The sequence below is a fragment of the Xanthomonas sp. DAR 35659 genome (assembly GCF_041242975.1).
GTDB lineage: Bacteria > Pseudomonadota > Gammaproteobacteria > Xanthomonadales > Xanthomonadaceae > Xanthomonas_A > Xanthomonas_A medicagonis.
Map to the genome: position 1 here is coordinate 3227750 of NZ_CP162488.1, position 56340 is coordinate 3284089.

Below are 56340 nucleotides of genomic sequence, written 5' to 3' on the forward strand. Positions count from 1 at the left end.
CAGCTCGCCCAGGGTGGCGCGTGCGTTGAGATAGCGGCGGCGGTTGCGCAGGTCGTCGTGGGTCAGCAGCACCTGCGCCACCGGCCGCTCGAAGAAGCGCTGCCACAGCGCGATCAGCTGCGCCTGGCCGAGCGCGGCCAGCGCCTGCCGCGCGGCCAGCGCCGCGCCCGCCTCGGCGGCCTTGGGCACGATGGCGCGACCGGCGGCGACCGCGCCGGAGGACACGATCACCAGTTCGCGCCCGGCCGCCAGGTTGGCCGACACGAACTGCGCCAGGCCCAGCGCGAAGCGTGGCGTGAGTCCACCGCCGTCGGCGGCCAGCAGGCTGCTGCCGACCTTGAGCACCGCGCGCCGCCAGGGCGGCAGCACCTGCTCGACGAAGGGCGTGGCGGCGGTGGCGGTCGGTGCGGTCATCGGGCGCTCGCTCGGCTCAGTGCGCGTTCCAGGCGTACACGGTCAGCTCGGACGCGGCCTGGAGCGCCAGCGGATCCTCGGCGACGATGGCCTGCGCCTGCGCCAGGCTGTCCACGTTCTTGAGCACATAGGCCCCACCGCTGCCGTCGCCGAAGCCACCGCTGCGCTCCAGCAGCCCGCGTTCGCGCAGCGCGGCAAGGAAGTCGCGATGCGGCTGGATCACCGACTCCGGAAACGCCGGCTTGCGCATCGCCATCACCAGGTACAACGTCATTGCCTTCTCCTGCATGCGAGGCGCGGCATGGCATGCGCCTCCGGTAAAAGTTCGACGACCGCGCGCTGCCTCAGCGCACCGGCGGTGGTGCCTCCGCGCGGGCGCCAAGGCCGGGAAACAGCCGCAGCAGCCGTCGCAGGTTGTCCTGCGGGGCGACATCGCCGGCCTCGTCCATCCAGCGCTCGTCCGCCTCCGGATGCGGCCCGGCCAGCACCACCGTGCCGCGGCCATGGCGATAGCGCGCGATCGCCACGTCGCCGTTGCCGTACTGGGCGATCGGCACGAAGCCGTCCGCCGCGCTGCCGGTGAGGAACGGGCCGTCCTGATAGTAGACGCGCTGCCAGGTTCCGTCCCAGCGGATGGCGATGGTGTGGTCGCCTTCGTCGTCGATGCCCGAGCGCGGACGCCCGACTTCCGACTGCAGCGCCACATCGACCAGGCCGATGCCGTCGCGGTCGGCCAGGTACGCCCCCATGCACAGGCCCAGGAAACCCTTGCCGCCGCTGACGAAGTCGCGCAAGGCCGCGGCGCCATCGTCGCCGAGGGCGGCGTACGCGGCCGGGATGTCCTGGCCGCCGCCGGGCTGGATGTACAGATCGACATCGCGCAGCGTGGCGGGGGTCACGTGCAGCGGTTCGCGCTCGCCGACATAGACGATCGTCAGCGGCAGGCCGGTCGCGCGCAACGCATCCACCACCATCTCCGAGCAGCCGCGGCAGCCGGCCGCACCGCGGTAGACCGCCACCTTCGGCGCGGCCCCGACCGCCGCGCTGGCCGGGGCCGCGGGCAGCGCCAGCAGCCCCGCGACGAGCAGCGCCAAGGCGATGGTCCGCAGGCCGCCCGCACTGCCTGACCACGCGGGCGATGCGATCGCCGCGCGCCAGCCTGTGGGACGGCCACGCAGGCTCATCCCAGCGTGTCCCAGCGCGCGCGCAGCGCCTGCAACTGCAGATCGGCGGCTGCACCGGGCGACACCCGCGCCGCCAGGCTGCCTTCCGGCGTGCGCCCCTGCCCCGCGCTGTCGGCGGATGCGGCGGCGGCCTGGTAGGCCTCGCGGAACGGCACGCCGGCCACCGCGGCTTCCACCGCCACGTCGGTGGCGTACATGCCCGAGTCGATCGCCGCGCGCAGCTTGTCCTCGCGCCACTCCAGGTTGGCCAGCAGCGCCGGCAGCAGCTCCAGCGCGGCCAGGCCGCGGCCGAAGCCGTGGAAGATCGCGCCCTTGCTGCTCTGCAGGTCACGGTGATAGCCCGACGGCAGCGACAGCAACTGTTCGATCTCGGTGCGCGCGGCGGCCACGCTGGCGTGGGTGGCGCGCATCAGCTCGATCACGTCGGGGTTGCGCTTGTTGGGCATGATCGAGCTGCCGGTGGTGTACTGCGCCGGCAGCGCGACGAACCCGAATTCGCCGCTAGTGAACAGCGACAGATCCCAGGCAAGGCGGCGCAGATCCAGGGTGGCGCTGCCCAGCGCTTCCAGCGCGGCCATCTCGAACTTGCCGCGCGAGAGCTGCGCGTAGATCGGGCTGACCTGCAGCCGCGCGAAGCCCAGCGCGGCGGTGGTGTGGGCGCGGTCCAGCGGCAGGTTGACGCCGTAGCCGGCGGCGGTGCCGAGCGGATTGCAGTCGACCAGGCGCAGGGTGTCGCGCGCGCGGATCGCGTCGTCGATGAAGGCCTCGGCCCAGCCCGCCCACCACATGCCGGCCGAGGACACCACGGCGCGCTGGATGTGGGTGTAGCCGGGCACCGGCAGGTCGCGCTCGGCCTGCGCGCGATCCAGCGCCACCTTGGCGATTTCCGCGCCGAGCTGCGCCAGCCGCGCCAGCCTGTCCTTCAGCCACAGCCGGGTGGCGACCAGGATCTGGTCGTTGCGGCTGCGCCCGGTGTGGATCTTGCGTCCGGCATCGCCCAGGCGCTCGGTCAGCCGCGCCTCGATCGCCGAGTGGCCGTCCTCGAAGCGCGCATCCAGCACGAACGCGCCGCTGCGGAAATCCTCGGCCAGCACCGCCAGTTCGCGCTGCAGCCCGGCCAGTTCGTCGGCCGAGAGAATGCCGATGCGCTGCAGGCCTTCGGCGTGCGCGCCGCTGGCGGCGATGTCGTGCAGGAAGAACTCGCGGTCCAGCAGCACGTCGTCGCCGGCCAGGAAGGCCTGGATCTGCGTGTCGACGGCGACGCCGGGTTTTTGCCAAAGCAGATTGGTCATTGGGAAGCCGGGAATGGGGATTGGGGAATTGGGATTCGGAAAGCGGCGCACTGCGTCCGTTGGGGATACGGCGCTGATTGTGGGTGTCCTACTCCGGCGTGTGTATCGGCGGGATCGACGTCAACTCGTCCACGCCCAGCGCCAGGTTGAGGTTCTGCATCGCCTGCGTCGCCGCGCCCTTGAGCAGGTTGTCCAGCGTCGCCACCAGCACCAGGCGCTTGTTGCCCGGGGCCAGGGTGAAGCCGCCGAGCTGCACGCCGTGGCGGCCGGCGATACGGCTGACCCACGGCGCCTCGTCGATCACCTCGATCAGCGGCTCGCCGGCATACCGGGCGCGATACAGCTGCTGCACCGCCTCCAGCTTCAGCGGCTGCTGCAGCCACAGGTTCACGGTCATGGTGATGCCGCGGAAATGCGGTGCCACGTGCGGCATGAACTCCACCGGCACGCCGAGCTGCGCGGACACCTCGCGCTCGTGCATGTGGTCGGTCAGCGCGTACGGCATCAGGTTGTCGTGCAACAGCGCCGGATTGTTTTTGTCCGACGGCGTGGTGCCCGCGCCGGAATAGCCCGACACGCCGAAACACTGCGGCGGGCCGGCGAGCTGCTCGCGCAGCGGCGCGATCGCCAGCTGCATCGCGGTGGCGTAGCAGCCCGGGTTGCTGATGCGGCGCTGGCCGGCATAGCGCGCGCGGGTCAGTTCCGGCAGGCCGTAATACCAGGCCGGGTCGAAGCGGTAGTCCGCGGACAGATCGACCACGATCGAATCCGGCGCACCAGCGCCGACCGCCGCGTCCAGCGCCGCCACGTAGGGCGCGGCCTTGCCGTTGGGCAGCGCCAGCACCACCACGTCGGCGCGCTTGGCCGCCACCGCCTCGGGATCGAGGTTCTCGTAGCGCAGCTCGCCCTGGTAGGCGTCGTGGTGCGCATCGACGCGCTGCCCGTCCAGCTCGCGCGAGGACAGGAAGGCCAGGCGCAATTGCGGATGCGCGGCGATCAGGCGGATCAGTTCCGCGCCGGTGTGGCCGCGGGCGCCGACGATGCCGATGGAATAGATGGGAGTGCTCATGCGTGCGAATCCAGGCGGAACTGCAGGTGGCGTTTCACCCCGGCCCATTCCGTATCGATGATGGAAAAGACGACGGTGTCGCGCGGGGTGCCGTCGGCGTGGCGCTTGTGGTTGCGCAGCACGCCGTCCTGCTTGGCCCCCAACCGCGCGATCGCGCTGCGCGAGGCGTGGTTGAACCAACTGGTCTCGAACACCACACTGAGACAACCGAGCGTGTCGAAGGCATGCCCAAGCAGCAGCAGCTTGGCCTCGGTGTTCAGGCCCGTGCGCTGCACCCGCGGCGCATACCAGGTGTAGCCGATCGACAGCGTCGGCACCTGCGGATCCAGGCCGTAGAAACGCGTGCTGCCGACGATCTCGCCCTGCGCATCGCGCACCACGAACGGCAGCACCCGGCCCAGCGCCTGCACCTCCAGCGCGGCGGCGACATAGGCGTCCACCCGCTCCGGCGCCGGCACGTTGGTGTACCACAGCCTGTCCAGGCCGCTGCCGTGCAGCGCGGCGCGCAGGCCCTCGGCGTGCGCCGCCTGCAATGGCTCCAGGCCGACGTGGCGGCCGCGCAGCGTCGGCACGCGGCGCCAGGATTCGGGAAGTGCGGGATCGATGCTGGACATTGGGAGAGTCTAGGCGAGAAGGCCGCTCAGCCCTGCAGGGTCGGCGTGCGCGTGGCGCAATGCGCCACGCAGTGCTGGATCTGCTCGAAGCTGTCCAGTCCGTACCAGAACACCTTCCACTTCTCCTGTTTGAAGCAGCCGTCGGACTCGGCGTAGTAGAAGATGTTGACCTGGTTGTTGTGGCGCGAGCGCCAGAACAGCTGCGGCGTCTCCTCGCGCATCACGTTCCACACCGCACGGCCCAGGCCCTCGCCCTGCGCGTCGTCGAGCACCGCGAACTTGTCCAGGTAGGTATAGCCGCCCTCGTCGGTGAGGATCACCGCGGTGCGGTAGTTCTCGCTGACGTAGGCGCGCAGCAGCTTGGTGGTGTCGAAATAGTCCGGCACCAGGGTGCGGCCGAAGCTGGATTCGATCAAGGTCTTCAGCCGCGGCAGGTCCAGCTCGCTCCACGCCGTGGCGCGCAGCACCTTCTCGCCGCGCCGCACCAGGGTGCCCGAGCCCTTATGGGTGAACAGTTCCTTGGCCAGGTCGGCCGGACGCGTGATCGACACCGACGACTCCAGCGGCAGCCGGTCCAGCAGATCCTTGATCTGCTCGATCTTCACCTTCATGCCGCCATGGATCCAGGGCTGCGCGATCAGGTGGTCGTACTCGGTGGACAGGTTGATCGAATCGATCACCCGGCCCTGTTCGTCGAGCAGGCCGCCGGTGCCGGTGAGGAAGATGATCTTGTACGGCTGCAGTTCCTGCACCAGTTCGTTGGCGGCGAAATCAGCGTTGATGTTGAGGATCTGCCCGCTGGGGGTTTCGCCCAGGCTGGTGATGACCGGGATCGAGCCGGCCTGCAGGCTGGCCTCGATCGGCGCCAGGTTCACCGCGGTGACCTCGCCGACCAGCCCGTAGGTGTCGCGGTCCAGGTACTGCGCCTCGAACACGCCGCCGGTGATCGAGGTGGCGCGCGCGCCATTCTGCTGCAGCGCCTCGACCAGCTTGAGGTTGGAGGCCTGGAACACCCGGCGCACGATCGCCAGCGCTTCCGGCGAGGTCACCCGCAGGCCATTGACGGTCTGCTTGTCGATGCCGGCGGCGGACAGCTCCGCGTCCAGCTGCGGGCCGGCGCCGTGCAGCACGATCGGGGTCAGGCCCACTTCCTGCAGGAACGACAGCGACGAGGTCAGCGCCTCCAGGTCGTCGCGCAGCACCGCGCCGCCGACCTTGACCACGGCGAAGCGCTTGGCATCCAGTTGCGAGAAGCGCTTGAGGTACTGGCTGATCTCCTTCGCGCTGGCCATGCTCGAAAGCAGGCGCACAATGGTCTGGCGGGTTTGGCGGTTGGCGTGCATGGCGGGGGGCGGTGTCCGAAGGAATCCAGGGTGGGCGATCGCGGGATCGGCCCGGATGGCAGGTGGAGGCGCGCGGCTCAGCGCGCGCCGTTGATGATGCGGTGCACCGCGTCGGCGTAGCGCTGCAGTTGCTCCAGCGTCACGAACTCGTCGGCGGTGTGCGCCTGGGCGATGTCGCCCGGGCCGTAGACCAGCGCGGTGTAGCCGCCGGCGGAGAACAGCGAGGCCTCGGTCCAGAAGTCCACCGCGTTGCCGATCGGCAGCTCCAGCGCATCGGCGACGTCGCGCGCGGCCAGGCGCTTGTCCTCGGCGCGGGCGCCATTCCAGTCAGAAGCCGCGCCCGACGGCAGGCTCGGCCCGCGGAATGTCTCCTCGAAATGCGCCGCGGCCGGCTCGGCGAAGCCGGCGAAGGTCGCCAGCAAGGCGTCCACGTCCATCGACGGCAGCGGCCGGAAGCCGAAGCGCAGCTCCGCCGCCGGCGCGATCATGTTGGCCTTGATCCCGCCCTCGACCCGGCCGATGTTGAAGCGCAGCCCGGTCAGCCCGCCGAAGCGCGCATGCGCCAGCGACTCCACATGGTCCAGCGCACGGCCGCCCCAGCGCATCGCCTGATGCAGCGCGCTGGCCGCGGCGTCCTGCTTGCCCGAGGCATGCCCGGCGCGGCCGGCGAAGCGCATCAACACCGAGCTGATGCCGCGGTGCGCCAGCACCGCCTCGCTCATGGTCGGCTCGGCCACCAGCACCGCCTCGTAGGCGATGCCGCGGGCCAGGAACGCGGCGATGCAGCGCGGGTCGTTGGCCTCCTCGTCGCTGGAGAACAGGAACGCTGCATCGCCGTCGCCGGCATTGGCTGCCGCGACCAGCGCCGCAGCCGCGCCCTTGATGTCGCACACGCCCAGGCCGACCACGCGATCGTCCAGGCGCCGCATGACGTGCGGGTCGGCGCTCCAGTGCGGCGAATCCGGCACCGTGTCCAAGTGCACATTGAACAGGTACTTCGGCGTGCCGCGCACCGCATACAGGCTGACCGCGCCGGCGCCGTGGTCGATCACCTCCACCGCGAAGCCGGGCAGCTGCGCGCGGAGGTAGTCGAAGATGCCATCAGTGCCGATCGCGCGCGGCGGATTGCGGGTGTCGAAGGACACCAGCGCCTGCAGGTGATCGAGCGTGGAGGTGAGCAGATCGGTCATGGTCGGTCAGGCCGCCGTGGGGCGGGTGCGATAGAGGTCGGGGTGGGCGATTTCCATCAACGACTGCGGCCGCGCCGGCGCGGCGAAGCCGTATTGGGCGTATAGCGCATGCGCATCGGAGGTGGCGAGCATGAAGCGGCGCAGGCCCTGCAGCTGCGGATGCGCCATGATCGCGGCGACCAGTTGCTTGCCGTAGCCGCGGCCGCGGTAGGCGTCGAGCACGAACACGTCGGCCAGATAGGCAAACGTCGCCCCGTCGGTGATCGCTCGGGCGAACGCCACCTGCCCTGCACCCTCGACATAGCCGCCGAAGCACAGCGAACCGGCGATCGCCCGCTGCACCGTATCCAGCGGGATGCCCAGGCACCAATAGGCCTGCTCGCTGAGGAAGCGATGGATCAGCGGCAGATCCAGTTCCTGCTTGTCGGTGCTGATGCGTAGTGCGTGCATGGTTCCATCGCAGTGGCCCCCTTCTCCCACCGGGAGAAGGTGCCCCCGAAGGGGGCGGATGAGGGTACGGGCGAAGCCTGGTAAAGCGAATCGCGCCAGCGAGGTAAAGGGACAGGCGCAACGCGCAGCCAACGATTGCGAGGCTTCGCCCGTACCCTCACCCCAACCCCTCTCCCGAGGGGAGAGGGGCTTTTCAAAGCGTCAGCGATTGACCTGGGCGTACAGCGTCGAGCTCATCCCGAACAGCTTGATGAAGCCCTCGGCCTCGGCCACGCCCCAGTCCGCCGACTGCGCGTAGGTGGCGCCCTTGGCGTTGAGCAGGTGCGGCGACTTCACCGCCACCGCGTCGACGCGGCCGCCGCGGGTCTCCAGCGTCACTTCGCCGTTGACCATCGCCTGCGACGACTTCAGGAAGGCCTCCAGGTCGGTCTTCAGCGGGTCGTGGTAGAAGCCCTCGTAGACCAGCTCCACCCACTTGCGCGCCACGTCCGGCTTGAAGCGGTTCTGCTGCTTGGTCAGCACCGCGTCCTCCAGCGCGCGGTGCGCGGCCAGCAGCGCCACCAGGCCCGGCGCCTCGAACACGATGCGGCCCTTCAGGCCGATCACGGTGTCGCCGGTGTACACGCCGCGGCCCACGCCGTAGGGCGCGAACAGCTTGTTGAGCTTGGCCAGGATCTGTTCGCCCGGCAGCGCCTTGCCGTCGAGTTCGACCGCCTCGCCGTGCACGAACTTCAGCTTCACCGTCAGCGGCTCGGTCGGCCACGCGCTGCGCGGCGCGCACCAGCCGCGGGCGCCCTCGCCCGGCGCTTCCCAGCGGTCGATCTCGCCGCCGGACATGGTCAGGCCCAGCAGGTTCTCGTTGATGGTGTAGGCCTGCTGCTTGGCGCGCACGCCGAAGCCGCGCTCCTCCAGGTACTTCTGCTCGTAGGCGCGGGTCTGGGTGTGTTCCTTCTGGATCTCGCGGATCGGCGCGACGATCTCGTAGTCGCCCAGCGCCTTGACCGCCAGGTCGAAGCGCACCTGGTCGTTGCCCATGCCGGTGCAGCCGTGGGCGATGACCTTGGTGCCCAGTTCCTCGGCGCGCTTGAGCGCTGCATCGACGATCAGGTAGCGGTCCGACACCAGCAGCGGATACTGGCCCTGATAGCCCTCGCCGGCCCACACGAACGGCTTGACGAAGCCGGCCCAGATCGCCGGGCCGCCATCGACCGTGACGTGGCTGGCCGCACCCAGTTCCGCGGCGCGCTTCTCGATGAAGTCGCGCTCCTCGGCGTCCACGCCGCCGGTGTCGGCGAACACGGTGTGCACCGCATAGCCCTTGGCCTGCAGGTAGGGAATGCAGAAGCTGGTGTCCAGGCCGCCGGAGAAGGCGAGGACGATGTCCTTGAAGCCGGGAGTGGGGATTGGGGAATCGGGAATGGAAGAAGCGGTGCTCATGGTTGTTTCCTTATCACGCGTAAAAGTGGGGGCCAACGCTGTTGCTGTAGCGATTCTCTATTCCCGATTCCCGATTCCCGCTTGCGACGCAAGCGCCGCCATGATGGCCTTCTGCACATGCAGTCGGTTCTCGGCCTCGTCGATGGCGATGCAATTGGGCGAATCCATCACCGCGTCGGTGGCCTTGACGTTGCGGCGCAGCGGCAGGCAGTGCGAGAACACGCCGTTGTTGGTCAGCGCCATCTTGCGTTCGTCGACGATGAAGTGCTGGTACTGGTCGCGGATCGGCTTCTCCGGGCCCCAGTTGCCGAAGAACGGCAGCGCGCCCCAACTCTTGGCGTAGACCACGTCGGCGCCGGCGTAGGCGCTGTCGATGTCGTGGCTGACGGTCAGCGAACCACCGCTCTCTTCCACGTTCTGCGCGGCCCAGCCCATATAGCGCTCGTCGAGCACGTAGTCCGGGGTCGGGCACAGCAGGGTCACGTCCATGCCCAGGCGGGTGGCGATGGTCAGCGCGGAATTGGCCACCGCGGTATTCAGCGGCTTGGGATGGTAGGTCCAGGTCAGCACGTACTTCTTGCCGCGCAGGTCCTGGGTGCCGAAGTGCTCCTGCAGCGCCAGCGCATGCGCCAACTCCTGGCAGGGATGGGTGATGGTCTCCATGTTGATCACCGGCACCGGCGAATACCTGGCGAAGCTCTTCAACACCAGGTCCTCGCGGTCCTTGGCCCAGTCGACGAACTTCGGGAACGCGCGCACGCCGATCAGGTCCACGTAGCGGCCCAGTACCCGCGCCACCTCGGCGATGTGCTCCTCGGTGTCGCCGTCCATCACCGTGCCCAGGTCGAACTCGATCGGCCAGGCGTCCTTGCCCGGCTGCAGCACCACCGCATGCCCGCCCAACTGGAACGCGCCCAGCTCGAAGCTGGTGCGGGTCCGCATCGACGGGTTGAAGAACACCAGCGCGATCGACTTGCCCTTCAGCTCGCTGCCTAGTTTGTTGCGCTTGAACAGCGCGGCCTGGGTCAGCAGCGCGTCCAGCTCGGCCCGGCTCCAGTCCTGGGTGTTCAAGAAGTGCTTCAGAGACATCGATCGATCCTTTGCAGCGGTGGGGACGCGGGACGCGCGGGAGGTTCCAGGAGCAGGTTCTTTACGGGTGAAACTTTTCCGGCCGATGAAACGAAAAAACCCAGCCTCGGGCTGGGTTTTCAGAACGAACGGCACGACGCTCCGGTTACCCAGCGAGAATGTGGGATTCCGGTCGACGCGCGCGCGATGTCATGCCCGAGGCCATGCGGGCGGCGCTGAGATCGTGCTGGGGCAGGTTCGCTTTCATCGGCGCGCATCCTCGCACACGCACGCCACAGGCGCAAGCGCGCTCAGCGCGGCGGCACCACGACCGCATCGGGCATGTACGGCGCCACCGACACGCGGATGCGCAGCCGGTTGCCCGGATCCTCCGGCAACCGCGAGCGGTACTTGGTGCCCTTGTACACATAGTCCACGTCGTAGGCGATCGGGCGACGGAACTCGCGGCCGACTTCGACCAGGCGGCAGTTGCGTCCGCTCGATGGCGCCGCCGGTGCCGCCGCGGCGGCGGGCGCGGTCTCGTGGCGGCGGCTGAAGATGTCCTTCACCGAGTCCATCAGCCGATTCAGGCGGCTGTCGTCCTGCGCCGGCTTGGCCGGCGCGGGCGCCGGGGCCGGGGCCGGCTCGGGGTCGCACTGCTGCTCGGTGCGGGTCGCACGCAGGGTCTGGTAGACCGGCTCCACGTTGAGCACCTGCGCGTAGTCGAGCTTGACGTTCTCGATCACCACCACGCGGTTGCGCGCCTCGCTGTCCTGGGCCCAGGCCGGCGCCGTGCCGCATGCGAACAGGCCGACCAGCGGCAACAACAGGTACGGACGCATCGGCACCAGGCTTCGAGGGACAGAACGAGCAGTGTAGGCATGGCGCCTTGCGTCGGGCTGAACGCCGGCCTACGCGGGCGGCCCGCCCCGCGCGACGCCCCGCCCTTTCGCGACATGGGTCGCCCGCGCGGCGCGAGCAAGCGAGAGGAAGCGAGCCCACGCCGGCAGGTGGGCCACGCCTGCCGCACAGGTGCGCTTCCCGCGCCCGGGCGCCCACCGCTGCAGGTCTTCCACCGCCGCCCGCGGCTTTCGCGCGCCCGCGCTGGCCGGCAGCGATGCCGCCGCGTGGCCAAACCCCGTCGACGCGTCGGCGCGGCGAGTCGTGAACGCATGAGACGCCCCGGGCCGCTGCCGGTAGAATCGAGCGGCTTCCCCACGCCCGATGCCGATGACCCTGCGCCTGCACAACAACCTGACCCGCCGGGTCGACGCCTTCGAACCGCTGGACCCGGTCGCCGGTCCCACCCTCTACGTCTGCGGCCCCACCGTCTACAACTACGCGCACATAGGCAACGCGCGCGGCCCGGTAGTGTTCGACGTGCTGGCCGCGCTGCTGCGGCGGCGCTACGGCGCGCTGCGCTACGCCCGCAACATCACCGACGTGGACGACAAGATCAACGCCGCCGCGCAGGCCCAGGGGGTGCCGATCGCCGCCATCACCGACCGCTTCGCCGCCATCTACCGGCAGGACATGGCCGCGCTGGGCGTGCAGCCGCCGGACCTGGAGCCGGAGGCCACCGCGCACATCCCGCAGATCGTGGCGATGATCGAGCGCCTGATCGGCAGCGGCCATGCCTACGCCGCCGAGGGCCATGTGCTGTTCGCGGTGGGCAGCTTCCCCGGCTACGGCAAGCTGTCGCGGCGCGATCCGGAGGAGATGCTGGCCGGCGCCCGCGTCGAGGTCGCCCCGTACAAGCGCGACCCCGGCGATTTCGTGCTGTGGAAGCCGTCCAGCGACGACCTGCCGGGCTGGCAATCGCCATGGGGCCGCGGTCGCCCCGGCTGGCATATCGAATGCTCGGCGATGGCCGCCGCGCACCTGGGCGAGACCATCGACATCCACGCCGGCGGCGTGGACCTGCAGTTCCCGCACCACGAGAACGAGATCGCGCAGAGCGAATGCGCCCATGGCGGGGCCACCTTCGCCCGTTTCTGGTTGCACAACGGCATGCTCAACTTCAGCGGCGCGAAGATGAGCAAGTCGCTGGGCAACATCGAGACCGTGCACGACCTGATCGCCAAGCATCCGCCGGAAGCGCTGCGCTATGCGCTGTTGAGCGCGCACTATCGGCAACCGCTGGACTGGTCCGAGGCGCTGATCGAACAGTGCAAGAACACCCTGGACCGGCTGTACGGCACCCTGCGCGCGCTGGACGCGATCGAGGCCACCGCGGCGATCCCGCAAGCGATCGAAACCGCGCTGGACGACGATCTCAACACCCCGCAGGCGCTGGCCGAAGTGGCGCGGATCGCGACCGTGGCGCGGCAACTGCTCGCGCCGGCCGGCGGTCCCGACGCAGCGCGCGACGCGCAGTTGCAAGCGCAATTGCAGCAGGCCAAGTCCGACCTGCTCGGTGCCGGTCTGGCGCTGGGCCTGCTGCAGCAGACGCCCGAGGCCTGGTTCAACCGCGGCGTCGGCGACGGCGACGATGCGCGCATCCAGGCGCTGATCGACGCGCGCAGCGCCGCCAAGAAGAACCGCGACTTCGCCCAGGCCGATGCGATCCGCCAGGAGCTGGCCGACGAAGGCATTGTCCTGGAGGACACGCCGCAGGGCGTACGCTGGAAGCGCGGGTGAGCTTTTCCCTTCTCCCATCGGGAGAAGGTGCCCCGAAGGGGCGGATGAGGGTACGGCAGCGCCGATAAGACGGCGGGCGTAGCGACTGCCGTCGATTTCTCACGAGGCTGCGCCCGTACCCTCACCCCAACCCCTCTCCCGGTGGGAGAGGGGCTTTGCATCGCTTGATCCTGGATTGCTGATGACCGAGACCGATTTCCCGCTCGAACCCACGCCCGCCGCCGCCCAGGCCGCCATCGCCGAGGAATTCGGCTTCTTCGGCGACTGGTCCGAGCGCTACCAGTACCTGATCGACCTGGGCCGCAAGCTGCCCGCCTTCCCCGAGGAATGGAAGACCGAGGAGCATCGCCTGCACGGCTGCCAGTCGATGGTGTGGATCGTGCCCGAGGGCGATGCGCAGCGCCTGGTGTTCCATGCGATCAGCGATTCGGCGATCGTCTCCGGGCTGATCTACCTGGCGTTGCGGGTCTACTCCGGACGCAGCGCGGCCGAGATCCTGGCCACCGCGCCGGACTTCGTCGCCGCGATCGGCCTGGGCAAGCATCTGTCGCCGACCCGCAGCAACGGCCTGGCCGCGCTCCTGGCCTTCATCCAGGACAGCGCGCGCGCGCAGGCATGAGCGCGCCGCTGCCGGCCCCACCGCAGACCCTGCGCACCCTGCTGGCGCATCCCGGCTTCGCGCTGGTGCTGGGCTACCGCATCTGCGCGATGCTGTCCTACCAGATCGTCGCGGTCACGGTCGGCTGGCACATCTACGAAATCACCCGCAACCCGCTGTCGCTGGGGCTGATCGGGCTGGCCGAGATCCTGCCGTTCTTCTGCATCGCGCCGTTCGCCGGCTACCTGGTCGACCACCTGCCGCGGCGGCGGCTGGGCATGTTCGCCAGCCTGGGCCTGGTCGCGACCGCGGGCGTGCTGCTGGCGCTGACCCGCGGCTGGCTGCCGGTGCATGGCGTGTGGCCGATCTACGCGGCGATCGCGCTGACCGGCGCGGCACGCGCGTTCCTGTCGCCGGTGTACAACGCACTGTTCGCGCGCGCGCTGCCACGAGAGGCCTATGCGCGCGGCGCCAGCCTCGGCAGCGTGGTGTTCCAGACCGGCATGGTGATCGGCCCGGCGCTGGGCGGGGTGCTGGTCGGCTGGGGCGGCAAGGGCCTGTCCTACGGCGTGGCGATGGCGGTGGCCTGCGTGGCGATGCTGTCGCTGTTGCTGCTGCGCGTCGCCGAACCGGTCAACGACGGCCCGCGCGCGTCGATCTTCCGCAGCATCGCCGAGGGCGCGCAGTTCGTGTTCTCCAACCAGATCATGCTCGGCGCGATGGCGCTGGACATGTTCTCGGTGCTGCTTGGCGGCGCGGTGTCGATGCTGCCCGCCTTCATCCACGACATCCTGCACTACGGCCCCGAAGGCCTGGGCATCCTGCGCGGCGCGCCGGCGCTGGGCTCTGTGCTGGTCGGGCTGTGGCTGGCGCGGCGCCCGCTGCAGCGCAATGCCGGCCGCATCCTGCTGCTGGCGGTGACCGGCTTCGGCCTGTGCACCATCGCCTTCGGCCTGTCCCGGCACTTCTGGCTGTCGGCGGCGATCCTGCTGGTCTACGGCATGTGCGACGGCGTGTCGGTGATCGTGCGCTCGACCATCCTGCAACTGGCCACGCCGGACGCGATGCGCGGGCGGGTGTCGTCGATCAACGGCATCTTCATCGGCTCGTCGAACGAACTGGGCGCCTTCTACGACGGGGTGATGGCGCGGCTGATCACGCTCGTGCCCGCAGTGGTGCTGGGCGGATGCGTGACCTTGGTCGTGGTCGGCGTCACCGCCTGGAAAGCGCCGAAGCTGCGCAAGCTGGACCTGCGCGACCTGCAATAAGGCCGGCGCCGCTCAGGGCGCGGCCGCGCCTCCCGTCCGCGCCATCGCGTGCGCCCACGCCTGCGCGCAATCGGGCCCGCCTGCCGGCGCCACCAGCCCGCCCTGCCCGGCCAGGAACCGGCAGCTCGCCGCGAACACCGCCGGCACCGCCTTGGAGCGGATCGGCGAGGCCAGCACGTGGTTGCCGGCATCCGGGAAATCCACCGCCTGGCGCAACGCCGGCGGCGTGCCCAACTGCGCGAACATCGCCTGCATCGCCGCCACCGACACCGTCGCGTCCTGATGCTGCGCGTCCCGATAGTAGTACCCGAGGAACACCGGCACGTGGATCCGCGCATAGGTCGCCGGCCGCATCCCGCCGCGGGTCAGCGCGGCCAGCGCGCGGTAGCCGTCGACATGGGTGGCGTCGGCCCAGTAGCCGCTGTCGACCGGGTAGCGCATGACCGGATCGCCGCCATTGCGCGACCACAGCAGCAATTGCGCGCCCCACGGCCACAGCAGCGGCTGCAGTTGCTCGCCATGCTCGCGCACCAGCGGCGACCACAGCACCAGCGCCTGCACCTGTTGCGGGTGCGCGGCCACGGTCTGCAGCGCCAGCGCGCCGCCCATCGAATTGCCGATCACCACCACGCGCCGGCCCAGCACCCGCGCCACCGCCAGCGCCTCGGCCGCGCCGCCGAGCAGACGCGGCGCGTCGATGCCGCGCAGGGCGTCGGCGGCGACCAGGCCATGTCCGGGCAAGCGCGGCAGGTACAGGTTGCAGCCGAAGTGGCGCGCCAGCCTCTCGTGGGTGGGCGCGCCTTCGCCCTGGCTGGCGGTGAAGCCGTGCAGGTAGACCATGGCGCAGTCGCGGCGCCCCGGATGCGCCGGATCGGCCCAGACGATGCGCGCCTGGTTGTCGGGACGCACGCCGGGCGTGGCCTGTTCGCGCGCGTCGAGCCAGGCCTGCAGCGCCAACGGCTCCTGCGGCAGCGCCGGCAGGGCGATCGGCGGCAACGTCGGACTGACCCGCGGGCCCAACGCCACGACCGCCACCAGCACCAGCACGATCGACGCCATCCAGCGCAGCGTGCGCCCGCGGCCGCCACGCCTGCGACGGGTGCCTGCGCGCGTGGCGCGCCCCCAGCCGTCGCTCATGCGCACGCGACCACGGCCACGCAGGAGCGACCGCGCGCGTCCATCGGCATGCCCGAGCCGTGCTGGATCGCACACCTATTCGGCGCGGCGACGCGGCGCGTCATGGCGCGCACCACAGCGGGGACGCCGCGCGGGATACGGAAAAAGCGACGGTAGAGCATGGGGAGCGGCGCCCGCGTGGCCATCCGCCACGCGGCCAGTCTGCGCTGGCGCGATGACAGCCGGATTTAAGGGCCCCCTTGATCGCCCCGGGACTTCGCGCCAAGGCGGGCAAGTCGCCGGTGCGCTCAGCCACGCAATGCCTGATCGCGGTGTCTGGAAGTCGCCGCGGACGCCGTCCGACCGGTGCCGGCCTGCACTGTCCGCACGCCCAATCCTCGTTGCCGCGGTTCGCCGCCCCGTGCTGCTCGCGCCCGCGACACCGCACGCCGGTGCCACGGTCACCGTCGGGTTGCGGGCACGCATCAACGCCGCCACCCCATATGACCCGCCGCACTCCAAGCGCGATCGCACGCCGGCTCGCTCCAGCCCCCTGTAGCAGAGACACCGACCGACACAAAAAAGCCCCGCACATGGCGGGGCTTGTTTCGATCGCTGCGGCAAACGCCGGCGACGGATCAGTCGCCCTGCTGCTTCTGCAGGTGCTCCCAACGCTCCTGCGCATCGATGGTGCGCTCGGCGGTCAGGCGCGCCTCCAGGCGCTCCAGGCCGATCTCTTCGCCGGTGTCCACGCAGTAGCCGTAATCGCCGGCATCCAGACGCTTGAGCGTGCTGTCGATCTTGCCGATCAGCTTGCGGTAGCGGTCGCGGGTGCGCAGTTCCAGCGAGTTCTCGGTCTCGCGGGTGGCGCGCTCGGCCTCGTCGCCGATGTCGCGGACTTCGTCGCGCAGGTTCTCGATGGTCTGCTTGGATTCCTCCACCAGATCGGCGCGCCAGGTGAGCAGGCGCTGGCGGAAGTACTCCTGCTGCAGCGTGCTCATGTACTCCTCGTCGCTGGCCGGCTTGTAGCCCTTGGGCAGGATCGGGCGGCCGGTGGCCTCGTCGGTCTTGTACTCGACCACCCGGTACTTGGCCGGCTTGGCGGGCGTGTTGGACTTGGCGGTCACCGCGACGGCGACCTTGCCGGTCGGCTTGGCGATCGGCGCCTTGGGGGTGGATTCGGACTTGGTGGGGGTTTTCGCGGAGGATTTCGAAACGGACACGGGATTCTTTTGTGGCGGGGCCGAGGGCGCGACGGGCTTGGCGGCGACCGGTGCGGACACCGGGGCTGCGGCAGGCGTGACGGCCTTGGCCGGGACAGACTTGGCCGGCGCCGGCTTGGCGGCCGGCTTCGGAACGGGTTTGGACACGGCCGGGGCGGCCTTCTGCTTGGCCGTGGACGCGGCCTGCTTGACCGCCGCCGTGGCCGGCGTTGCCGCCTGCTTGGGCACGGCGGCCGGCTTGACGGCGGCCTTCGCCGGCTTGGCGGCCGGTTTGGCCTGGGCCTTCTTGGCGGGCGCGGCCGCCGGCTTGGGCGCCGGCTTCTTCGCCGCCACCTTGGCCGGGGCCTTCTTGGCGGGCGCAGGCTTGGCTGCCGGCTTGGCCACCGGTTTCTTCAGCGACTTGGCAGCAGCGGACACCGTCGCCTTCTTGGCAACGGGCGGGACGGGCTTCTTGGCGGCCTTGACGGCCTTCTTTGCAGGTTTTTTAGCAGCCACGAATCGCTCTTCCTTGGTTTCCCCGGGGCCCGGGAAAGCGGGCCTTTATAGCCTACCCGCCCCCCAGCGGCAACCACGCGGCGTACACACCAGTGAACGGCGGCCGGTCGCGCAACTGGCATATGATGGTCGGGTGATCGCCCGCGTTCTCATCGCCTTGCTGCGCCTGTACCAGCGCTTCATCAGCCCCCTGCTGGGGCCGCGCTGCCGTTTCGTGCCGAGTTGCTCGGCCTATGCGGTCACCGCGCTCGCCCGCTACGGCGCCTTGCGTGGCGGCTGGATGGCCGCCCGCCGCGTCGGCCGCTGCCACCCCTTCCATCCCGGCGGGTTCGACCCGGTGCCCGATCCATCGGCGCCGCCGGCCTGCCGCTGCCCAGGAAAACACTGAATGTCCGCCTCCACCCTCATCGTCAACGCCCGCCTGGTCAACGAAGGCCGCGAAACCCAGGGCGACCTGCGCATCGCCGACGGCCGCATCGCCGCGATCGCCCCGCAGTTGGCCGCGCGCGACGGCGAGACCGTGGTCGACGCCGCCGGGCGCTGGCTGCTGCCCGGCATGATCGACGACCAGGTGCACTTCCGCGAACCCGGCCTGACCCACAAGGGCGACATCGCCAGCGAATCGGCGGCGGCGGTGGCCGGCGGCCTGACCAGCTTCATGGACATGCCCAACACCAACCCACCGACGCTCGACGCGGCCGCGCTGCAGGCCAAGTACGACGCCGCGGCCGGCCGCGCCTGGGGCAACTACGGGTTCTACCTGGGCGCGAGCAACGACAACCTGGCCGCGATCCAGACCCTGGATCCGAAGACCGCGCCCGGCATCAAGGTGTTCATGGGCGCCTCCACCGGCAACATGCTGGTCGACAACCCGCAGACCCTGGACGCGATCTTCCGCGACGCGCCGACCCCGATCATCACCCATTGCGAAGACACGCCGACCATCGACGCGACCCTGGCCGCGTTCAAGGAAAGGTACGGCGACGCGCTGACCCCGGACATGCACCCGGACATCCGCTCGCGCGAGGCCTGCCTGAAGTCCTCGCAGTTGGCGGTGTCGCTGGCGAAGAAGCACGGCACCCGCCTGCACGTGCTGCACATCTCCACCGCCGACGAGCTGGCGCTGTTTACGCCCGGCCCGATCCAGGGCAAGCGCATCACCGCCGAGACCTGCATCCATTTCCTGCGCTTCGACCGCGCGGACTACGCCACGCTCGGCAACCTGATCAAATGCAACCCGGCGATCAAGGACGCCAGCGACCGCGAGGCGCTGATCCGCGCGCTGGCCGAGGACGTGATCGACGTGCTCGCCACCGACCACGCGCCGCACACCTGGGAAGAGAAGAGCAAGCCCTACGCGCAGGCGCCGTCGGGCCTGCCGCTGGTGCAGTACGCGCTGGTCGCGGCGCTGGAGCTGGTGCACGAGGGCCGGCTCAGCGTGGCCCAGGTGGTGCACAAGTTCGCGCACGCCCCGGCGCTGCTGTTCGACGTGCAGCAGCGCGGCTTCCTGCGCGAGGGCTACCACGCCGACCTGGTGCTGATCGACGACACGCCGTTCACCGTGCGCCGCGAGGACATCCTGTCCAAGTGCGGCTGGTCGCCGTTCGAGGGCCGCACGTTCCGCTCGAAGATCGCCGCGACCTGGATCAACGGCGCGCTGGCCTGGGACGGCACGCGCCTGGTCGGCGGCCCGAACGGGCAGCGCCTGGCGTTCGACCGCTGATGCGGCGCGCACGGCTGCCGGGCGCCGCGCTGGCGCTCGGGCTGTTGGCGTCGGCCATGGGCGCGCCGCCGCTGCAGGCGCAGACCGGGACCACCGCCAGCGCCGACGCGCGCAGCGTGTTCCCGGCCAGCGCCTCGCAGGGCGCACTGGTGATCGGCAAGGTGGCGCCGGGCAGCCGCGTGCAGTACGGCGGGCGCACCTTGCGGGTCAGCGGCTACGGCAGCGTGGTGTTCGGCATCGGCCGCGACGAACGCGGCCCGCTGCGGATCGTGGTGCAGCACGCGGACGGTCGCAGCGAGGACATCGCCATCGCGGTGACCCCGCGCGACTGGCCGATCGAACGGGTCAACGGCGTGCCGCCGAAGACGGTCAACCCGCCGCCGGCGATCGCCGAGCGGATCAAGCGCGAGCAGGCCCAGGTCACCGCCGCGCGCGACCGCGACGACGACCGCACCGATTTCGCCGCGCCCTTCCTCTGGCCGGTGCAGGGCCGGATCAGCGGCCGCTTCGGCAATGCCCGCATGTACAACGGGCAAGCCGGCTCCGGCCATTCGGGCATGGACATCGCCGTGCCCACCGGCACCCCGGTCAAGGCGCCGGCGGCGGGCGTGGTCGCCTTCGCCGCGCCGGACCTGTACCTCACCGGCGGCACGGTGCTGCTCGACCACGGCTACGGGGTCAGCTCGAACTTCCTGCATCTGTCGCGGGTGGACGTGAAGGTCGGCGACCGCATCGCCCAGGGCCAGGTGATCGGCGCGGTCGGCGCCACCGGCCGCGCGACCGGGCCGCATCTGCATTGGGGGATGAACTGGTTCGACGTGCGCGTCGATCCGTTGCTGGTGCTGGAGCGAACCAAGTAACAGCCTGGCGGTTCGCCCGCAGTGGCGCGCGGCGGCGCGTTCTTCATCAACGATCACCGATGCACTCTCTGGCGCGGTTCGACGTGCGCGTCGATCCACTGCTGGTACTTGAGCGCACGAAGTAAGCGTCTGGCGGTTCGCCTGGGGTAGCGCGCGACTGCTTTTTATGGGAGCGACTTCAGTCGCGACGCGCCTTTCCGGTAAAGCCCGTCGCGACTGAAGTCGCTCCCGCGAGGGTCGAAGGCGCGCTCGTCGTTTCTGCAGAAACGGCTTCGGTCGTTGCCGGCGCAGCGGCGAGCCTTCTGGTTTCGGACATGGGTCGCGGCTGAAGCCGCTCCTACAGCATCCGCTACGCCGTGCGTCTTCTGTCTTATGTAGGAGTCAACTGTCATGCAGCAGCGATGACCGGGGGCGCGTAGGAGGTCTGATCGCGTGCGATGGCATTGAGCCAGCGCAGGAACTTGTGCATGCAAGCGACGATGGCGACCTTGGACGGCTTGACTGCTGCCTTCAGGCGTGCATAGGTGTTGGCTAAGGGGGAGCCGGCGCGGATGGAGGCCCAGGTGGCCATGTACAGGACCCGTCGCACGTCGGCGCGTCCGCCGGTGATGCGGCGTTGGCCTTTCCAGCCACCGCTGTCGCGATTGAACGGGGCCAGCCCGACCAGGGCGGCGAGCTTGCGCGGCGGCAGCGTTCCCAGTTCCGGCAGCCGTGCGGCCAGGGTGGCGCGCAGGATCGCTCCGACCCCAGGGACCTTTGGCAGGGTCGAACATGTTCTGGCCTGTTGCTCGACCTGCCGGTCCAGCGCCCGGATCTGTTGATTCATCAGGGCGATGACCCGCTCGCACTGGTGGCGCACGTCGGGACTGGTGATGTGATCCAGGCGGCGCCGGTGGGCATCGCGCTGGCCGACCACGGTGGTGCGCAGGTCGAGCAGTTCGCGTAGCTGCTGCAGGTGCTCTGGCAGCACGGTCGTGGGCGTGGTCGGGATGTGCTCAGCCGCGATGGCCAGCAGCCGCGCGTCCAGGGCGTCGGTCTTGGCATGCAGGCCCAGTGCGTTGGCCAACGCACGCGGGCGCTGGGCAGACATGCGCACCGCCGGCAGGTCGGCCTGGCGCAGAGCCCGCAGCACCGCCGTCTCATAGCCGCCGCTGGCTTCCAACACGATCCGCTCACAAGCCATCGTGGACAGACGCTGGACCAACTCACGCCGTCCTTGCAGCGTGTTGGGCTGGGTCCAGGCCAGTCCGTCCGGCTGCACATGGATGACCAGTTCGGCCTTGGCCACATCGATTCCGACAAAGCGCCGCATAGACGTTCTCCGCAGTAGACTCAGGGACGAGAGCGCTCCTGCCGATGCCCACGCTTGTGAGGTTCGAGTTCGCGGCTCGGGCAACTGTTCGGGCTTATCAGGCAGGAGAAACGGAGTGCGGCGGCACTGACTCCTACTCGTGCTCGTTTGGCACTGCGGCTAAACGGCCTGCCGCACTCCGCTCTCACCTACAACGATAAAGCCTAGTAAGACACAAGCGGCTTCAGCCGCGACAGACAGCGTCCTTCCCGACGTGCCATGTTGGTCTCCCTCCGCGCGTCCGCGTCACCACGTTGTCGCCCATCCCGCACCGGCCTGACGGGCCTGAAATCCGCCGCCGAGCACAGCGCCGACCTACCATGTCTGCCTCCCTCGGCGCGTCCGCGCCACCACGGCGTCACCCATCCCGCACCGACCTGACGGCCCTGAAATCCGCCGCCGAGGACAGCGCCGCAACGATCCATCGTCAACAGATGCGGCTGCGGACCGAACCGCCGTTGCCATGCTGCTTTGCGGTATAACCGCTGAAGCGGCCAGCACGACCAGCCGCCCGCGCCGACCACGGCGCGCAACGCGCAATCGCTGTCCCCGCGGTGGTTCGCCGCGGCGTTCGCTCTCCCTCCCCCCGTCCAGGAGATGTGCGCAATGACGATCGACAAGCTCAAACCCACCCTCGGCACCCTGCACCTGTGGGGCATCGCCGTGGGCCTGGTGATCTCCGGCGAATACTTCGGCTGGAGCTACGGCTGGGGCGCCGCCGGCACGCTCGGCTTGCTGGTCACCACGCTCCTGGTGGCGGTGATGTACACCTGTTTCATCTTCAGCTTCACCGAACTGACCACCGCCATCCCCAACGCCGGCGGTCCGTTCGCCTACAGCCTGCGCGCGTTCGGCACCGCCGGCGGGATGATCGCCGGCATCGCCACGCTGATCGAGTTCGTGTTCGCGCCGCCGGCGATCGCGATGGCGATCGGCGCCTACCTCAACGTGCAGTTCCCGACCCTGGACCCGCGCCTGGCCGCGGTCGGCGCCTATGCGGTCTTCATGACCTTGAACATCCTCGGCGTCGGCATCGCCGCCACCTTCGAACTGATCGTGACGGTGCTGGCGGTGATCGAGCTGCTGGTGTTCATGGGCGTGGTCGCGCCGGGCTTCAGCGTGGCCAACTTCGTGCGCGGCGGCTGGGCCGGGTCGGACACGTTCAGCGTGGCGGCGATCGGCGGCATCTTCGCCGCGATCCCGTTCGCGATCTGGTTCTTCCTGGCGATCGAGGGCGCGGCGATGGCCGCCGAGGAAGCCAAGGATCCCCGCCGCACCATCCCGCGCGCCTACATCGCCGGCATCCTGACCCTGGTGACGCTGGCGTTCGGGGTGATGATCATGGCCGGCGGCGTCGGCGACTGGCGCGCCCTGTCCAACATCAACGATCCATTGCCGCAGGCGATGAAGGCGGTGGTCGGGCACAACTCGACCTGGCTGCACATGCTGGTGTGGATCGGCCTGTTCGGCCTGGTGGCCAGCTTCCACGGCATCATCCTGGGCTATTCGCGGCAGTTCTTCGCGCTGGCGCGCGCCGGTTTCCTGCCGCACGGCCTGGCCAAGCTGTCGCGCTTCCGCACCCCGCACCGCGCGATCCTGGCCGGCGGCGTGGTCGGCGTGGCGGCGATCTACAGCGACGGCCTGGTGCAGGTACAGGGCATGTCGCTGACCGCGGCGATGATCACCCTATCGGTGTTCGGCGCGATCGTCATGTACATCATGAGCATGCTCAGCCTGTTCAAGCTGCGCCGCGCCGAGCCGCAGCTGGCGCGCAGCTACCGCGCGCCAGGCTATCCACTGGTGCCGGCGCTGGCGCTGCTGCTGGCGCTGGTGTGCCTGGCGGCGATGGTGTGGTTCAACGCGCTGCTGGCGTTGCTGTTCCTGGGCCTGATGCTGCTCGGCGCGGGTTGCTGCGCGCTGAGCCTGCGCGGCAACGGCGGCGCGGTCGCCGCCGCGGCCCGCGGCGAGGCATGAGCGACGACACGGCGCTCGCCGCGCGCGGGCGCCCGCAGGAGACTCCGACATGAGCGGTTTCGCACACAGCGTCGGCGGCCAGACCTGGCGCTTCGACGACCTCAAGGACCTGCTGGCCAAGGCCACCCCGGCCCGCTCGGGCGACCGCCTGGCCGGGCTGGCCGCGGCCAGCGAACCGCAGCGGGTGGCGGCGCAGATGGCGCTGGCCGAGCTGCCGCTGCGGCACTTCCTGCACGAGGCGGTGATTCCCTACGAGGACGACGAGGTGACCCGGCTGATCGTGGACAGCCACGACGCGGCCGCGTTCGCGCCGGTGGCGCATCTCACCGTCGGTGACTTCCGCGACTGGTTGCTGAGCGAGGCGGCCGACGCGGCCGCGCTGGCGGCACTCGCGCCGGGCCTGACCCCGGAGATGGCCGCCGCGGTGTCCAAGCTGATGCGCATCCAGGACCTGGTGCTGGTGGCGCAGAAGATCCGCGTGGTCACCGCGTTCCGCAACACGCTGGGGCTGCGCGGGCGGCTGTCCACGCGTTTGCAACCCAACCACCCCACCGACGACCTGGCCGGCATCGCCGCCAGCGTGCTCGACGGGCTGCTGTACGCCAACGGCGATGCGGTGATCGGGATCAATCCGGCCAACGACAACACCCAGACCATCTGCGAACTGCTGAAGATGCTCGACGCGGTGATCGCCGGCTACCAGATCCCGACCCAGGCCTGCGTGCTGACCCACGTCACCACCTCGATCGAGGCGATCGAACGCGGCGTGCCGCTGGACCTGGTGTTCCAGTCCATCGCCGGCACGCAGCAGGCCAACGCCAGTTTCGGCATCGATCTGGCGCTGCTGCAGGAGGGCTACGAGGCCGGGCTAAGCCTCAAGCGCGGCAGCGTCGGCGACAACGTGATGTATTTCGAGACTGGCCAGGGCAGCGCGCTGTCGGCCGACGCGCACCACGGCGTGGACCAGCAGACCTGCGAGGTGCGCGCCTACGCGGTGGCGCGCCGCTTCAAGCCGCTGCTGGTCAACACCGTGGTCGGCTTCATCGGCCCCGAATACCTGTACGACGGCAAGCAGATCATCCGCGCAGGCCTGGAGGATCATTTCTGCGGCAAGCTGCTCGGCGTGCCGATGGGCTGCGACATCTGCTACACCAACCATGCCGAAGCCGACCAGGACGACATGGACGTACTGCTGACCCTGCTCGGCACCGCCGGGATCAACTTCATCATGGGCATCCCCGGCTCCGACGACGTGATGCTCAACTACCAGACCACCTCGTTCCACGATGCGCTGTACGCGCGCCAGGCGCTGGGGCTGCGTCCGGCGCCGGAGTTCGAGGCGTGGCTGGAACGGCTGGACATTCTGCGCCTGGACGACGGCCGCTTCCGCCTCGGCCACGAGCCGCCGGCGGCGTTCCGGCGTGCGCTGGCACAACTGAGCTGAGCGGGCCGCGCATGCACGACGACAGCGAACGTCCTTCCCGCGCCGACCCCTGGGCCGCACTGCGCCGGCTGACCCCGGCGCGCATCGCCCTGGGCCGCACCGGCACCAGCCTGCCGACCGCGGCGCAACTGGACTTCCAGTTCGCGCATGCGCAGGCGCGCGACGCGGTGCACCTGCGCTTCGATCCGGCGCCGCTGATTGCCGCGCTGGACGCGCGCGGCCGCGATCACGTCGCGCTGCGCAGCGCCGCGGCCGACCGCCATGTCTACCTGCAACGGCCCGACCTGGGCCGCCGGCTGAGCGAGGACGCGGCCGGCGAGCTGCGCGGCCGCATCGCCATGCAACGCCGCAGCTACGACCTGGCCGTGGTGGTGGCCGACGGCCTGTCGGCGCTGGCGGTGCATCGCCACGCCGCGCCGATGCTGGAACGCATCGACGCGCTGGCCGCGGCCGAAGGCTGGACCCTGGCGCCGGTGGCGCTGGTCGAACAGGGGCGTGTGGCGATCGGCGACGAGATCGGCGAACTGCTGGGCGCGCGCATGAGCGTGGTGTTGATCGGCGAGCGCCCCGGCCTCAGTTCGCCGGACAGCCTCGGCCTGTACTTCACCTACGCCCCGCGCGTAGGCCTCAACGACGCCTGCCGCAACTGCATCTCCAATGTGCGCGAGGCCGGCCTGAGCTATGCGCAGGCCGCGCACAAGCTGGCCTGGCTGATGCGCGAGGCGTGCCGGCGGCAACTCTCCGGCGTGCAGTTGAAGGACCAGGCCGACACCCCGGCGCTGTCGGCCGAAGACGCGCCGCCGCGCAAGCCGCTGGGCAATTTCCTGATCACGGAGTAAGCCGCGTCTGCAGCGACCGTGCCCTGCCCGTCCGCGCGACCGGCATCGACGACGCAAGCACGTCGGCGTCCGCCACCAGCGGCCCGGGCAAGCCTCGGCACTGCACGCGGCGCCGCTTCGGTAACGCGCACTGAGCAGCGCTGGCGGCATCGAGGCTATCGGCCCCAAGGTGGCCTCATCCCATCACGCGTCGCGCAGCGCCGTGGCGCAACGCAGCAGCGTGCGCGAGTTGCGCATGATGCCGCCGACCTGCCTGGGATGCGGTTCCGATCAAGCTCCGCAACCGATCACACAAGCCTCGCCGACGAGGACAGCGGATGTGCCACGCCCAGAGGCAAACCGTGATCGCCCCGACACAACCTGCATTTGGCTTCGGTATCGAACGGCAGCGCACTGCCGCGCGCCTAGCATTCGCGCCGGCCACGCCATGGCCACCGATCGCGCCTCTGCGGCCAGTGAATGACACCGGTATCAATCCGGTGTCGACGACGGCGCCGCTGGGGCGTAGCAGGTCCCATCCCCAACGAGAGCACACCGCCATGACCGTATCGCGCTGGTTCCAGATCCCCGCCACCCTCGCCCTCGCCGGCGGCGCCATCGCCACCGCCTGGGCGCTGACCGGTACCGCCTCCAGGCCGCAATTGACCAGTTCGGAAGCGGCCAACCAGACCGTCGCCAAGCACCTGGCCCAGGCCGGCACCATCGGCGCGCTGACCACCGACAACTGGAACCCGAGCGCCGGCGTCGCCCTGCTCACCGCCGATTACGCGGTGGCCGCCGACGGCTCCACGCGCTACCGCAGCGTGCAGGCCGCGGTCGATGCCGCGGTCGCGGCCGGCGGCACGATGCGGCGCTACATCAGCGTCAAGCCCGGCACTTACAAGGAAATCGTCTGCGTGCCCGCAGCGGCACCGCCGATCACCCTGTTCGGCCTGGGCAGCGCGCCGGCCGCCACCACCATCAGCTTCGGCAACGCCAACCCGACGCCCAAACCCAGCGGCAGCGCCACCCACCCCTGCGCCAGCAACGCGTCCAGCACCACCGTGGGCACCTCCGACAGCGGCACCGTCACCGTGCGCGCGGCGCAGTTCCAGGCGCGCAACCTGGCGATCGTCAACAGCTACGTCGAGGACACCTACGCCGGCAGCAACCAGTCGGCGGTGGCGCTGGCGCTGCGCGGCGACAAGGCGGTGCTGGAGAACGTGGCGCTCACCGGCAACCAGGACACCTTGCTGGTCAGCGCGGGCAGCGCCAACACGGTGATCCGCGCGTTCTTCAAGGGCGGCAGCATCGAGGGCGACACCGACTTCATCTTCGGCTCGGGCGTGGCCGTGTTCTCCGGCAGCACCATCCGCTACACCGCCGCGCGCCGCGGCGCCGGCAACGGCGGGGTGATCTTCGCGCCCAGCACCCGGCCCGGCAGCGGCTATGGCTTCCTGGCCTTCGCCAGCACCTTCGACGCGGTCGGCGGCCCGTCGGCGAATACGGTGTTCCTGGGCCGCGCCTGGGACGAGAGCGTCGGCAGCCTGTCCAACTACGTCAACGGCAGTTCGCCCAACGGCAAGGTGGTGATCCGCGAGTCCACCCTGGGCGCGCACCTCCGCAAGAGCGCGCCATGGAACGCGTCCACGATCGGCCGCCCGTATTGCAGCAGCGGCTGCACGCAATCGGCCAACCGCTTCTACGAGTACGCCAACAGCGGCGCCGGCAGCGCCGACTGAGCCGCGCGCCGGGATCGGCCGTGCTCGGCGCTCAGCCCACGCCGGCCCACCAGGCGCGCCACACAGTCGCCATCGCATTCGGCGGTGCGCGCACCGCGCGCGCCTGTTGCGCGATGCGCGCACGCGCCAAGGCCGACAGGATGCGCCGCGGCCGTGGCCCAGCCACGCGCCGCGGCCAGCGCTGCAACAAGGCCTGCGCCCAGCGTTGCGTGGCCTGCGCCTGGTCGCCGCCGCGCAACGACAGCGGCACCGCGGCGATGCCGGCATCGGCCAGCCGCTGCGCCAGCACCTGCGTGGCCAGCGCCATCGCCGCATCGCGCTGACCCTCGAACACCGCGCATTCGACCTGCGCGGCGGCCAGCGCGAACGCCTCCAGGCGCTCGTAGGCATGTGCGGGATCGGCCGCGGCCGCACGCGAGGCGAGCAGCCCCGGCAAGGCGTCGGCGAGCTGCGCCCAGGGCGCGGCCACCGGTTCCAGCACCCGTCCCAACGGATGCCGCGAACGTTGTCCGGCCCAACTGCGCAATTCCTCGCCCCACCACGCCAGCTTGGCGTCGGCCGGCAGCGGATCGCCGGCGATGTTGAGGATGTCGTCGAACTCCTGCAGCAGCGCGAACCACGCCACCGCGCGCGTGCGCTGCGCCGCCGGCACGAAGGGTTCGGCCACCGTCCATTCCGGCCAGCGGCTGCGCCATTTGTCGAGGAAGGCATCCAGGGCGGAGGTACTGCTCATGCGATCGTGCGACTCCGGACGTTCATGGGTGCCGCGGCGCGACGGGCCAGGCGCCGGCGTCGAGCAGGTCGGCCGGCGCGGCGACCATGGCATCGGCGCGCCAGGCCAGCGGGTCGTCGCCGTCCGGGCGATAGCCCCACAGCGCCGCCACCGAGGCCATGCCGGCGGCGCGCGCGGCGAGGATGTCGCGTTCGTCGTCGCCGACGTAGGCGATCCGCGCCGGCGGCACGCCGATGCGCTGCGCGGCGACCTGCAGCGGCATGGGGTGCGGCTTGCGCTCGGTCAGCGTATCGCCGCCGATCAGCACCGCGCAGCGCCGCTCCCAGCCCAGCTGCGGCAGGATCGCCTGCGCCAGATACTCGGGTTTGTTGGTGACGATGCCCCACACGCAGCCGGCATCGTCCAGACGCTGCAGCAAGGCCGCGACGCCATCGAACGGCTGCGAATGGCGGCCGATCAGGACCGCGTAGTGGCGCAGGAACTCGGGGATCAGCGCATCGCGCGCGACCGCAGACAGCTCGGGAAACCCAACGGCCAGCATCGCCCGCGCCCCCTTGGACACCACAGGGCGCAGCTGTTCCAGGGTCAGCGCATCGCGCCCGCGTTCGGCCAGCAGCGCATTGGCCGCGGCCAGCAGGTCCGGCGCGCTGTCCAGCAAGGTGCCGTCCAGATCGAACAGCACCGCGCGCGGAAACCGTCCGCGCGCCGGCTGCTCCGATTCCCTATTCGCCATTCCCGATTCCCGGCTTCACCGCACACGCCAGATAGTTGACCTCGGTACGCGTGCTCAGCCGCGCGCGATTGCGCCACGGCTCGTACAGCATGCCGCTGACGTCGTGCAGCTGCAGCTCGGCCTGGCGCAGCCACGCCGCCAGTTCGGCCGGCTTGATGAAGTCCTGGTAGCGGTGGGTGCCGGTGGGCAGCAGCCGCGCCACGTATTCGGCGCCCACGATGGCCAGCGCGAACGCGGCCGGGGTGCGGTTGAGCGTGGACAGGAACAGCTGGCCGCCGGGCTTGAGCAGGGTCGCGCAGGCGCGAATGATTGCCGCCGGATCGGGCACGTGCTCGAGCATCTCCATGCAGGTGATCGCGTCGAAACTGGCGGGCGCTTCGGCCGCCAGGTCCTCCACCGACTGCACGCGGTAATCGACCTGCACGCCCGATTCGAGCTGGTGCAGCCGCGCCACCTTGACCAGCTCCGGAGCCAGGTCGATCGCGGTGACCTGCGCGCCCTCCTTGGCCAGCGCCTCGCTGAGCAGGCCGCCGCCGCAGCCCACGTCGAGCACGCTGGCGCCGCGCAGCGGCACGCGCTCGGCGACGTAGCGCAGGCGCACCGGATTCAGCGCGTGCAACGGCTTCTGCGGGCCGTCGGCGTCCCACCAGCGGGTGGCCAGGGCGCCGAACTTGTCCAGTTCGGCCTGATCGAAGTTGGCGGAGGGAGCGGAAGCGGTCATGGCGGCATCTCGGTTGGGCCGCGCGCGGGACGCGGCGCGGCGGTGGAACGGATCAGGCGTGCACGCTGCGGATGCGCTCGCGCCATTCGCGCGCGTTGGCGACCAGCGCCTCGGTGTCCATGTCCACCAGCACGCGCTGCTCGAGCTTGCGCTGGCCGGCGATCCACACGTCGCTGACCTGCTGCCGGCCGGCGGCGTACACCAGTTGCGAGAGCACGTTGTGCAGCGGCTGGGTCTCCAGCGCCGACAGGTCCACGCAGATCAGGTCGGCCTGCTTGCCGACCTCGATCGAGCCGATCTTCTCGCCGAAGCCCAGCGCGCGCGCGCCGCCGAGGGTGGCCGCGCGCAGCGTGCTGGCCGCGTCCAGCGCGGTGGCGTCGTTGGCCACCGCCTTGGCCAGGATCGCCGCGGTGCGGTTCTCGCTGAACATGTCCAGGTCGTTGTTGCTGGCGCAGCCGTCGGTGCCGATCGCCAGGTTCACGCCCGCGCGCTGCAGCGCGCAGGCCGGGCAGAAGCCGGAGGCGAGCTTGAGGTTGGATTCGGGGCAATGCACCACGCTGACCCCGCGCTCGGCGCACAGGTGGATCTCCGCGTCGGTGAGCTGGGTCATGTGCACCGCGATCAGGCGGTCGTTGACCAGGCCCAGCCGGTCCAGCCGCGCCAGCGGGCGCTGCCCGTAATGCTTGAGCGAGTCGGCGATCTCCTGCGCGGTCTCGTGGGTGTGCAGGTGCACCGGCACGTCCAACTGGTCGGACAGCATCCGCACCCGCTCGAAGTTGGCGTCGTTGACCGTGTACGGCGCGTGCGGCGCGAAGGCGATGCCGATCAGCGGATCGTCGCGCCACTGGTCGTGCACCTCGCAGGCGCGTTCGAAGTACTCGTCGGCGGTCTTGGCCCAGGCGGTCGGGAAATCGATGATCACCGTGCCCACCCGCGCGCGGAAGCCATGCTGCTTGTACACCGCGGCCTGCACGTCGGCGAAGAAGTAGTTCTCGTTGGCGCAGGTGGTGCCGCCGCGCAGCATCTCGGCGATCGCCAGCGCGGTGCCGTCGGCGACGAACTCCGGGCCGATCACCGCGGTCTCCACCGGCCAGATGTGCTGCTGCAGCCACACCATCAGCGGCAGGTCGTCGGCGATGCCGCGCAGCAGGGTCATCGGGTTGTGGGTATGCGCGTTGACCAGGCCGGGCAGCAGCGCGGCGTCCGGACGCGAGACGGTGCGCGCGGCGGCGAAGCGCGTGCGCGCCTGCGCGGTCGGCAGCACCGCGACGATCTCGCTGCCGCGCACCGCCACCGCGTGGTCTTCCAGCACCACCGCATGCGGCTCGATCGGGACCACGTAGCCGGCTTCGATCAGCAGGTCGCAGGATTCGGGGAGGGAGGTCATCGCAGATGCTCGGGAAAGGGAAGGATCACGGTGCCGCCTGCGCCAGGCGGATGCGCCGCTGGTACACGCGCATCACCACCCACTGCAGCAGGAACACCGCCAGGAAGCCGAAGCGGCCCAGCCAGGGCGCCACCATGCCCACGGGAATGCACAGCGCGAACACCAGCGGCGAGACCGCCACGCGCATCTTCATCGCCTGCGCCTGCAGCGGGCCCAGCCGTTGCGCCAGGCCTTCCTTGCGCACCGCGTAGGCATGCAGCCAATACGCGGCCAGGCCGATCGCGGCCAGGTGCGCGCAATACACCGAGAACGCCTGGTGGCTGCCGAAGTACTCCGAATACAGCGCGGTGGAGAACGGCAGCAGCCCGATCAGCATCAGTTGCAGCACGTTGAGCCAGATCAGGCGGTCGTCGAACTGGCGGATGTTCCGGCACAACTGCAGGTGCGACTTCCAGAACAGCGCGGTGACCAGGAAGCTGACCGCGAAGCCGATGAACAACGGCAGCATCCGGTGCAGCGCGGCCAGAACGCTGCCGGCCGCCTCGATCTGCGCATGGTCCGGGACCTTGATCTCCACCGCCAGCAGGGTGATGGCGATGGCGAACACCGCATCGCTGAAGAACACGACGCGGTCGTGCGGGTACTTGGCGTCGGCGCTGTCGGCGTGGCTCATCGTCGCGGGGGCTCCTGGAAGCGGATCGAGCGGCATCGCCATGCGGCGACGTGGCGTTGCACATGCATGGCGGGCGCGCGACGCCGGCCCGCGCCGGCAGGCGGGCGGCGTCGCAACGCCGCGCCGCGCCGCCGTGGACTTACTTGACGCGCGAGAAGTACTCGCCCGAGCGGGTATCGACCTTGATCACTTCGTCCTGGCCGACGAACAGCGGCACGCGCACCACCGCGCCGGTTTCCAGCGTGGCCGGCTTGCCGCCGCCGCCGGAGGTGTCGCCGCGCACGCCCGGGTCGGTCTCGACGATCTTCAGTTCGACGAAGTTCGGCGGGGTGACCTGAATCGGGATGCCGTTCCACAGCGTCACCACGCAATCCTCCTCGCCCTTGATCCACTTGGCGGCGTCGCCGACGCCGGCCTTGTCGGCCTGCACCTGCTCGAAGGTTTCCTGCTGCATGAAGTGCCAGTACTCGCCGTCGGCGTACAGGAACTGCATGTTGGTATCGACCACGTCGGCCGCTTCCACGCTGTCGGTCGCCTTCATGGTCATTTCGACCACGCGCCCGGACTTGATGAAGCGGTACTTGATGCGGGTGAAAGCCTGGCCCTTGCCGGGCTTGACGTATTCGGTCTCGGTGATGATCGCGGGTTCGCTGTTGACCAGGATCTTCATCCCGGTCTTGACGTCGTTCATGCCGTAGCTGGCCATCTGAAACTCCTCGGGTAAGGCAAACCCGCCGCGTTCGGCGGCCGGCCGGATAGAATGGAAAGCCCCGCCGCACCCGGCGGGACCTCGTTGTATGACCGCCTATGATAACCGCAGCCCCCCGCCCGATGCAGCCGTCCCCGTCCCCTGCCGTCCTGGCCCCGCCGCGCTGGCAGCAGTTGTGGCGCGACGCGCTGCGCGACCCGCGCGAGCTGCTGGCGACACTGCGTCTGGATGCACAGGCGCTCGGCGTCTCCGAACAGGCTGCGACGCACTTCGCGCTGCGCGTGCCGCGCGGCTTCGTCGCGCGCATGCGCCATGGCGACCCGCACGATCCGCTGCTGCGCCAGGTGCTGCCGCTGGACGCCGAACTGCGCCGGGTGCCGGGCTTCGCGCTGGACGCGGTCGGCGACGCGGCGGCCAAGAAGGCCGACGGGGTGATCCAGAAATACCGCGGCCGCGCGCTGCTGGTCGCCACCGGCAGTTGCGCGGTGCACTGCCGTTACTGCTTCCGCCGGCATTTCCCGTACGCCGAGGAAACCGCCGCGCGCGACGGCTGGCGCACGGCGTTGGCGGCGATCGCCGCGGACCCCGACATCGACGAAGTGATCCTGTCCGGCGGCGACCCGCTCTCGCTGGCCACGCCCAAGCTGGCCGAACTCACCGACGCGCTGGCCACGCTGCCGCACCTCAAGCGCCTGCGCATCCACAGCCGCCTGCCGGTGGTGCTGCCCGAGCGCGTGGATGCGCCGCTGCTGGCCTGGCTGCGCGCCCTGCCCTGGCCGCTGGCGTTCGTGATCCATGCCAACCATGCCAACGAATTCGACGCCGATGTGGATGCCGCGCTGGCGCAGTTGCGCGCGGCCGGCGCGCAGGTGCTGAACCAGGCGGTGCTGCTGCGCGGGGTCAACGACAGCGTGGAGGCGCTGGCCGCGTTGAGCGAGCGCAGCTTCGCCGCCGGCGCCTTGCCGTACTACCTGCACCAGTTGGATCGGGTCGAGGGCGTGGCCCACTTCGAGGTGGACGATGCCACCGCGCGCGCGCTGCACCAGGCGCTGGCCGCGCGGCTGTCCGGATATCTGGTGCCCAAGCTGGTGCGCGAACTCCCCGGCGACACCGGCAAGCGCCCGCTGTAGGGGCGGCCTCGCAGCGGTGCGTGCGCGGCGCGATCGCCGCCGACGCGGCGCCGGCACTCGCGCTGAAGACGCCTGCCAGCACCAACCGCGGGCGACTCAAGAACATAGGATCGGCATTCCATTGCCGGAGCGCTCGACACGACGCGCATGCGGCGCTTCGAAGACCTGTGCGCCACAAAAGGGCTTTTCGCGAGACGACACGCCTGCGATGGCGCACTGCATGAGGTAGGCTCCCGACGGTGATGCTAGCGCTAACAAGGGAGACGTCGATGGACAGCGCGATGATGACGTGGCGGCAACGATCCTGGTCCGTCGGCCTCGCCGCGCTGCTCGCGGCACTGGCCACCGGCGCGCTGGCCGCGGAGCGCGCTCCGGCCCCTGGCGCCAACCCGATCGTCCGCGACAGGTTCACCGCCGATCCCGCGCCGCTGGTGGTGGGCGACACGCTCTACCTGTACGTCGGCCACGACGAGGCGCAGCGCGACGAGATGTTCACCATGCGCGAATGGCTGGTCTACTCGACCCAGGACATGAAGACCTGGACCGCGCATCCGCCGATCATGAACGTCAAGGATTTCAAGTGGGCCAAGCAGGATGCCTGGGCGTCCCAGGCGATAGAAAAGAACGGCAAGTTCTATTTCTACGCCGCGGTGGAACACGACGCCAGCCAGCCGGGCAAGGCGATCGCGGTCGCGGTCGCGGACACACCGACCGGCCCGTTCGTGGACGCGCGTGGGTCGGCGCTGATCACCAACGCGATGACGCCCAAGGGCACGCACAGTTGGGAGGACATCGACCCCACCGTGCTCACCGACGACGATGGCAGCACCTGGATCGCCTGGGGCAACCGCCAGTGCTACCTGGCCAAGCTCAAGCCCAACATGATCGAACTGGACGGGCCGATCCGCGAGATCACCCCGCCGCACTTCGAGGAGGGCCCGTGGCTGCACAAGCGCGGCGACCTGTACTACCTCACCTACGCCTCGCTGGACCGGCAGACCCAGCGCGACGAGCACGTGTCCTACGCGACCGCGCCGGCCATCACCGGACCATGGACGTACCGCGGCGAACTGACCGGCTCGGGCAAGTACAGCTTCACCATTCATCCGGGCATCGCGCAGTTCAAGGGCCACTGGTACCTGTTCCTGCACAACGCGGCGCTGGCGATCGGCGACTTGAACGGCGCCATCGGCCGACGCGCGGTCACGGTCGAATACCTGCACTACAACGCCGACGGCACCATGCGGCCGGTGGTGCAGACCGAGGCCGGGGTGTCGGCGCCCGATACCGTCCGTTGAGGCTGCCCCGCTTTCCTGTAGGAGCGGCTTCAGCCGCGACAGGCACCTTCGGCAAGTGCCTGTCGCGGCTGAAGCCGCTCCTACAGGAAAGCGTGCGCGGCGCGACGGCTAACTGCGCGGCGCGTCGTCGTTTGCCAGCAGTTGGCGCAGCTCGCTGGCGCTGAGCGGATGGCTGAGCCAGAAGCCCTGCCCCAGTTCGCAGCCGCGTTCGCGCAGCAGCTCGAACTGCACTTCCTGCTCGATGCCCTCGGCGACCACGGTGATGCCCAGCGAATGCGCCATCGCGATGATCGCGGTGGTCAGCGCCAGGTCGTCCGGGTCGCGCTGCAGGTCGGCGACGAAGCTCTTGTCGATCTTGACCCCGTCCACCGGCACCTGACGCAGATGGCTCAGCCCGGAGAAGCCGGTGCCGAAATCGTCCAGCCACACCTTGACCCCGGTGCGGTGCAGCCGCGCCAGCATGCTCGCCGCCTGCAGTTCGTCGCCGATCACCGCGGTCTCGGTCAGTTCCAGGTGCAGTTGCGCCGCCGGCAGGCCGGATTCGCGCAGGCAGTCGGCGACGATCTCCGGCAGGTCGCCGCTGCGCAACTGCCGCGGCGACACGTTGACCGACACGAACAGGTCGCGGCTGCCGTCGAAGCGCTGCCACAGCGTGGCTTCGTGGCAGGCCGCGCGCAGCACCTTGGGACCGATGCTTTCGATCAACCCGCTCTGTTCGGCGACGTCGATGAACACCGTCGGCGAGATCGTGCCCAACGCCGGATGCTGCCAGCGCAGCAGCACTTCCACGCCGACCATGCGGCGGTCGCTGGTGCGGAAGATCGGCTGGTACGCCAGCTTGAGTTCGTCGCGGTCCCAGGCGCCGCGCAGCTCGTGCTCCATGTGCACGCGCCGCTCCACCGCGTAGTCCATCGCGCGGCTGTAGAAGCGATGGCAGTTCTTGCCGGCCAGCTTGGCCTGGTACATCGCGATGTCGCCGTTCTTCAGCAGCGCGGAGGCATGCTCGGCGTCGCCGGGATAGACCGTGATGCCGATCGAGGTGCCCATGAACACCTCGCGTTCCTGGATCCGCAACGGCTCGCGCAGTTCCTGCACCAGGCGCTCGGCCAGGCCGGTGGCGACCTGCACCACGCGCTCGGGCGTGTCCTCGACCAGGATAACGAACTCGTCGCCGCCGAACCGCGCCAGCAGCGCATCGTGCCCGCCGAGCTGGTCCACCGCCAGTTGGATGCGCCGCGCGAATTGCAGCAGCGCCTCGTCGCCGGCCTCGTGGCCGAGAGTGTCGTTGATCCGCTTGAAATCGTCGATGTCGGCGAACAGCAGCGCCAGCCGCCGCTGCGAGGCGCGCGCCGACAGCATGCGATGGTCCAGCGCCTCGCGGAACGCGAGCCGGTTGGTCAGCCCGGTGAGCGCGTCGGTGTAGGCCATGTGGCGCACGTCGCGGTCGTGGCGCGCGATCGCCTCGCTCATCCGCCCGAACGCGCGCAGCAGTTCGCTGACCTCGTCGTGGCGGCCGCTGTCGCGGCGCTCCACCGCGTAGTCGCCGGCCTCGATCTGGCGCGCGGTCGCGGCCAGCCAGCGGATCGGCGCCACCAGCGTGCGCTGCACGTAGACCGCCACCAGCACCGCGGTCAGCCCGAGCGCGGCGAGCAGCAACAGCAGCCAGCCCAGATGGCGCTTGCCCAGCGCATCCAGGCGCTGATCCAGGTTCTGCCCGGCCTTGCGCTCGTAGACCAGCGCGCGCGCCCAGGACATGCCCACGCGCACCCCGCCCACGCGCTGGTCGCCGATCATGATCGGCATCGACACGTCCAGGATCTCGTTGGATTCCTGCGCCAGCAGGCCATTGGCCTTGATCGCCGCCTCGGCCACCGGCCCGCGCATGCGCTGACCATAGCCGGGCAAGGTATCGCTGCCGTCGTGGATCAGGCGCCCCTCGGCGTCGTAGACCAGCACGTAGGCCACCGCCACGTAGCCCAGCGCCGAGCGCACCTGGGTCCCGATCGCGTCCAGGTCCGAGTAGTACACCGGGTTGGCCAGCGACTCGGACAGCTGCTTGGCCAGCGTCTCGCCACGGCTGCGCATGCTGCTGTCGAACAGGCCGTGGATCACGTTGCCGCTGAGCGTGCGGACCTCGTTCTGCATCGCCGCCTGGCGCTCCAGCATCAGCGCCAGGATCGCCAGGATCAGCACCGCGGCCACGCCCATCGCCAGCAGGAACCTGGCCTGCAACCCGAAATGCAGCTTTTTCATTCGACTTCCAGCTTGACCCGCGCCACCCCGGCGCGCAGCTGGTCGAGCCGCTTCTGCGCGGCCTGGTCCACCGGATAGAAGCCGGAGGTGCCGAAGAACTCGCGCAGCGCCGCACTGCCGCGCGGGTCGTCGGCCGCCTCCAGCAGGACCTCGCGCAGGCGCGCGGCCACCGGCGCGGGCAGGTCGCTGCGCACCATTTCCACCGCGCGCGGGTACGGCTCGGTGCGGTAGATCACCCGGAAGTCGCGGCGGAACGCCGGCGGCACGCGGCGGTCGTCGTCCCAGTCCAGGTTGCTCAGCGCGCCCGCGTCCACCAGGTGCTTGTGCACATAGGAGGCGATGTTGCGTTCCGAACGCGCGAACACGTAGCCGACCGTGTTGAGCGAGGCCTGGTCCTTCGGCGACAGCAGGATCTCCGGATGCAGGTGGTGCTCGAGCAGGGTCATCATCGGCACCAGGTAGGCGCTGGTGGACAGCGTGCTTTGCAACGCCAGAGTGCGCCCCTGCAGGTCGCCGAGGCTGTGCACCGGCCCGTCGCGGCGCACGAAGAACACGGTGTGGTACTCGCGTACGCCGCCGCGCTCGGTCAGCAGCAACGGCTGCACGCCGCCGCGCTGCTGCAGCGCCATCGCGGTGGAGGCGGTCTCGGTGACCCAATCGACGCGGCCGCGGCGCAGGTAGCTGCTCATCTGCTGGCTGTCGCGGGCCATCAGGATCTGCCCGGAGGTGATGCCGACGCTGCGCATGCGCGGCACCACGTAGTCCAGCAACGGCTTCAATTGCTCGTAATGGGCCTTGGGATTGTCGCTGATGCGCCCCAGCACCAGCACCGACGGCCGCGCGTGCACGGCCGCCGGCCAGCACATCGCCAGCGCCAGCCACACCACGACGACACGCCAACGCGAACTTTGCAAACCACATTCCCCTGGTTGAGGCATAAGCCTAGCCGAAAGCGTCAGCGGACGACAGCAGACGGCAGCCGGAACTCCCGGCCGGTGGGCCGGCAACGTCGAAATGCGCGGGGACGGAGATGCATCGCCTGGCGCGGCGCAACGGACGATCCCTGCCGCGATCCGCCAAGGCCGCGCGGGTTTCCTGCTCCGCGCTGCGCCCTAGCGCGCCTGCCCGGCCAGCCGCGCCATGCGCTGCGCATCGGACAGGATCCCGCGCAGCAGGCGCACCTCCTGCTCGGTCAGCTCGGTGCGCAGGAACAGCCGGCGCAGCTTGCGCATCGCCGAGTCCGGCGCGCGGCCCTTGTGGAAGTCGATCTCGTCCAGCGTCTCGGCCAGTTGCCCGAACATCCCCTCCACCTGCGCGTGGCTGGCCGGCGTTTCGCGGAAACCGGGTTCCGCGGCCGGCGCAGGCGCGCCCCCGCGCAGCTGCGCCAGGCGCAATTCGTAGGCCAGCACCTGCACCGCCGCGGCCAGATTGAGCGAGCTGAACGCCGGATCGGAGGGAATGTGCACCGCCGCATGGCACAGCTGCAGTTCCTCGTTGGTCAGGCCGGTGCGCTCGCGCCCGAACACCAGTGCCACTTCGGCCTGCCCGGCCGCCGCCGCGGCCAGCCGCTGCGCGCCGTCGGCCGGCAGCAATTCCTCCAGCGACACGCGCCGGCTGCGCGCGGTGCAGCCGAGCACCAGCCTGCAATCGGCGACCGCCTCGGCCAGAGTGGCCAGCACCGGCGCCTGCTGCAACACGTCCTCGGCGCCGGCCGAGCGCCGGTAGGCGTCTTCGTCGAGCGCCCGCTCCGGCGCCACCAGCACCAGTCGCGTCTGCCCCATGGTCTTCATCGCCCGCGCCGCCGCGCCGATGTTGCCGGGATGCTGGGTACCGACCAGGACGAAGCGGATGCGGGCGGAATCGGTCATGGCGATGGCGGATGCGGAGCGAACGGGGGCGTAGATGGTAAACTGTGCGGCCGGCCATCGCGCCGGACCGCTCTTTTCCTCCGCCAGATCCTTCTCCGCCTTCTCGGGAGCCGTTGCCATGCAAAAACCCGCCGTCACCGTCATGGTCAAGGCCGCCCGCCTCGCCGGCAACGTGCTGTTGCGCCACATCAACCGCCTGGAAGCGCTGAACGTGGTGCAGAAGGACCGCATGGACTACGCCAGCGAAGTCGATGCCGACGCGGAGAAGGTGATCGTCAAGGAACTGCGCCGCGCCTACCCCGACTACGGCGTGATGGGCGAGGAAAGCGGCGTGCAGGGCGGCGGCCGCTACATGTGGGTGATCGACCCGCTCGACGGCACCAGCAACTACCTGCGCGGCTTCCCGCACTACTGCGTGTCCATCGCCCTGGTCGAGAACGGCGAGCCGATCGACGCGGTGATCTTCGACCCGCTGCGCAATGAACTGTTCACCGCCAGCCGCGGCAACGGCGCGGTGCTCAACGACCGCCGCATCCGCGTCAGCGAGCGCAAGGAGCTCAACGGCGCCATGGTCCATACCGGCTTCGCCCCGCGCGAGCGCAAGCGCGCCAGCGCCCAGCTCAAGTGCGTGGACGCGCTGCTGGTCCAGGCCGAGGACATCCGCCGCACCGGCTCGGCCGCGCTGGACCTGGCCTACGTGGCCTGCGGCCGCGCCGACGCCTACTTCGAGGCGGGCGTGAAGGCCTGGGACATCGCCGCCGGCGTGCTGCTGGTGCGCGAGGCCGGCGGCCGCGTCACCGACCTCAAGGGCGGCACCCTCGGCCGCATCGACGACCGCGGCGCACCGCAGTTCCAGGTGGTCGCCGGCAACCTGAAGGTCAGCGACGCGCTGCAGAAGCTGATCGTCAATACCGGGTATGCGGGGGAGTTCGACGCGAAGTTTTGAGTGGCTGGGAGTCGGGAATGGGGAATCGGGAATGGCAAAGGCGGCTTCCTGCGAACATTGAGGACCCGTGATCCTCCGACAACAAAAAAGCCGCGCAGATGCGCGGCTTTTTTGTTAGCAGACGAGCGTATTTCAGGTCCGGGAAATCGCGCCTTTACGATTCCCCATTCCCCATTCCCCACTCCCAGCCCCATCAGGGCCTGCGCGCCAACGCCTCCACATCCTTGGCCTTCGGCAGCAGGTCCTGCTTGGTGACCTGGAACGGGCCGATCGACAGCAGCGGCACCGCCACGATCACCGAGGAGATCACCACGATGATCGCGCCGATCATGTGGGTCAGGGCCAGGCCTTCCATCGAGGTGCCGCCGTACAGGTACAGGGCCAGCGCCGACAGGAAGAACATCACCGCGGTGATGACGGTGCGCGACAGGGTCTGGTTGATCGAACGGTTCAGCACCTCGATCGGCTCCACGCGCAGGCTGCGGAAGTTCTCGCGCACGCGGTCGAACACCACGATGATGTCGTTGATCGCAAAGCCCATCACCGACAGCAGGCCGGCCAGCACGGTCAGGTCGAATTCGCGGCCGGTGACCGAGACGTAGGCCACCGTCACCAGCAGATCGAACAACGCGGTCAGGCTGGCCACCACCGCGAATTTCCACTCGAAGCGGAAGGCGATGTAGATCAGGAAGCCGACCAGCATGAACACCGTCGCATAGACGCCGTTCAGTGCCAGGTCCTTGCCGACCTGCGGGCCGACGAACTCGCCCGGCTTCACCGTGGCCGGATTCTCGGCGGTGGTCACCGCCTTGCGTACCTGTTCGGCCAGGTTCTTGGTCACGTCCTCGTTGTTGTGCTCGCCCTGCGGCTGCAGGCGAATCACCACCTCGTTGCCGCTGCCGACGTTCTGCACCTGCGCGTTCTCGAAGCCGGCCTTGCCCAGTTGCTCGCGCACGTGGTCGATGTCCACCGGCTTCTGGAAGCTGGTCTGCACCAGCGCGCCGCCGGTGAATTCCAGCGCGTAGTTGAAGCCCTTGGCGAAGATCACCCCGAACGAAGCCACCGCCAGCACCAGCATCAGCACCAGGGTCGGACGCCGCCAGCGCATGAAGTCGATGTTGGTGTCGTTCGGAATCAGGTGAAGCGGAAAAATTTTCATGGAATGCGGCTCTTCATGATTTGGCTCCCGCGCCGGCGAGGCGCGGGAGGGGCGCGCGTCAAACCGCGACGGACTTGAGCTTCTTGCGGCGGCTGTAGATCAGCGTGGCCAGCGCGCGCGACACGGTGATGGCGGTAAACATCGAGGCGAAGATACCGATCATCATGGTCAGCGCGAAACCGCGCAGCGGACCGGTGCCGAACGCATACAGCGCGACGGCGACGATCAGGCCGGTGAGGTTGGCGTCCAGGATGGTGCCGCCCGCCTTCTCGTAGCCCGCGGCGATCGCCGATTTCGGCGGCACGCCCAGCCGCAACTCCTCGCGGATACGCTCGTTGATCAGCACGTTGGCGTCCACCGACAGGCCCACGGACAAGGCCAGGCCGGCGAAGCCCGGCAAGGTCATGGTGGCGCCGAACAGCGACATCACCGAGACCACGATCAGCAGGTTCATCAGCAGCGCCACCGAGGTGATCACGCCGAACATGCGGTAGTACACGCCGAAGAACAGCAGGGTGAACAGGAACGCATAGACCACCGCGGTAACGCCGCGCTCGACGTTCTCCGCACCCAGGCTCGGGCCGATCACGTACTCCTCGACGAAATCCATCGGCGCCGCCAGCGAACCGGACTTCAGCAGCTTGGCCAGGTTCTCCGCCTCGGTCTTCTCCAGGCCGGTGGTCTGGAAGTTCTTGCCGAACACGCCGGCGATGCGGGTCGGCGCCAGCGCCTCTTCCTTGACCCGCACGCTGCGCACTTCCTTGCCGTCGACCATGGTCACGGTGGGGATGCGCTCGATGTAGACCACCGACATCAGCTTGCCGACGTTGGCGCTGGTGTAGTCGAACATGCGCTGGCCGCCGACGCTGTTGAGCGTCACCGCCACCGCGGGCATGCCGTTCTGGTCGGTGCTGACGCTGGCGGACACCATCTGGTCGCCGGTAACCAGGGCGCGCTTGTTGAGCAGCACAGGCCCGCCGCTGTCGCGCAGGCGGTAGACCTTGGCTTCCGGCGGGATGTTGCCGGAACGCACCGCGTCTTCCGCGTTGCCGTCGACCACCGCGCGGAACTCCAGCGAGGCGGTGGCGCCGATCATGCGCTTGGCTTCGGCGGTGTCCTGCACGCCCGGCAGTTCGACCACGATGCGGTCCTCGCCCTGGCGCTGGATGGTCGGCTCGGACACGCCGAGCTGGTTGACGCGATTACGCAGCGTGGTCAGATTTTGCTCGATCGCGCCGCTGGCGATCTGCTTGAGTTCGGCCTCGGGCACCTTGACCGTGATGGCCTGCCCGGACACGTTGTAGCTCAGCAGCGGCTGCGCCTTGGCCAGCGTGGCGCGCGCGGCGCCGGCATCGGCGCTCTCGCCCAGGCCGACCTGGATGCTGTTGTCGGGACGGCGCTCGACCGAGCGGTAGGCGATGCGGTTGTCGCGCAGCGTGGTGCGGATGTCCTCGGCGAAGGCGTCCAGGCGCTTCTCCAGCGCGGCCTTCTGGTCCACCTGCAGGGCGAAGTGCACGCCGCCGACCAGGTCCAGGCCCAGCACCATCGGCCGGCCGCCGATCTTGGACAGCCACTCCGGCACGGTCGAGGCCAGGTTCAGCGCCACCGTGTAGTTCTCGCCCACCTGCTGGCGCAGGATGTCGTTGGCGCGGGTCTGCGCCTCCAGGCTCGGCAGGCGCACCATCAAGCTGTCGCCCTCGACGGCCACCGACTTGGGGGTGATCCCCGCCGTCTTGAGGTCGGCCTCGACCCGCTCGCGCAGGGCCGCGTCGAGTTGGGCGCCGCGGCTGGCGGTGATCTGAACCGACGGGTCCTTCTGGTAGACGTTGGGCAGCGCGTACAACGCACTGAACGCCAGCACGATCAGGATGAGGAAGTACTTCCAGCGCGGAAACTCGAGCATTGCGGGACCCCGCGCGACGCCACGCCGGCGCCGCGCCTAGCAGTAGGAGAAATGGATCAGGCGGACTTCAGCGTGCCCTTGGGCAGCACGTTGCCGATGGCGCCCTTCTGCACGCGGATGCGTACGTTGTCGGCGACTTCCACGGTGATGAAGTGGTCGCCGATGTCGGTGACCACGCCGGCCACGCCGCCGGAGGTGATGACCTCGTCGCCGCGGCCGAGCTTGTCCAGCATGGACTTGTGTTCCTTCTGCCGCTTCATCTGCGGGCGGATCATCACGAAGTACATCACCGCGATCAGGATGACCGGCAGCAGGAACATCTGCATGCCGCCACCGGCGGCGGGAGCGGCGCCGGCGGTCTGCGCCTGGGCCACGGGAATCAGGAGGTCGAACGGGTTCATCGGTATGTCCTATGGTTGGGCAGCCCGTCGCCGTCGGCACGGACCGCTGGTATGTCGTCTGGAGACGGCAAGCAGCCGCCGATTATGCCACGATCTCCTCTCACCCCCCCGGAACGGCCGCGGCGCCCTCCCCTTCTCCCCGCGGGAGAAGGTGCCCCGCAGGGGCGGATGAGGGTACGGGCGAAGCCTAGTGCAGTCGAAATGACGCGAGGCTGCGCCCGTACCCTCACCCCAACCCCTCTCCCGGGGGGAGAGGGGCTTTATCCGTGCTCCGATGGGAGCGGTGTTGCTTCCACCCCGCGCGCCGCATAGAAGGACCGCCGGAACTGGGCAAAGGTTCCCGCCGCGATCGCCGCGCGCATGTCGGCCATCAGCGCCTGGTAGTACCAGAGGTTGTGCAGGGTGCCCAGCATCGGCGCCAGCATCTCGTTGCAGCGGTCCAGGTGGCGCAGGTAGGCGCGGGTGTAGCCGCCGCTGCAGGCGTGGCAGCCGCAGCCCGGCTCGATCGGGTCCAGATCGCGCTCGTATCTGGCGTTGCGGATGCGTACCGTGCCGAACGAGGTGAAATAGTGGCCATTGCGCGCATTGCGGGTCGGCATCACGCAGTCGAACATGTCCACGCCGCGGGCCACGCCCTCGACCAGGTCCTCCGGCCGCCCCACCCCCATCAGGTAGCGCGGGCGCTCGGCCGGCAGGCGCGGATGCAGGTGCTCGAGCATGGCGTTGCGCTCGTGCTCCGGCTCGCCCACCGCCAGGCCGCCGATCGCGTAGCCGTCGAAGCCGATCGCCTGCAGCCCCTCGATCGAACGGCTGCGCAGGTCCGCATGCACGCCGCCCTGGACGATGCCGAACAGCGCCGCATCGTTGCCCAGTGCGTCGTGCGCGTCGCGCGAGCGCCGCGCCCAGCGCAGGCTCAGCTCCATCGAGCGCCGCGCCACATCCTCGGTGGCCGGGTACGGCGTGCATTCGTCGAAGATCATCACCACGTCCGAATCGAGCACGCGCTGGATCTTCATGCTCTCCTCCGGACCCAGGAACACCTTGGCGCCGTCGGTCGGCGAGGCGAAGGTGACGCCCTGCTCGCTGATCTTGCGCCGGTGCGCCAGCGAGAACACCTGGAAGCCGCCGGAATCGGTGAGGATCGGCCCGTCCCAGCGGGCGAAGCCGTGCAGGCCGCCGTGGTCGCCGATCACGTCCAGGCCTGGGCGCAGGTACAGGTGGAAGGTGTTGCCGAGGATGATCTGTGCCCCCAGCGCCTTGATCTGCTCGGGCAGCACGCCCTTGACCGAACCGTAGGTGCCGACCGGCATGAACGCGGGGGTCTCGACCGTTCCGCGCGGGAAGGTCAGGCGGCCGCGGCGCGCGGCGCCGTCGGTGGTATCGAGCTGGAACTGCAATCGGGACATGGTCGGGCGGAAGTCGGCTAGCCGGCTATTGTCGCATTGCCGAGGCGCCCAGGCTCGGACGGGCGCTTGGCGCGCCGCAGGCCTGTGCCGCAGGCCCCGCGCTCCCCACCCCAAACATCCACGACCGCGCCAGGCATGCCCGGACCCGCGGCACCGCCCCGCCCGTGCGCCGCCGCCGGCCGCCACCGCGGGCACTGCGCGGGGGCCGACCCGCGCCGGCGTCGGCACCCGTCTGCCGCCTCAGTAGCCGTAGACCTCGATCTCCGAATACGCCAGCCAGGAATACGGGTTGTTGGCGTCGATCTTCAGGTAGCGTGCGCCGCCGCTCAGGGGGATGTAGACCGGCGCCACGTCGGACTGGTCGGGCTCGGTGTGGTAGACCGGCGCACCATAGCTGATCTGTCCACCGCCGCTGCCGCCGCCGAACACCGCGCCCGGCGTGCCAGCCGACACCTCGAAGGCGATCGGCTGCGCGGTCGGGGCCAGGTCGCTGGCCGAGGTGCGCACGGTGATTCGCACTCCGGTCACCGTCCGCAGCTGGCCCAGGTCCAGGGTCACGCTGCCCCAGTAGGCATGCGCGTTCCAGTAGGCGCTGTCGCTGAAGAAGCGCGCGTCGTACAGCGATGCCAGGTTGTCGGCGTTGGTCGGCGAGGTCGCACCGACGATCGGCAGGCGCCGGGGCAGGTTGTGCGAGGACGGCGCGGTGTACTGCACCTTGCGCAGCGGCAACCCGGCCTCGTTGTAGCCAGTGTCGCTCAGGCTGGCCTTGATGTAGGCCTCGCGCTCGATCGGCCGGGTCTGGTTGTCGCCGTAGCGCGAGGCGATGGCCGCGACGATCGGCGCCGCATACGAGGTGCCGGAAGAAACCTGCAGCCCGCCCAGATAGCGCAGTACGCTGATCTGATGCGCTGGCGCCCAGGCTTCCACGCACGGTCCGCTGGTCGAGCCGTTCACGAAACCGGTCGCCGGAATCCCCTCCGCGTCCACTTCGGTGATGTAGTCGCCCTTGAAGCGCGAGCCGTCGCGCTCCAGCCCGCCCACCACCATGATGCCGTCGGCATCGCGCGCCTGCCCTGCGTAGCCGAACGCGACCGCGCATGCGTTCTCGATCGTCCACGCATCGCCGGTACTGAAGTTGCCGGACGACTCGGTGATGAAGAAGCGGTTGCTGGCCGCGCGCATCACTCGGCCCCAGGCGTGGTTGGAGGCGAAGAGTTTGGTGCCTGCATGGTTGACCGAGATATTGAGCACGGCGAATTCGCCCTGCTCCTCCGCATGCCGTGCCGCGGCATTGAATTGATAGACGACGTCGGCCTCGGTCGGCTGGATCGCGAACGCCTTGATCGGCTGCCCGGGATTGACGCCCCTGACCAGTTGCCCGTTGCGCCTGGCCGCGGCCACGCCCGCCACCATGGTGCTGTGCCGCGGCGCGTTCGGCTGATCCGGAAGCTCCTGGCGATAGACGATGTTCAGATCGGGATTCGCTGGCGTGGCCAACACTTCGTCCAACATATAGAAGGGGTTGCTGGTGGTGAACGTATCGTTCGTATTGGTATACGCCAGCGCCCACGGCACCACCTCGCCGTTGTCCACGATGTCGCCCGACGTCTGCGAAAACACCCCAGGCGTCGCATCCACGCCGCGCACCGACACCACCCAGTCGGCCTTGGTCAGCTGCGCCGCGACGCGCTCGGGCATCCACGCATAGACCACATTGGCCACGGTCGACAGCACGCGTTCGATCTTCACGCCGGGCAACTGCGCGACCTGCTGGGCGAAGTGCACCATGCCCTTGCTGTTCTGGTGCGGACGGATCGCCGGATCGATGGTCCCGAAATCCGCAGGACTGCTCTTGGCGTACAGTTGCTCCGTCTCCTGCAGCACGAAGGGATTGAGGCTGACCGCATACAGCCGCCGGCCCTGCGCATCGAGACGCGGCAGCGCCGCTTCCTGCAGCAAGCGCTTGGCCGTGAACTTGCCGCCGCCGCTTCCCGGCGTCTGCGCGGATGCCGAGGCCGCGGACAGGGTCAACAGCATCGCGGCGAGCAACAGCTCGGTCGATTTCTTCTTCATGGACTCATCCTTTGATTGGCGGACGCCCCGCTCGTCGGGACGTCGGAACCGCGGTTTTTCACCGGGGTTCCTTTGATCAAGACGAGACGCGCGCGCGCATCCCGCAACGCCGCGCGGCAACGTCTACGCAGGAAGACGTTGCCTGTATCGCATCACACTCCAGCACGCGCGACGTCGCATGCGAATGGACGGAATGCAGGACGCGGAACGTGAAACGGGGACAGTGGCATGTGGAGCGCGTCACGCACGCGTGTCAGCACCGCGCCGCCGACGCAACGCGACCGGGCGGCCGCGTCGCTAAGCACGGTCGCCGCGGGTGGTCGCAGACGGCGGGATCGGCGGCGCCACGCACCGCCAAGGTGGCGCCTTGCGCGCTACGCGGCGCCCCACAGCAGCATCGCGTCGCCGTAGCTGAAGAAGCGGTAGCGCTGCGCGATCGCATGCCGGTACGCATCGAAGATGCGCTCGCGCCCGGCGAAGGCCGAGACCATCATCAGCAGGGTGCTTTCCGGCAGATGGAAGTTGGTGACCATCGCATCGACGCTGCGGATGCGGTAGCCGGGCAGGATGAAGATCTGCGTCTCGCCGGCGAAGGGGTGCAGTTCGCCGTCCTTGGACGCGCTTTCCAATGCGCGCACGACCGTGGTGCCGATCGCGATCACGCGGCCGCCGGCCGCGCGCGTGCGCCGCACCTGCTCGACCAGGCTGGCGCCGACGTTGAGCCATTCGCGGTGCATCACGTGCTGATCCAGCGCCTCCACCCGCACCGGCTGGAAGGTGCCGGCGCCCACGTGCAGGGTGACGTGGCCGACGCCGACGCCGCGCGCCTGCAGCGCCTCCAGCAACGGCGCATCGAAGTGCAGGCCGGCGGTCGGCGCGGCGACCGCACCCGCCTCGCGCGCGAACACGGTCTGGTAGCGTTCGCGGTCGTCCAGCCCCGGCTCGCGGCGGATGTACGGCGGCAGCGGCAGCCGCCCGGCGTGTTGCAGCCACGCCTCCAGCGTGTCGGACACGTGGAACTGCAGCACGTAGAACGCGCCGTCGCGCTCCAGCACCTCGGCCTCGCCGCCGGCGTCGAGGGCGATGCGCGCGCCGGCCTTGGGCGACTTGCTCACCCCCAGTTGCGCGCGGGCGCGCTGGCCGCCGAGCAGGCGCTCGATCAGGATCTCCACGCGGCCGCCGGTGCTTTTCTGCCCGAACAGGCGCGCCGGAATCACCCGGGTGTCGTTGAACACCAGCAGGTCGCCGGGCTGCAGCAACTGCGGCAGGTCGCGGATCTGGCGGTCCTCGAACGGCGCCGGCGCCGGCGGCACCAGCAACAGGCGACTGGCCGAGCGTTCGGCCAGCGGCGCCTGCGCGATCAGTTCTTCGGGCAGGTCGTAGCGGAAATCGGACTTCTTCAAGGCCGGCGGATCGTTGGACGGTGGGCGGGCATTGTAGCTGGCCGGGAATGGGGAATCGGGAACGGGGAATCGCAAGGGCGGTATCCGCTCGCGGCCATGCGCCGTTCCGATTCCCCATTCCCCACTCTCGATTCCCCGCCCCTCACCGCTCGAACTTGGTGGACAGGATGATCGACGACGTGGTGCGTTCCACCCCGTCCACGGCGCCGATGCGGTCGGTCAGCACGTCCATGTCGTTGACGCCCGGGACCACGCCCAGCGCGATCAGGTCGTAGGAGCCGCTGACCGAATGCAGCACGCGCACCTCGTCGATCTCGCGCAGCGCCTTGACCACCGAGGTCATCTTCTTCGGCAGCACGGTGATCAGGATGTGCGCGCGGATGTGGCCCTGCTCGAAGTCGTCGCGGGTGCGCACGGTGTAGCCGCAGATCACCCCCTCGCGCTCCAGCCGCTCGATCCGGCTCTGCACGGTGGTGCGCGACAGGCCCAGCCGGCGGGCGATCTGCGCGGTGGAGGCGCGGGCGTCCTCGCGCAGCAGCGAGAGCAGGCGTTCGTCGGAAGCGGTGATCTTCATATGCGCGGCGGATTTCGTCGAATCGACGAAATTATCCGATTTCCTGCACAAATCAACTCTGCCAATCGACGATCCGGTCCCGATAATAGAAGGTCTATCGAAAAACGCCCCGCCACCAGGAGATCCCGCATGACCGTACTCGGCCCCCTCGCCCCGCTGCGCGCCCATGCCGGCGAACGCCTGACCACCGGCCTGGACGACGCCAGCATCGCGCGCCTGGCCGCCTCGCACCCGCAACTGGACGCGGCGATCGAGGCCGCCGCGGCCGAGCATGCGCGCCTGCGGCAGGAATTCGCCGACCTGCTCGACCTGGACGAGCGCGAGCAGATCCGCACGCTGCAGGCCGGTTTCGTCAATTTCTACGCCGACGACGCGGTGACACCGTACGTGGCGCTGGCCGCGCGCGGACCATGGGTGGTCACCCTGAAGGGCGCGGTGCTGTACGACGCCGGCGGCTACGGCATGCTCGGCTTCGGCCACACCCCGGACGCGGTGCTGGAGGCGATGGCGCGCCCGCAGGTAATGGCCAACGTGATGACCCCGAGCGTGTCGCAGCTGCGCTTCGAGCGCGCCCTACGCGCGGAGATCGGGCACCGCCGCGGCGGCTGTCCGTACGCGAAGTTCATGTGCCTCAACTCCGGCTCGGAGGCGGCCGGCCTGGCCGCGCGCATCGCCGATATCAACGCCAAGCTGCAGACCGACCCGGGCGCGCGCCATGCCGGCGCGAAGATCAAGCGCCTGGTGGTCAAGGGCAGCTTCCACGGCCGCACCGACCGTCCGGGCCTGTATTCCGATTCCAGCCGCAAGGCCTATCTGCAGCATCTGGCCAGCTACCGCGGCGAGGATTCGCTGATCGCGATCGCACCGTACGACGTGGACGCGCTGCGCCGCGCGTTCGCCGAGGCCGAGCAAAATGGCTGGTTCATCGAAGCGGTGTTCCTGGAACCGGTGATGGGCGAAGGCGATCCCGGTCGCGCCCTGCCGCCGGCGTTCTATGCCGCCGCGCGCGAACTCACCCGCGCCCACGGCAGCGTGCTGCTGGTCGACTCGATCCAGGCCGGCCTGCGCGCGCACGGCGTGCTGTCGGTGGTGGACTATCCCGGCTTCGAGCAACTCGAGGCGCCGGACATGGAGACCTATTCGAAGGCGCTCAACGCCGCGCAGTACCCGTTGTCGGTGCTGGCGGTGACCGAGCATGCGGCGCAGCTGTACCGCAAGGGCACCTACGGCAACACCATGACCAGCAACCCGCGCGCGCTGGACGTGGCCACCGCCACCCTGGCGCAGCTGACCCCGCAGGTGCGCGCCAACATCCGCGAGCGCGGCGTGGAGGCGGTGCAGAAGCTGGAGAAGCTCAAGGCCGAACTCGGCGGCCTGATCACCCAGGTGCAGGGCACCGGGCTACTGTTCTCCTGCGCGCTGGCGCCGCAGTTCAAGTGCTACGGCGCCGGCTCCACCGAGGAATGGCTGCGCCAGCATGGGGTCAACGTGATCCACGGCGGCGAGAACTCGCTGCGCTTCACCCCGCATTTCGGCATGGATGGCGAGGAACTGGACCTGCTGGTCGGCTTGATCGGGCGTGCCCTGCGCGAAGGTCCGCGGCTGGCCCAGGCCGCGGCCGCGTAAGGCGCCGCGACCATGCTGCAGGACGTGGCCGAGGCGATCGCCCGGCCGCTGTTCGAACTCGTGCTGCAGTTGTTCGGCTACTGGAGCGGCCGCCTGGCGCTGCCGGTGCTGACGTTGGGCCGGATCCGCGCCGAGGCCCGGCGCGACCAGCCGCCGCGGCGCCCCGGCAAGCGCCGTCACGGCCAACCGCTGTTCTACCGCAACGCCAGCGGCAGCCTGGTCGCCAGCGACGATGCGGTGATGTTGGTCGGCCTGGCGTGCTGGGCGCTGCTGGCGCTGGCCGTTTTCATCCTCTATCGGATGGCGCGCTGAGGCCCGGGTCGGCGCCGCCGCACGGCAGGCGCTTGAACAGCGCCACGCCCAGCCGCGCTCCCACGCGCTCCCAGATGCCCGACCTGACGCCCTGGCGCGCCCGGGATCACGCATGACTCGGCCGCCGCCCCGTCGGGGTGCGTGTGCCCTACCGCGACTCGAAGGCGCGTGAGGCAATCAGCAGCAGCAACCGGCGGATCATTGTCAGGCATCAATTCCGCTCATGACTGCGATTGAATAACCTCGCTGGTCAGGCGCCGCCACGCTGCACATCATCGCCTTTTCGACGGAGGTGGATGATGCTGGCAAGACGATTCCTGCAGGGCAAGGGGCTAGCGGCGGCAGCGCTGGCGGCGGCGATGGTGGGCGCGAAAGTGGCGCCTGGCAGGACGAAAACGCTGGCAGCGGCCCCCCAGATCGAACGGCAGGCGCACGGGCCGCTGTAGCCGGGCTTGCTCGATGGCGCCTGTGCAGCGCTGGCGGGCAGCGCCACGACGAGCGCCTCCCGGCGTACGGCATGATCGGCGGGCCGGGCGCTGCTGGCTCCGGCCGGCTCGGCGTTCCATCGGATGGCGCACCGAGCGGCGCGCGCCGCGCGCCACGGAGCTGGCCGGCCGGCCGCTACCAGGTCTGCGCTCACATGGCACTGCGTCCCCTTCGCTTCGGCGTTCCCGGGCGACACATGAAATTCCTTGCCGTCATGCTGGCCGCGTTCGGCGCGGCATCGGCCCTGGACGCGCATGCCGCAGCCTGGCAACCCGAGCCCGGACACGTGCAGATCCCCATCTGGCCGGCAACGCCGCCCGACGCGCAGCCGGTGGCAGGGCCGGAATTCGTCACGACACGCAACATCGTGGCCGGAGGGACGTGGACCGCTGCCGAACGCGTGTCCGTGCCGACGATGACGGTCTATTCGCCGAAGGGGCGCAATACCGGCGCCGCCGTGGTGGTGTTTCCGGGAGGCGGTTACTGGGTCCTGGCCATGGATCTGGAAGGCACCGAAGTGTGCGACTGGCTCACCTCGCGCGGCATCACCTGCGTGCTGCTGAAGTACCGCGTTCCGGGCGACCGCCAGCAGCCGCAGTCGGGCCCTTACCCGAAGTCAGCGATGGCGTTGCAGGATGCGCAGCGCACCGTCGGCCTGGTACGCGCACGCGCGGCGCAATGGCAGATCGATCCGCACAAGATCGGCGTGCTGGGCTTCTCGGCCGGCGGGCACCTGGTGGCGGCGATCAGCACCCATTTCGAGCGCCGGCTCTACCCCCCCGTCGACGCGGCGGACGCGCAGAGTTGCCGCCCGGATTTTGCCGTGGCGCTGTATCCGGGCCATCTGTGGATCGACGACGAGAAGTTCGAACTCAACCCGGACGTGCCGGTCAGCGAACGGACGCCACCGACCTTCCTGCTGCATGCCGAAGACGATCCCGTGGATGGCATCAACCAATCCCTGGTCTACTACATCGCCTTGAAGAACGCGGGCGTTCCGGTGGAGATGCATCTGTACCCGAACGGCGGCCATGCCTTCGGCCTGCGCCCGGGCAAATCGCCGATCACCCGCTGGCCGGCGCTGGTGGACACCTGGCTGCACACGATCGGGATGACGCCCCAGTAAGGCCGCCTTCCGCTGTACCAGGGTCGGCGCGTCCGCAACCGGGCAACATCCTCGCCGTCGTGCGCAACTGGCGACGCGCGCGCCGGCTGCGGCACACTGTGCGCCTCCCCCTCGCGAGCGTGCCCATGAAGATCGTCGAAGTCCGCCATCCGCTGGTGCAGCACAAGATCGGCCTGTTGCGCGATGCCGCGCTGAGCACCAAGGGCTTCCGCGAACTGGTCACCGAGCTGGGCACGCTGCTCGGCTACGAGGCCACCGCCGATCTGGAGACCGAGACCCACACCATGCTGGGCTGGGCCGGCCCGACCCAGGTGCAGCGCATCGCCGGCGCCAAGATCACCCTGGTGCCGATCCTGCGCGCCGGGCTGGGCATGCTGCCCGGCGTGCTGGCGCTGATTCCCGCGGCGCGGGTCAGCGTGGTCGGCCTGCAGCGCGACGAGGAGACGCTGCAGCCGGTGCCCTACTTCGAGCGTCTCACCGGGCGCCTGGAGGAGCGCGACGCGCTGATCCTGGACCCGATGCTGGCCACCGGCGGCACCCTCATCGCCACCGTGGACATGCTCAAGCGCGCCGGCGCGCGGCGGATCAAGGGCATCTTCCTGGTCGCCGCGCCGGAGGGGCTCAAGGCGCTGGAGGCGGCGCACCAGGACGTGGAGGTGTACACCGCCGCGATCGACGACCATCTCAACGACAAGGGCTACATCCTGCCTGGCCTCGGCGACGCCGGCGATCGCATCTTCGGCACCCGGATGGGCTGAGGTTCGCGTGCCCGCCCAGGTGGGGCGAGCGGTCTTCGCTGAGTAGTTCGGGTGTTGGGCGGATCGGCTTGCGGTGGGTGTCTGTCGCGGCTGAAGCCGCTCCTACAGGGGGATTGTGAGGGTGGCTGGCGCCCCCAGGATTAGCGCTGCAAGACCTGCAGCGCCGCGCTCACGTACACCAGCGGCGCGTTCCAGTTGATCGCCACTTCGTTGGTGGCGTAGCTGCATTCGGCATCCAGGTAGGACAGCGCCGGCAGCGACGAGGCGTAGGCGTGCTTGCACTCCTTGGCGTCCTGCTGACCGGGCTGCGGGCCGCCGACCAGCAGGCCAGGCACCGGCGTGGCCACGCCATCGGCGATGGAGATGCGATGGTGGATGTGCTGCGGCGAACGCGCGCCGATGCCGGTGACGAAGGACAGGCCCAGCGGATTGCGCCCCAGCACGTAGTCCAGCTGCGATTGCGCGGCCTGCAGATATTCGGGCTTGCGCTGCAGCTGATACGCCTGCACCAGCAGCATCGCCTGGTTCAGCGCGGTGCTGTTGCTGCCCCAGTGGAAGTCGGACGGCGCCATCGCCACCTTCCATGCCGATTCCTGCCAGACCTGCAGCAGATGCGTGGCCACCGTGTCGATCTCGCGCGCGATGCGCGCCTGGTCCGCATGCGCCGTGAGCTGCGCGCGGTGCTGCGCCAGCGACATCCACGCCAGTCCGCCGACCGATCCCCAGCTCGGCACGCTGGCCGGCACGTTGCGCGCCATCGCCGCGTCGTAGAACGCATCCTCGCCGGTCGCCAGGTACAGCTCGGTCGCCGCCCAGGCGAACTCGTCGTCGAGCTTGGCGTCGTCGTAGCCGCCGGTATGCACGTCCGCCGGCTGCCGGTAGACCGCGTCCGGATGCGCCTGCGCCCAGGCCCAGGCGCGACGCGACGCCTGCAGCATGCGCGCGGACAGGCCACCGCCGAAGTGCGCGTCGAACGGCGCGTAGATGCGGCTGGCCTGGGCCATCACCGCGGCGAAGTCGAGCGTGGCCGCGGTGCTCTTCTGGACCACGTAGCGCGGCTTGCGCGCCTGGTCCGGCATCTGCATGCCGTCGAACTCCAGGTTGGTCAGCTTGTGGTAGACGCCGCCATCGCCCGGATCCTGCATCGCCAGCATCCACTGCAGGTTCCAGTCGACCTCGCGCAGGATGTCCGGCACGCCGTCGCCGCTCTCGGGAATGCCTTCCTTGTGCGCGGCGAAATAGGCCGGAAACTGCTCGTAGGCGGCCAGCAACGTGTACACGGTGATGCCGGAATTGACCACGTACTTGTTGTAGTCGCCGGCGTCGTACCAGCCCTTCGGCGCGGAGATCACGCTGCCGGCGGGACGCCCGGGCGAGGCCGCCGAGGCATGGATCAACACCTGCGTGTCCGGGTGCCCCTCCGCACGCGCGTGGCGACCGGCGTACTCGCCGGGCAGCGCGGTGCTGGCGCGGTTGAAGTAGTAGGCCTTCAGCGCCGCGCGCGTCACCGCCACATAGGCGTCGTCGCCGATGGCGAAGCCGTCCGATGGCGGCAGGCCTTCCACGCGCAGGCGATAGCGGCCCGGCGTGCGCAAGGCGGAGAAGTCGGCGATGCGCACCGTCTGCTGCGCCGGCGCCCAGGTGGCCGCGGCGCCCAGTGTGCCGCGCAACACCACCTCGCCCGAGTCCTCGCGCTCGACCGCGAACGCATCGCCGTGGCCATCGGGCACCACCGCGAGCTTGCTGGCGGCCGGCAGGTAGCCGACCTGGTTGAGCCGGATCGGCGGCATGGCGGCTTCCTCCTCCGAGCGCGAGGCGCAGCCGCCGACGACGAGACAGGCCAGGAGCAGGCAACGCAGGGCGGAGGTCATCGAGTTCATCCGCCGATACTCGCCGGCCACGATGACCGCTGCAAGCGCCGGCCAGCGGGCTTTCAGCCGCCAGCCGGAATGCGGCACGCGTCGGCGATGCCGATGGCGCGCGCGCTGCTCCGGCCGATGCGCAAGGACGCGGACGACCACCATCGAAGGGGCGAGCACGCGCTCGGCCTGGCGTCGACACTTCATCGATCCGCGCCGCGCGGCTGGGCCCGAGCGCACGCCGGCGAGCGCGGCGCCTCGCAGCACCGCCTATGGAAGGCCGACGCGACCTAGCCGGGAAGCGCTGGCGCGCCCTGCTCCGCCAGCGACCTGGCCTGCAGCGCCGGCAGCGCATGGGTGGTGACGAACCGGCCCTTGGCGTCGCGCGTCAGCTGCGCCAGGGCGCAGTCCGGGTCGTGGGTGAAGAACAGATGGACGTTACGGGCCAATGCGTCCTCCAGGAACGCGCGCTTCTCGTCGATCAGCAACTCGGCGTTGCGGTCGTAGCCCATGGTGATCGGCACGTGCACCCAGGGCCGCCCGGGGATGAGGTCGGCGCAGAACGCGACGCCGCCATGCGGCTGGCCATCGGCCTGCCGCGCGCCGACGATCTCGGCGAGCATCAGCCCCGGCGTATGGCCGTCGCTGAAATGGAAGCGCACCGCCTCGCCCAGCGTCTGCGAATACGCGCCATCGACCAGTTCCAGGCGCCCGCTGGCCTCGAGCAGGCCCGGCAACTCGGGGATGAAGCTGGCGCGGTCGCGCGGATGCGGCTGCCGCGCGCGCTGCCAATGCGCCGCGCCGACCAGGAAGCGTGCGTTCGGGAACAGCAGCGCCGGCGCCGCGCCATCGCGCCACGGCGCCAGCAGGCCGCCGGCATGGTCGAAGTGCAGATGGCTCAGCACCACCACGTCGATGTCGGTGTGCGCCACGCCGGCTTCGGCCAGCGAGTCCAGCAGCACGTGGCGCTCCTCCTGCACGCCATAGCGCTCGCGCAGCGCCGGCGGGAAGAACGCGCCGATGCCGGTCTCGAACAGCACCGTCTTGCCGGCCAGCGGCCGCGCCAGCAGCGCGCGGCAGGCCAGCGCGATGCGGTTGCCGTCGTCCGGCGCGGCCCACTGCTGCCACAGCGCCTTGGGCGCGTTGCCGAACATCGCGCCGCCGTCGAGCTTCTGCGAGTTGCCTTGGATGGACCAGAGTTTCATGGCAGGGATCGGGGATTCGGGAATGGGGATTCGAACACGCGCATCACCGCGCCGGCGCGGTCAGCAGCACTTCGGCGCTGCCGACCTCGTTGCGCGGATCGCTGCCGCCGCTGAGCACGTTGCGGCGCTTGTCCCATTCCACCGTCTGCAGGTTGCCCCACACGTGGCTGGAACCCCGCCCGCCCTCGGCGCTGTCGCCCGGCAGTTCGAGCGTATGCCCCATCGCCTGCAGGCCCTTGGCGGTGGCCGCGTCGAAGGCGCCGGTCTCGGCCTCGATCACGTCCG

General features: G+C 69.8%; 51 protein-coding genes (2 of these 51 only partly in view). 17 read left to right on the forward strand and 34 right to left on the reverse strand.

What is annotated here, in order from left to right:
- The 12 genes from proB to AB3X07_RS13515 all read right to left on the reverse strand — a co-directional run.
- Nucleotides 1-414, reverse strand: the 5' portion of a protein-coding gene (proB, locus tag AB3X07_RS13460) for a glutamate 5-kinase (protein WP_369939106.1). Its footprint begins 777 nt before the window's first position; 414 of the gene's 1191 nt are visible here — the first part of the coding sequence; the start codon lies at nt 412-414; its stop codon lies off the left edge, out of view.
- Nucleotides 415-430: 16 nt separating this feature from the next.
- Nucleotides 431-688 carry a YciI family protein gene (locus tag AB3X07_RS13465; protein ID WP_160965169.1) on the reverse strand — a complete coding sequence of 86 codons (258 nt, stop codon included), beginning with the start codon at nt 686-688 and terminating at the stop codon, nt 431-433.
- Nucleotides 689-758: 70 nt separating this feature from the next.
- Nucleotides 759-1508 carry a hypothetical protein gene (locus AB3X07_RS13470; protein ID WP_369939107.1) on the reverse strand — a complete coding sequence of 250 codons (750 nt, stop codon included), beginning with the start codon at nt 1506-1508 and terminating at the stop codon, nt 759-761.
- Nucleotides 1509-1594: 86 nt separating this feature from the next.
- Complete coding sequence (gene argH / locus AB3X07_RS13475; protein WP_369939108.1) at nt 1595-2890, reverse strand: argininosuccinate lyase; 1296 nt, start codon at nt 2888-2890, stop codon at nt 1595-1597.
- Between the two features lie 88 nt (nt 2891-2978).
- Entirely contained in the window at nt 2979-3959 is a 981-nt protein-coding gene (gene argC, locus AB3X07_RS13480) for an N-acetyl-gamma-glutamyl-phosphate reductase (protein ID WP_369939109.1), read from the reverse strand.
- Nucleotides 3956-4573, reverse strand: coding sequence for a GNAT family N-acetyltransferase (locus tag AB3X07_RS13485; RefSeq protein WP_369939110.1), 618 nt, complete (start codon nt 4571-4573; stop codon nt 3956-3958). The genes argC and AB3X07_RS13485 overlap by 4 nt, the downstream gene beginning before the upstream one ends.
- A 26-nt stretch (nt 4574-4599) precedes the next feature.
- On the reverse strand, nt 4600-5916 hold the full coding sequence (locus AB3X07_RS13490) for an acetylglutamate kinase (RefSeq protein WP_369939111.1): 1317 nt from the start codon (nt 5914-5916) through the stop codon (nt 4600-4602).
- A 77-nt stretch (nt 5917-5993) separates the two neighbouring features.
- Nucleotides 5994-7106, reverse strand: a complete 1113-nt coding sequence (locus AB3X07_RS13495; RefSeq protein ID WP_369939112.1) for an acetylornithine deacetylase — start codon at nt 7104-7106, stop codon at nt 5994-5996.
- 6 nt (nt 7107-7112) lie between these two features.
- The gene (locus AB3X07_RS13500) at nt 7113-7556 is read right to left on the reverse strand and encodes a GNAT family N-acetyltransferase (protein WP_369939113.1); all 444 of its coding nucleotides are present in this window, start codon (nt 7554-7556) and stop codon (nt 7113-7115) included.
- A 201-nt stretch (nt 7557-7757) separates the two neighbouring features.
- The gene (locus tag AB3X07_RS13505; RefSeq protein WP_369939114.1) at nt 7758-8993 is read right to left on the reverse strand and encodes an argininosuccinate synthase; all 1236 of its coding nucleotides are present in this window, start codon (nt 8991-8993) and stop codon (nt 7758-7760) included.
- Nucleotides 8994-9050: 57 nt separating this feature from the next.
- On the reverse strand, nt 9051-10082 hold the full coding sequence (locus AB3X07_RS13510) for an N-acetylornithine carbamoyltransferase (protein WP_369939115.1): 1032 nt from the start codon (nt 10080-10082) through the stop codon (nt 9051-9053).
- A gap of 290 nt (nt 10083-10372) precedes the next feature.
- The gene (locus tag AB3X07_RS13515) at nt 10373-10903 is read right to left on the reverse strand and encodes a hypothetical protein (RefSeq protein ID WP_369944758.1); all 531 of its coding nucleotides are present in this window, start codon (nt 10901-10903) and stop codon (nt 10373-10375) included.
- Nucleotides 10904-11291: 388 nt separating this feature from the next.
- Between AB3X07_RS13515 and cysS the strand changes: the two genes are divergently transcribed.
- From cysS to AB3X07_RS13530, 3 genes are all read left to right on the forward strand, one after another.
- A complete protein-coding gene (gene cysS / locus AB3X07_RS13520) occupies nt 11292-12701 on the forward strand; it encodes a cysteine--tRNA ligase (RefSeq protein WP_369939116.1) in 1410 nt (469 codons plus the stop codon).
- 181 nt (nt 12702-12882) lie between these two features.
- Nucleotides 12883-13320, forward strand: coding sequence for a SufE family protein (locus tag AB3X07_RS13525; protein WP_369939117.1), 438 nt, complete (start codon nt 12883-12885; stop codon nt 13318-13320).
- Nucleotides 13317-14567: an MFS transporter gene (locus tag AB3X07_RS13530; protein ID WP_369939119.1), complete on the forward strand. Its 1251-nt coding sequence runs from the start codon at nt 13317-13319 to the stop codon at nt 14565-14567. The genes AB3X07_RS13525 and AB3X07_RS13530 overlap by 4 nt, the downstream gene beginning before the upstream one ends.
- Nucleotides 14568-14579: 12 nt before the next feature.
- Here AB3X07_RS13530 and AB3X07_RS13535 read toward each other — a convergent pair whose 3' ends face one another.
- Together AB3X07_RS13535 and dksA are read right to left on the reverse strand one after the other, a co-directional pair.
- Nucleotides 14580-15626, reverse strand: a complete 1047-nt coding sequence (locus AB3X07_RS13535; RefSeq protein WP_369944760.1) for an alpha/beta hydrolase — start codon at nt 15624-15626, stop codon at nt 14580-14582.
- Nucleotides 15627-16321: 695 nt separating this feature from the next.
- A complete protein-coding gene (dksA, locus tag AB3X07_RS13540) occupies nt 16322-17401 on the reverse strand; it encodes an RNA polymerase-binding protein DksA (protein ID WP_369939120.1) in 1080 nt (359 codons plus the stop codon).
- Between the two features lie 115 nt (nt 17402-17516).
- On the opposite strand from dksA, the gene yidD reads away from it, so the two are divergent.
- Genes yidD through AB3X07_RS13555 form a run of 3 tightly spaced genes read left to right on the forward strand, consistent with a single transcriptional unit; the run spans nt 17517 to nt 19984 of the window.
- A complete protein-coding gene (gene yidD / locus AB3X07_RS13545) occupies nt 17517-17789 on the forward strand; it encodes a membrane protein insertion efficiency factor YidD (RefSeq protein WP_369944761.1) in 273 nt (90 codons plus the stop codon).
- A complete protein-coding gene (locus AB3X07_RS13550) occupies nt 17790-19124 on the forward strand; it encodes a dihydroorotase (RefSeq protein WP_369939121.1) in 1335 nt (444 codons plus the stop codon).
- On the forward strand, nt 19124-19984 hold the full coding sequence (locus AB3X07_RS13555) for a M23 family metallopeptidase (protein WP_369939122.1): 861 nt from the start codon (nt 19124-19126) through the stop codon (nt 19982-19984). The genes AB3X07_RS13550 and AB3X07_RS13555 overlap by 1 nt, the downstream gene beginning before the upstream one ends.
- Nucleotides 19985-20372: 388 nt before the next feature.
- Here AB3X07_RS13555 and AB3X07_RS13560 read toward each other — a convergent pair whose 3' ends face one another.
- A complete protein-coding gene (locus AB3X07_RS13560; RefSeq protein WP_369939123.1) occupies nt 20373-21296 on the reverse strand; it encodes an IS110 family transposase in 924 nt (307 codons plus the stop codon).
- Nucleotides 21297-21941: 645 nt separating this feature from the next.
- On the opposite strand from AB3X07_RS13560, the gene eat reads away from it, so the two are divergent.
- The 4 genes from eat (at nt 21942) to AB3X07_RS13580 (ending at nt 27313) form a co-directional block, all read left to right on the forward strand.
- The gene (eat, locus tag AB3X07_RS13565; protein ID WP_369939124.1) at nt 21942-23309 is read left to right on the forward strand and encodes an ethanolamine permease; all 1368 of its coding nucleotides are present in this window, start codon (nt 21942-21944) and stop codon (nt 23307-23309) included.
- 49 nt (nt 23310-23358) lie between these two features.
- Nucleotides 23359-24753: an ethanolamine ammonia-lyase subunit EutB gene (locus AB3X07_RS13570; RefSeq protein WP_369939125.1), complete on the forward strand. Its 1395-nt coding sequence runs from the start codon at nt 23359-23361 to the stop codon at nt 24751-24753.
- An 11-nt stretch (nt 24754-24764) separates the two neighbouring features.
- Nucleotides 24765-25592, forward strand: coding sequence for an ethanolamine ammonia-lyase subunit EutC (gene eutC / locus AB3X07_RS13575; RefSeq protein WP_369939126.1), 828 nt, complete (start codon nt 24765-24767; stop codon nt 25590-25592).
- A 539-nt stretch (nt 25593-26131) separates the two neighbouring features.
- A complete protein-coding gene (locus AB3X07_RS13580) occupies nt 26132-27313 on the forward strand; it encodes a putative acyl-CoA thioester hydrolase (RefSeq protein WP_369939127.1) in 1182 nt (393 codons plus the stop codon).
- 31 nt (nt 27314-27344) lie between these two features.
- Here AB3X07_RS13580 and AB3X07_RS13585 read toward each other — a convergent pair whose 3' ends face one another.
- The 6 genes from AB3X07_RS13585 to efp all read right to left on the reverse strand — a co-directional run bounded on the left by AB3X07_RS13585 (nt 27345) and on the right by efp (nt 32266).
- Nucleotides 27345-28046: a phytoene/squalene synthase family protein gene (locus AB3X07_RS13585; RefSeq protein ID WP_369939128.1), complete on the reverse strand. Its 702-nt coding sequence runs from the start codon at nt 28044-28046 to the stop codon at nt 27345-27347.
- Nucleotides 28047-28068: 22 nt separating this feature from the next.
- Nucleotides 28069-28779: a phosphoglycolate phosphatase gene (locus tag AB3X07_RS13590; RefSeq protein ID WP_369939129.1), complete on the reverse strand. Its 711-nt coding sequence runs from the start codon at nt 28777-28779 to the stop codon at nt 28069-28071.
- The gene (ubiG, locus tag AB3X07_RS13595; protein ID WP_369939130.1) at nt 28769-29500 is read right to left on the reverse strand and encodes a bifunctional 2-polyprenyl-6-hydroxyphenol methylase/3-demethylubiquinol 3-O-methyltransferase UbiG; all 732 of its coding nucleotides are present in this window, start codon (nt 29498-29500) and stop codon (nt 28769-28771) included. The genes AB3X07_RS13590 and ubiG overlap by 11 nt, the downstream gene beginning before the upstream one ends.
- 52 nt (nt 29501-29552) lie before the next feature.
- Entirely contained in the window at nt 29553-30887 is a 1335-nt protein-coding gene (locus tag AB3X07_RS13600; protein WP_369939131.1) for a TRZ/ATZ family hydrolase, read from the reverse strand.
- A gap of 25 nt (nt 30888-30912) precedes the next feature.
- Nucleotides 30913-31560, reverse strand: a complete 648-nt coding sequence (locus AB3X07_RS13605; protein WP_369939133.1) for a TMEM175 family protein — start codon at nt 31558-31560, stop codon at nt 30913-30915.
- A 139-nt stretch (nt 31561-31699) separates the two neighbouring features.
- A complete protein-coding gene (gene efp / locus AB3X07_RS13610; protein ID WP_369939134.1) occupies nt 31700-32266 on the reverse strand; it encodes an elongation factor P in 567 nt (188 codons plus the stop codon).
- Nucleotides 32267-32367: 101 nt separating this feature from the next.
- Here efp and epmB point away from each other — a divergent pair, with 101 nt between their 5' ends.
- Nucleotides 32368-33399, forward strand: coding sequence for an EF-P beta-lysylation protein EpmB (gene epmB, locus AB3X07_RS13615; protein ID WP_369939135.1), 1032 nt, complete (start codon nt 32368-32370; stop codon nt 33397-33399).
- Between the two features lie 269 nt (nt 33400-33668).
- Nucleotides 33669-34697, forward strand: coding sequence for a glycoside hydrolase family 43 protein (locus tag AB3X07_RS13620; protein WP_369939136.1), 1029 nt, complete (start codon nt 33669-33671; stop codon nt 34695-34697).
- A 108-nt stretch (nt 34698-34805) separates the two neighbouring features.
- On the opposite strand, the gene AB3X07_RS13625 is transcribed toward AB3X07_RS13620, so the two are convergent.
- From AB3X07_RS13625 to AB3X07_RS13635, 3 genes are all read right to left on the reverse strand, one after another.
- Nucleotides 34806-36950, reverse strand: coding sequence for a putative bifunctional diguanylate cyclase/phosphodiesterase (locus AB3X07_RS13625; RefSeq protein WP_369939137.1), 2145 nt, complete (start codon nt 36948-36950; stop codon nt 34806-34808).
- Entirely contained in the window at nt 36947-37816 is an 870-nt protein-coding gene (locus AB3X07_RS13630; protein WP_369944762.1) for a phosphate/phosphite/phosphonate ABC transporter substrate-binding protein, read from the reverse strand. The genes AB3X07_RS13625 and AB3X07_RS13630 overlap by 4 nt, the downstream gene beginning before the upstream one ends.
- A gap of 246 nt (nt 37817-38062) precedes the next feature.
- Nucleotides 38063-38818, reverse strand: a complete 756-nt coding sequence (locus AB3X07_RS13635) for an RNA methyltransferase (protein ID WP_369939138.1) — start codon at nt 38816-38818, stop codon at nt 38063-38065.
- A 118-nt stretch (nt 38819-38936) separates the two neighbouring features.
- On the opposite strand from AB3X07_RS13635, the gene AB3X07_RS13640 reads away from it, so the two are divergent.
- Nucleotides 38937-39764 carry an inositol monophosphatase family protein gene (locus tag AB3X07_RS13640; protein ID WP_369939139.1) on the forward strand — a complete coding sequence of 276 codons (828 nt, stop codon included), beginning with the start codon at nt 38937-38939 and terminating at the stop codon, nt 39762-39764.
- 193 nt (nt 39765-39957) lie between these two features.
- Here AB3X07_RS13640 and secF read toward each other — a convergent pair whose 3' ends face one another.
- The 7 genes from secF to AB3X07_RS13675 all read right to left on the reverse strand — a co-directional run bounded on the left by secF (nt 39958) and on the right by AB3X07_RS13675 (nt 48683).
- Entirely contained in the window at nt 39958-40923 is a 966-nt protein-coding gene (gene secF, locus AB3X07_RS13645; protein WP_369939141.1) for a protein translocase subunit SecF, read from the reverse strand.
- Nucleotides 40924-40981: 58 nt separating this feature from the next.
- Nucleotides 40982-42826 (reverse strand): protein translocase subunit SecD, encoded by a 1845-nt coding sequence (secD, locus tag AB3X07_RS13650; protein ID WP_369939142.1) that lies wholly within the window; start codon nt 42824-42826, stop codon nt 40982-40984.
- A 56-nt stretch (nt 42827-42882) separates the two neighbouring features.
- The gene (gene yajC / locus AB3X07_RS13655; protein ID WP_369939143.1) at nt 42883-43227 is read right to left on the reverse strand and encodes a preprotein translocase subunit YajC; all 345 of its coding nucleotides are present in this window, start codon (nt 43225-43227) and stop codon (nt 42883-42885) included.
- A gap of 260 nt (nt 43228-43487) precedes the next feature.
- Complete coding sequence (tgt, locus tag AB3X07_RS13660) at nt 43488-44633, reverse strand: tRNA guanosine(34) transglycosylase Tgt (protein ID WP_369939144.1); 1146 nt, start codon at nt 44631-44633, stop codon at nt 43488-43490.
- A 240-nt stretch (nt 44634-44873) separates the two neighbouring features.
- Entirely contained in the window at nt 44874-46706 is a 1833-nt protein-coding gene (locus tag AB3X07_RS13665; protein WP_369939145.1) for a S8 family serine peptidase, read from the reverse strand.
- A 374-nt stretch (nt 46707-47080) separates the two neighbouring features.
- A complete protein-coding gene (gene queA / locus AB3X07_RS13670; protein ID WP_369939146.1) occupies nt 47081-48109 on the reverse strand; it encodes a tRNA preQ1(34) S-adenosylmethionine ribosyltransferase-isomerase QueA in 1029 nt (342 codons plus the stop codon).
- Between the two features lie 142 nt (nt 48110-48251).
- On the reverse strand, nt 48252-48683 hold the full coding sequence (locus tag AB3X07_RS13675) for an Lrp/AsnC family transcriptional regulator (protein ID WP_369939147.1): 432 nt from the start codon (nt 48681-48683) through the stop codon (nt 48252-48254).
- A gap of 129 nt (nt 48684-48812) precedes the next feature.
- Between AB3X07_RS13675 and AB3X07_RS13680 the strand changes: the two genes are divergently transcribed.
- From AB3X07_RS13680 to upp, 4 genes are all read left to right on the forward strand, one after another.
- Nucleotides 48813-50309 (forward strand): aminotransferase class III-fold pyridoxal phosphate-dependent enzyme, encoded by a 1497-nt coding sequence (locus tag AB3X07_RS13680; RefSeq protein ID WP_369939148.1) that lies wholly within the window; start codon nt 48813-48815, stop codon nt 50307-50309.
- 12 nt (nt 50310-50321) lie between these two features.
- Nucleotides 50322-50621 carry a hypothetical protein gene (locus tag AB3X07_RS13685; protein WP_369939149.1) on the forward strand — a complete coding sequence of 100 codons (300 nt, stop codon included), beginning with the start codon at nt 50322-50324 and terminating at the stop codon, nt 50619-50621.
- Between the two features lie 682 nt (nt 50622-51303).
- Complete coding sequence (locus tag AB3X07_RS13690) at nt 51304-52233, forward strand: alpha/beta hydrolase (protein ID WP_369944763.1); 930 nt, start codon at nt 51304-51306, stop codon at nt 52231-52233.
- Nucleotides 52234-52358: 125 nt separating this feature from the next.
- Nucleotides 52359-52991: a uracil phosphoribosyltransferase gene (gene upp / locus AB3X07_RS13695; protein WP_369939150.1), complete on the forward strand. Its 633-nt coding sequence runs from the start codon at nt 52359-52361 to the stop codon at nt 52989-52991.
- A gap of 140 nt (nt 52992-53131) precedes the next feature.
- Here upp and AB3X07_RS13700 read toward each other — a convergent pair whose 3' ends face one another.
- The 3 genes from AB3X07_RS13700 to ggt form a co-directional block, all read right to left on the reverse strand.
- Entirely contained in the window at nt 53132-54871 is a 1740-nt protein-coding gene (locus AB3X07_RS13700; RefSeq protein WP_369939151.1) for a glycoside hydrolase family 9 protein, read from the reverse strand.
- A 269-nt stretch (nt 54872-55140) separates the two neighbouring features.
- A complete protein-coding gene (locus AB3X07_RS13705; protein WP_369939152.1) occupies nt 55141-56055 on the reverse strand; it encodes an MBL fold metallo-hydrolase in 915 nt (304 codons plus the stop codon).
- A gap of 43 nt (nt 56056-56098) precedes the next feature.
- On the reverse strand, nt 56099-56340 hold the 3' portion of the coding sequence (gene ggt, locus AB3X07_RS13710) for a gamma-glutamyltransferase (protein ID WP_369939153.1). It continues 1507 nt past the right edge of the window; only the last 242 of its 1749 coding nucleotides appear in the window; its start codon lies beyond the right edge, outside the window; the stop codon is at nt 56099-56101.

What these genes read in the sequence shown, in the direction of transcription:
- AB3X07_RS13465 (WP_160965169.1), bottom strand. Translation starts at nt 688, where the DNA reads ATGACGTTGTACCTGGTGATGGCGATGCGCAAGCCGGCGTTTCCGGAG.
- argH (WP_369939108.1), bottom strand. Translation starts at nt 2,890, where the DNA reads ATGACCAATCTGCTTTGGCAAAAACCCGGCGTCGCCGTCGACACGCAG.
- argC (WP_369939109.1), bottom strand. Translation starts at nt 3,959, where the DNA reads ATGAGCACTCCCATCTATTCCATCGGCATCGTCGGCGCCCGCGGCCAC.
- AB3X07_RS13485 (WP_369939110.1), bottom strand. Translation starts at nt 4,573, where the DNA reads ATGTCCAGCATCGATCCCGCACTTCCCGAATCCTGGCGCCGCGTGCCG.
- AB3X07_RS13490 (WP_369939111.1), bottom strand. Translation starts at nt 5,916, where the DNA reads ATGCACGCCAACCGCCAAACCCGCCAGACCATTGTGCGCCTGCTTTCG.
- AB3X07_RS13495 (WP_369939112.1), bottom strand. Translation starts at nt 7,106, where the DNA reads ATGACCGATCTGCTCACCTCCACGCTCGATCACCTGCAGGCGCTGGTG.
- AB3X07_RS13500 (WP_369939113.1), bottom strand. Translation starts at nt 7,556, where the DNA reads ATGCACGCACTACGCATCAGCACCGACAAGCAGGAACTGGATCTGCCG.
- AB3X07_RS13505 (WP_369939114.1), bottom strand. Translation starts at nt 8,993, where the DNA reads ATGAGCACCGCTTCTTCCATTCCCGATTCCCCAATCCCCACTCCCGGC.
- AB3X07_RS13510 (WP_369939115.1), bottom strand. Translation starts at nt 10,082, where the DNA reads ATGTCTCTGAAGCACTTCTTGAACACCCAGGACTGGAGCCGGGCCGAG.
- AB3X07_RS13515 (WP_369944758.1), bottom strand. Translation starts at nt 10,903, where the DNA reads ATGCGTCCGTACCTGTTGTTGCCGCTGGTCGGCCTGTTCGCATGCGGC.
- cysS (WP_369939116.1), top strand. Translation starts at nt 11,292, where the DNA reads ATGACCCTGCGCCTGCACAACAACCTGACCCGCCGGGTCGACGCCTTC.
- AB3X07_RS13525 (WP_369939117.1), top strand. Translation starts at nt 12,883, where the DNA reads ATGACCGAGACCGATTTCCCGCTCGAACCCACGCCCGCCGCCGCCCAG.
- AB3X07_RS13530 (WP_369939119.1), top strand. Translation starts at nt 13,317, where the DNA reads ATGAGCGCGCCGCTGCCGGCCCCACCGCAGACCCTGCGCACCCTGCTG.
- AB3X07_RS13535 (WP_369944760.1), bottom strand. Translation starts at nt 15,626, where the DNA reads ATGGCGTCGATCGTGCTGGTGCTGGTGGCGGTCGTGGCGTTGGGCCCG.
- AB3X07_RS13550 (WP_369939121.1), top strand. Translation starts at nt 17,790, where the DNA reads ATGTCCGCCTCCACCCTCATCGTCAACGCCCGCCTGGTCAACGAAGGC.
- AB3X07_RS13555 (WP_369939122.1), top strand. Translation starts at nt 19,124, where the DNA reads ATGCGGCGCGCACGGCTGCCGGGCGCCGCGCTGGCGCTCGGGCTGTTG.
- AB3X07_RS13560 (WP_369939123.1), bottom strand. Translation starts at nt 21,296, where the DNA reads ATGCGGCGCTTTGTCGGAATCGATGTGGCCAAGGCCGAACTGGTCATC.
- eat (WP_369939124.1), top strand. Translation starts at nt 21,942, where the DNA reads ATGACGATCGACAAGCTCAAACCCACCCTCGGCACCCTGCACCTGTGG.
- AB3X07_RS13570 (WP_369939125.1), top strand. Translation starts at nt 23,359, where the DNA reads ATGAGCGGTTTCGCACACAGCGTCGGCGGCCAGACCTGGCGCTTCGAC.
- eutC (WP_369939126.1), top strand. Translation starts at nt 24,765, where the DNA reads ATGCACGACGACAGCGAACGTCCTTCCCGCGCCGACCCCTGGGCCGCA.
- AB3X07_RS13580 (WP_369939127.1), top strand. Translation starts at nt 26,132, where the DNA reads ATGACCGTATCGCGCTGGTTCCAGATCCCCGCCACCCTCGCCCTCGCC.
- AB3X07_RS13585 (WP_369939128.1), bottom strand. Translation starts at nt 28,046, where the DNA reads ATGAGCAGTACCTCCGCCCTGGATGCCTTCCTCGACAAATGGCGCAGC.
- AB3X07_RS13590 (WP_369939129.1), bottom strand. Translation starts at nt 28,779, where the DNA reads ATGGCGAATAGGGAATCGGAGCAGCCGGCGCGCGGACGGTTTCCGCGC.
- ubiG (WP_369939130.1), bottom strand. Translation starts at nt 29,500, where the DNA reads ATGACCGCTTCCGCTCCCTCCGCCAACTTCGATCAGGCCGAACTGGAC.
- AB3X07_RS13600 (WP_369939131.1), bottom strand. Translation starts at nt 30,887, where the DNA reads ATGACCTCCCTCCCCGAATCCTGCGACCTGCTGATCGAAGCCGGCTAC.
- AB3X07_RS13605 (WP_369939133.1), bottom strand. Translation starts at nt 31,560, where the DNA reads ATGAGCCACGCCGACAGCGCCGACGCCAAGTACCCGCACGACCGCGTC.
- efp (WP_369939134.1), bottom strand. Translation starts at nt 32,266, where the DNA reads ATGGCCAGCTACGGCATGAACGACGTCAAGACCGGGATGAAGATCCTG.
- epmB (WP_369939135.1), top strand. Translation starts at nt 32,368, where the DNA reads ATGATAACCGCAGCCCCCCGCCCGATGCAGCCGTCCCCGTCCCCTGCC.
- AB3X07_RS13620 (WP_369939136.1), top strand. Translation starts at nt 33,669, where the DNA reads ATGGACAGCGCGATGATGACGTGGCGGCAACGATCCTGGTCCGTCGGC.
- AB3X07_RS13625 (WP_369939137.1), bottom strand. Translation starts at nt 36,950, where the DNA reads ATGAAAAAGCTGCATTTCGGGTTGCAGGCCAGGTTCCTGCTGGCGATG.
- AB3X07_RS13630 (WP_369944762.1), bottom strand. Translation starts at nt 37,816, where the DNA reads ATGTGCTGGCCGGCGGCCGTGCACGCGCGGCCGTCGGTGCTGGTGCTG.
- AB3X07_RS13635 (WP_369939138.1), bottom strand. Translation starts at nt 38,818, where the DNA reads ATGACCGATTCCGCCCGCATCCGCTTCGTCCTGGTCGGTACCCAGCAT.
- AB3X07_RS13640 (WP_369939139.1), top strand. Translation starts at nt 38,937, where the DNA reads ATGCAAAAACCCGCCGTCACCGTCATGGTCAAGGCCGCCCGCCTCGCC.
- secF (WP_369939141.1), bottom strand. Translation starts at nt 40,923, where the DNA reads ATGAAAATTTTTCCGCTTCACCTGATTCCGAACGACACCAACATCGAC.
- secD (WP_369939142.1), bottom strand. Translation starts at nt 42,826, where the DNA reads ATGCTCGAGTTTCCGCGCTGGAAGTACTTCCTCATCCTGATCGTGCTG.
- yajC (WP_369939143.1), bottom strand. Translation starts at nt 43,227, where the DNA reads ATGAACCCGTTCGACCTCCTGATTCCCGTGGCCCAGGCGCAGACCGCC.
- tgt (WP_369939144.1), bottom strand. Translation starts at nt 44,633, where the DNA reads ATGTCCCGATTGCAGTTCCAGCTCGATACCACCGACGGCGCCGCGCGC.
- AB3X07_RS13665 (WP_369939145.1), bottom strand. Translation starts at nt 46,706, where the DNA reads ATGAAGAAGAAATCGACCGAGCTGTTGCTCGCCGCGATGCTGTTGACC.
- AB3X07_RS13675 (WP_369939147.1), bottom strand. Translation starts at nt 48,683, where the DNA reads ATGAAGATCACCGCTTCCGACGAACGCCTGCTCTCGCTGCTGCGCGAG.
- AB3X07_RS13680 (WP_369939148.1), top strand. Translation starts at nt 48,813, where the DNA reads ATGACCGTACTCGGCCCCCTCGCCCCGCTGCGCGCCCATGCCGGCGAA.
- AB3X07_RS13685 (WP_369939149.1), top strand. Translation starts at nt 50,322, where the DNA reads ATGCTGCAGGACGTGGCCGAGGCGATCGCCCGGCCGCTGTTCGAACTC.
- AB3X07_RS13690 (WP_369944763.1), top strand. Translation starts at nt 51,304, where the DNA reads ATGAAATTCCTTGCCGTCATGCTGGCCGCGTTCGGCGCGGCATCGGCC.
- upp (WP_369939150.1), top strand. Translation starts at nt 52,359, where the DNA reads ATGAAGATCGTCGAAGTCCGCCATCCGCTGGTGCAGCACAAGATCGGC.
- AB3X07_RS13700 (WP_369939151.1), bottom strand. Translation starts at nt 54,871, where the DNA reads ATGAACTCGATGACCTCCGCCCTGCGTTGCCTGCTCCTGGCCTGTCTC.
- AB3X07_RS13705 (WP_369939152.1), bottom strand. Translation starts at nt 56,055, where the DNA reads ATGAAACTCTGGTCCATCCAAGGCAACTCGCAGAAGCTCGACGGCGGC.